This window comes from Vibrio sp. Vb0937 (assembly GCF_033338855.1).
Genome location: NZ_JAWOTK010000007.1, coordinates 125,705 through 175,812, shown reverse-complemented (window position 1 = coordinate 175,812; position 50,108 = coordinate 125,705). Strand labels below are relative to the sequence as shown.

Annotated in this window: 45 protein-coding genes and 1 riboswitch (1 of these 46 cut by a window edge); of the genes, 13 read left to right on the top strand and 32 right to left on the bottom strand. The window is 44.4% G+C overall.

The window, feature by feature from the left end:
• Positions 1-98: 98 nt before the first annotated feature.
• From fabG to yceD, 6 genes are all read right to left on the bottom strand, one after another.
• Entirely contained in the window at positions 99-833 is a 735-nt protein-coding gene (gene fabG, locus R7P67_RS12655) for a 3-oxoacyl-ACP reductase FabG (protein ID WP_031781117.1), read from the bottom strand.
• 45 nt (positions 834-878) lie between these two features.
• The gene (fabD, locus tag R7P67_RS12650; protein ID WP_005387313.1) at positions 879-1,802 is read right to left on the bottom strand and encodes an ACP S-malonyltransferase; all 924 of its coding nucleotides are present in this window, start codon (positions 1,800-1,802) and stop codon (positions 879-881) included.
• A gap of 75 nt (positions 1,803-1,877) precedes the next feature.
• Positions 1,878-2,828 carry a beta-ketoacyl-ACP synthase III gene (locus R7P67_RS12645; RefSeq protein WP_017821385.1) on the bottom strand — a complete coding sequence of 317 codons (951 nt, stop codon included), beginning with the start codon at positions 2,826-2,828 and terminating at the stop codon, positions 1,878-1,880.
• 5 nt (positions 2,829-2,833) lie between these two features.
• Complete coding sequence (gene plsX / locus R7P67_RS12640) at positions 2,834-3,859, bottom strand: phosphate acyltransferase PlsX (RefSeq protein WP_017633846.1); 1,026 nt, start codon at positions 3,857-3,859, stop codon at positions 2,834-2,836.
• Positions 3,860-3,869: 10 nt separating this feature from the next.
• A complete protein-coding gene (gene rpmF / locus R7P67_RS12635) occupies positions 3,870-4,040 on the bottom strand; it encodes a 50S ribosomal protein L32 (RefSeq protein ID WP_005396978.1) in 171 nt (56 codons plus the stop codon).
• A 59-nt stretch (positions 4,041-4,099) separates the two neighbouring features.
• Complete coding sequence (gene yceD, locus R7P67_RS12630) at positions 4,100-4,624, bottom strand: 23S rRNA accumulation protein YceD (protein ID WP_005387307.1); 525 nt, start codon at positions 4,622-4,624, stop codon at positions 4,100-4,102.
• A gap of 149 nt (positions 4,625-4,773) precedes the next feature.
• Here yceD and R7P67_RS12625 point away from each other — a divergent pair, with 149 nt between their 5' ends.
• Positions 4,774-5,355 carry a Maf family protein gene (locus R7P67_RS12625; protein ID WP_054729223.1) on the top strand — a complete coding sequence of 194 codons (582 nt, stop codon included), beginning with the start codon at positions 4,774-4,776 and terminating at the stop codon, positions 5,353-5,355.
• Positions 5,356-5,413: 58 nt separating this feature from the next.
• Here R7P67_RS12625 and rluC read toward each other — a convergent pair whose 3' ends face one another.
• Positions 5,414-6,358, bottom strand: a complete 945-nt coding sequence (gene rluC, locus R7P67_RS12620; RefSeq protein WP_021033985.1) for a 23S rRNA pseudouridine(955/2504/2580) synthase RluC — start codon at positions 6,356-6,358, stop codon at positions 5,414-5,416.
• Positions 6,359-6,997: 639 nt separating this feature from the next.
• On the opposite strand from rluC, the gene rne reads away from it, so the two are divergent.
• On the top strand, positions 6,998-10,072 hold the full coding sequence (gene rne / locus R7P67_RS12615; protein WP_213903941.1) for a ribonuclease E: 3,075 nt from the start codon (positions 6,998-7,000) through the stop codon (positions 10,070-10,072).
• A 332-nt stretch (positions 10,073-10,404) separates the two neighbouring features.
• Positions 10,405-11,964 carry a SulP family inorganic anion transporter gene (locus R7P67_RS12610; protein ID WP_005380840.1) on the top strand — a complete coding sequence of 520 codons (1,560 nt, stop codon included), beginning with the start codon at positions 10,405-10,407 and terminating at the stop codon, positions 11,962-11,964.
• A 60-nt stretch (positions 11,965-12,024) separates the two neighbouring features.
• Here the strand turns inward: R7P67_RS12610 and R7P67_RS12605 are convergent, their stop codons facing one another.
• The gene (locus tag R7P67_RS12605) at positions 12,025-12,474 is read right to left on the bottom strand and encodes a low molecular weight protein-tyrosine-phosphatase (protein WP_104979551.1); all 450 of its coding nucleotides are present in this window, start codon (positions 12,472-12,474) and stop codon (positions 12,025-12,027) included.
• A gap of 117 nt (positions 12,475-12,591) precedes the next feature.
• On the opposite strand from R7P67_RS12605, the gene cobO reads away from it, so the two are divergent.
• Complete coding sequence (gene cobO, locus R7P67_RS12600; protein WP_104979552.1) at positions 12,592-13,197, top strand: cob(I)yrinic acid a,c-diamide adenosyltransferase; 606 nt, start codon at positions 12,592-12,594, stop codon at positions 13,195-13,197.
• A 62-nt stretch (positions 13,198-13,259) separates the two neighbouring features.
• Here cobO and R7P67_RS12595 read toward each other — a convergent pair whose 3' ends face one another.
• The 3 genes from R7P67_RS12595 to apbC all read right to left on the bottom strand — a co-directional run bounded on the left by R7P67_RS12595 (position 13,260) and on the right by apbC (position 17,434).
• Positions 13,260-15,347, bottom strand: a complete 2,088-nt coding sequence (locus R7P67_RS12595; protein ID WP_104979554.1) for an AsmA family protein — start codon at positions 15,345-15,347, stop codon at positions 13,260-13,262.
• A 188-nt stretch (positions 15,348-15,535) separates the two neighbouring features.
• Positions 15,536-16,177 (bottom strand): uridine kinase, encoded by a 642-nt coding sequence (gene udk / locus R7P67_RS12590; protein ID WP_005380833.1) that lies wholly within the window; start codon positions 16,175-16,177, stop codon positions 15,536-15,538.
• Positions 16,178-16,357: 180 nt separating this feature from the next.
• Positions 16,358-17,434 (bottom strand): iron-sulfur cluster carrier protein ApbC, encoded by a 1,077-nt coding sequence (gene apbC / locus R7P67_RS12585; RefSeq protein WP_104979556.1) that lies wholly within the window; start codon positions 17,432-17,434, stop codon positions 16,358-16,360.
• Positions 17,435-17,596: 162 nt separating this feature from the next.
• Between apbC and metG the strand changes: the two genes are divergently transcribed.
• Positions 17,597-19,672, top strand: a complete 2,076-nt coding sequence (gene metG, locus R7P67_RS12580; RefSeq protein WP_062730503.1) for a methionine--tRNA ligase — start codon at positions 17,597-17,599, stop codon at positions 19,670-19,672.
• 210 nt (positions 19,673-19,882) lie between these two features.
• Positions 19,883-20,692: a hypothetical protein gene (locus tag R7P67_RS12575; protein WP_104976018.1), complete on the top strand. Its 810-nt coding sequence runs from the start codon at positions 19,883-19,885 to the stop codon at positions 20,690-20,692.
• Between the two features lie 110 nt (positions 20,693-20,802).
• Here R7P67_RS12575 and fadR read toward each other — a convergent pair whose 3' ends face one another.
• On the bottom strand, positions 20,803-21,642 hold the full coding sequence (gene fadR, locus R7P67_RS12570; protein WP_005380824.1) for a fatty acid metabolism transcriptional regulator FadR: 840 nt from the start codon (positions 21,640-21,642) through the stop codon (positions 20,803-20,805).
• A gap of 639 nt (positions 21,643-22,281) precedes the next feature.
• On the opposite strand from fadR, the gene nhaB reads away from it, so the two are divergent.
• On the top strand, positions 22,282-23,868 hold the full coding sequence (gene nhaB / locus R7P67_RS12565; RefSeq protein ID WP_005380822.1) for a Na(+)/H(+) antiporter NhaB: 1,587 nt from the start codon (positions 22,282-22,284) through the stop codon (positions 23,866-23,868).
• An 83-nt stretch (positions 23,869-23,951) separates the two neighbouring features.
• Positions 23,952-24,488, top strand: a complete 537-nt coding sequence (gene dsbB, locus R7P67_RS12560; protein ID WP_031781113.1) for a disulfide bond formation protein DsbB — start codon at positions 23,952-23,954, stop codon at positions 24,486-24,488.
• A gap of 79 nt (positions 24,489-24,567) precedes the next feature.
• Here dsbB and R7P67_RS12555 read toward each other — a convergent pair whose 3' ends face one another.
• Positions 24,568-25,185, bottom strand: a complete 618-nt coding sequence (locus R7P67_RS12555) for a YecA family protein (protein ID WP_005380818.1) — start codon at positions 25,183-25,185, stop codon at positions 24,568-24,570.
• A 170-nt stretch (positions 25,186-25,355) separates the two neighbouring features.
• Between R7P67_RS12555 and dusC the strand changes: the two genes are divergently transcribed.
• The gene (gene dusC, locus R7P67_RS12550; protein ID WP_167415359.1) at positions 25,356-26,315 is read left to right on the top strand and encodes a tRNA dihydrouridine(16) synthase DusC; all 960 of its coding nucleotides are present in this window, start codon (positions 25,356-25,358) and stop codon (positions 26,313-26,315) included.
• A gap of 51 nt (positions 26,316-26,366) precedes the next feature.
• On the opposite strand, the gene R7P67_RS12545 is transcribed toward dusC, so the two are convergent.
• The 6 genes from R7P67_RS12545 to yfbV form a co-directional block, all read right to left on the bottom strand.
• Positions 26,367-27,827, bottom strand: coding sequence for a sensor domain-containing diguanylate cyclase (locus R7P67_RS12545; protein WP_318085999.1), 1,461 nt, complete (start codon positions 27,825-27,827; stop codon positions 26,367-26,369).
• Positions 27,828-28,001: 174 nt separating this feature from the next.
• The gene (gene malZ / locus R7P67_RS12540; RefSeq protein WP_262653389.1) at positions 28,002-29,828 is read right to left on the bottom strand and encodes a maltodextrin glucosidase; all 1,827 of its coding nucleotides are present in this window, start codon (positions 29,826-29,828) and stop codon (positions 28,002-28,004) included.
• A gap of 141 nt (positions 29,829-29,969) precedes the next feature.
• Positions 29,970-30,764 carry an ABC transporter ATP-binding protein gene (locus R7P67_RS12535; protein ID WP_005387275.1) on the bottom strand — a complete coding sequence of 265 codons (795 nt, stop codon included), beginning with the start codon at positions 30,762-30,764 and terminating at the stop codon, positions 29,970-29,972.
• Positions 30,761-31,696, bottom strand: a complete 936-nt coding sequence (locus R7P67_RS12530) for an ABC transporter permease (protein WP_213874807.1) — start codon at positions 31,694-31,696, stop codon at positions 30,761-30,763. The genes R7P67_RS12535 and R7P67_RS12530 overlap by 4 nt, the downstream gene beginning before the upstream one ends.
• Positions 31,697-31,871: 175 nt before the next feature.
• Positions 31,872-32,837, bottom strand: a complete 966-nt coding sequence (locus R7P67_RS12525; RefSeq protein WP_017633858.1) for an ABC transporter substrate-binding protein — start codon at positions 32,835-32,837, stop codon at positions 31,872-31,874.
• 330 nt (positions 32,838-33,167) lie between these two features.
• Positions 33,168-33,620: a terminus macrodomain insulation protein YfbV gene (gene yfbV, locus R7P67_RS12520; protein WP_005380809.1), complete on the bottom strand. Its 453-nt coding sequence runs from the start codon at positions 33,618-33,620 to the stop codon at positions 33,168-33,170.
• A gap of 347 nt (positions 33,621-33,967) precedes the next feature.
• On the opposite strand from yfbV, the gene R7P67_RS12515 reads away from it, so the two are divergent.
• The 3 genes from R7P67_RS12515 to R7P67_RS12505 all read left to right on the top strand — a co-directional run bounded on the left by R7P67_RS12515 (position 33,968) and on the right by R7P67_RS12505 (position 38,211).
• On the top strand, positions 33,968-35,164 hold the full coding sequence (locus R7P67_RS12515; protein WP_005380807.1) for an acetate kinase: 1,197 nt from the start codon (positions 33,968-33,970) through the stop codon (positions 35,162-35,164).
• A 136-nt stretch (positions 35,165-35,300) separates the two neighbouring features.
• A complete protein-coding gene (gene pta / locus R7P67_RS12510) occupies positions 35,301-37,445 on the top strand; it encodes a phosphate acetyltransferase (RefSeq protein ID WP_005380805.1) in 2,145 nt (714 codons plus the stop codon).
• A gap of 343 nt (positions 37,446-37,788) precedes the next feature.
• A complete protein-coding gene (locus R7P67_RS12505; RefSeq protein ID WP_005387269.1) occupies positions 37,789-38,211 on the top strand; it encodes a hypothetical protein in 423 nt (140 codons plus the stop codon).
• Positions 38,212-38,325: 114 nt separating this feature from the next.
• Here the strand turns inward: R7P67_RS12505 and R7P67_RS12500 are convergent, their stop codons facing one another.
• The 11 genes from R7P67_RS12500 to moaA all read right to left on the bottom strand — a co-directional run bounded on the left by R7P67_RS12500 (position 38,326) and on the right by moaA (position 48,428).
• On the bottom strand, positions 38,326-39,273 hold the full coding sequence (locus R7P67_RS12500; protein ID WP_262638645.1) for a glutathione S-transferase family protein: 948 nt from the start codon (positions 39,271-39,273) through the stop codon (positions 38,326-38,328).
• 167 nt (positions 39,274-39,440) lie between these two features.
• A complete protein-coding gene (gene oppF, locus R7P67_RS12495) occupies positions 39,441-40,454 on the bottom strand; it encodes a murein tripeptide/oligopeptide ABC transporter ATP binding protein OppF (RefSeq protein WP_005387265.1) in 1,014 nt (337 codons plus the stop codon).
• The gene (locus R7P67_RS12490) at positions 40,433-41,404 is read right to left on the bottom strand and encodes an ABC transporter ATP-binding protein (protein ID WP_005380792.1); all 972 of its coding nucleotides are present in this window, start codon (positions 41,402-41,404) and stop codon (positions 40,433-40,435) included. The genes oppF and R7P67_RS12490 overlap by 22 nt, the downstream gene beginning before the upstream one ends.
• A 27-nt stretch (positions 41,405-41,431) precedes the next feature.
• Positions 41,432-42,334, bottom strand: a complete 903-nt coding sequence (gene oppC, locus R7P67_RS12485) for an oligopeptide ABC transporter permease OppC (RefSeq protein ID WP_017633861.1) — start codon at positions 42,332-42,334, stop codon at positions 41,432-41,434.
• Positions 42,335-42,349: 15 nt separating this feature from the next.
• Positions 42,350-43,270, bottom strand: coding sequence for an oligopeptide ABC transporter permease OppB (gene oppB, locus R7P67_RS12480; protein ID WP_005380786.1), 921 nt, complete (start codon positions 43,268-43,270; stop codon positions 42,350-42,352).
• A gap of 128 nt (positions 43,271-43,398) precedes the next feature.
• The gene (locus R7P67_RS12475) at positions 43,399-45,075 is read right to left on the bottom strand and encodes an ABC transporter substrate-binding protein (protein WP_017633862.1); all 1,677 of its coding nucleotides are present in this window, start codon (positions 45,073-45,075) and stop codon (positions 43,399-43,401) included.
• Positions 45,076-45,607: 532 nt separating this feature from the next.
• Complete coding sequence (gene moaE / locus R7P67_RS12470) at positions 45,608-46,063, bottom strand: molybdopterin synthase catalytic subunit MoaE (protein ID WP_167415363.1); 456 nt, start codon at positions 46,061-46,063, stop codon at positions 45,608-45,610.
• Between the two features lies 1 nt (position 46,064).
• Positions 46,065-46,322, bottom strand: a complete 258-nt coding sequence (gene moaD, locus R7P67_RS12465; RefSeq protein ID WP_017636051.1) for a molybdopterin synthase sulfur carrier subunit — start codon at positions 46,320-46,322, stop codon at positions 46,065-46,067.
• Positions 46,319-46,798 (bottom strand): cyclic pyranopterin monophosphate synthase MoaC, encoded by a 480-nt coding sequence (gene moaC / locus R7P67_RS12460; RefSeq protein ID WP_005380779.1) that lies wholly within the window; start codon positions 46,796-46,798, stop codon positions 46,319-46,321. The genes moaD and moaC overlap by 4 nt, the downstream gene beginning before the upstream one ends.
• Positions 46,799-46,824: 26 nt before the next feature.
• Positions 46,825-47,337, bottom strand: a complete 513-nt coding sequence (gene moaB / locus R7P67_RS12455; protein ID WP_005388935.1) for a molybdenum cofactor biosynthesis protein B — start codon at positions 47,335-47,337, stop codon at positions 46,825-46,827.
• A gap of 101 nt (positions 47,338-47,438) precedes the next feature.
• Positions 47,439-48,428 (bottom strand): GTP 3',8-cyclase MoaA, encoded by a 990-nt coding sequence (gene moaA / locus R7P67_RS12450; protein ID WP_017636052.1) that lies wholly within the window; start codon positions 48,426-48,428, stop codon positions 47,439-47,441.
• A riboswitch (molybdenum cofactor riboswitch) is annotated at positions 48,417-48,551 on the bottom strand. (Overlaps the previous gene by 12 nt.)
• Positions 48,552-48,726: 175 nt before the next feature.
• On the opposite strand from moaA, the gene R7P67_RS12445 reads away from it, so the two are divergent.
• Complete coding sequence (locus R7P67_RS12445) at positions 48,727-49,623, top strand: YvcK family protein (protein ID WP_005388931.1); 897 nt, start codon at positions 48,727-48,729, stop codon at positions 49,621-49,623.
• A 138-nt stretch (positions 49,624-49,761) separates the two neighbouring features.
• Here the strand turns inward: R7P67_RS12445 and luxU are convergent, their stop codons facing one another.
• Positions 49,762-50,106 (bottom strand): quorum-sensing phosphorelay protein LuxU, encoded by a 345-nt coding sequence (gene luxU, locus R7P67_RS12440; RefSeq protein ID WP_054576229.1) that lies wholly within the window; start codon positions 50,104-50,106, stop codon positions 49,762-49,764.
• Positions 50,103-50,108, bottom strand: partial view of a quorum-sensing sigma-54 dependent transcriptional regulator LuxO gene (gene luxO, locus R7P67_RS12435; protein WP_005380768.1) — the end only. Its footprint extends 1,401 nt past the window's final position; 6 of the gene's 1,407 nt are visible here — the last part of the coding sequence; its start codon lies off the right edge, out of view; the stop codon is at positions 50,103-50,105. Before luxO ends, luxU begins: the two co-directional genes overlap by 4 nt.

The following is a 50,108-nucleotide window of genomic DNA, read 5'->3' as shown; positions in this document are numbered from 1 at the left end:
AAATCTTGCGCATAAGCATGACAAGTTCATGACAGTTAACTGCAACTATAGGCTATTTTTCACAATGTAAAATAGCTTATTTTGCATAAACTGTCGCATTAAACCATGTACATGCCACCATTTACATGCAAAGTTTCACCAGTAATGTACGCTGCTTCAGGAGAAGCAAGGAAAACTACTGCTGATGCAATTTCACGTGGGTCACCTAAACGACCTGCTGGCACGTTCGACAAAGTTGCCGCACGTTGGTCATCATTTAGCGCCTTAGTCATGTCAGTTTCGATGAAACCAGGAGCAACAGTGTTCACTGTTACACCACGAGACGCAACTTCACGAGCCATTGATTTAGTAAAACCAATCACGCCCGCTTTCGCTGCTGCGTAGTTAGTTTGACCAGCATTACCCATGGTACCAACAACAGAGCCTACGTTGATGATACGACCCGCACGTTTTTTCATCATACCGCGTAAAACCGCTTTAGACATGCGGTAGATAGGCGTTAGGTTGGTATCGATGATGTCGTTCCACTCATCATCTTTCATGCGCATCAATAGGTTGTCACGAGTAATACCAGCGTTATTCACCAGAATATCGATCACACCAAATTCTTCGTTGATCGTTTTTAATGTCGCTTCGATAGACTCGACATCAGTCACGTTAAGCGCTAAGCCTTTACCGTTATCACCAAGATACTCGCTGATAGCAGCCGCACCACTTTCAGAAGTAGCAGTACCGATAACCGTAGCACCTCGCTCGACAAGAAGTTCCGCGATCGCGCGGCCAATACCACGGCTTGCGCCGGTAACTAGCGCGATCTTACCTTCTAGATTCATCATGTTGTGTTTCCTTTTCTTATCGCAAATTTATCGCTTGATGGATTACTTCGCAGCGTCTAGCGATGCGATATCATTCACTGCTGCTGCAGTTAGCGTTTTCACGATACGTTTTGTTAGACCTGTTAAAACTTTACCAGGGCCAAGCTCAAGAAGATTTTCTACGCCTTGTTCGTGCATCAGTTCAACTGTTTCAGTCCAACGAACTGGGCTATGTAGCTGACGAACAAGCGCATCTTTGATTTTTGCAGGATCTGTCTCAGCAACCACATCAACGTTGTTGATAACTGGCAGCTGTGGTGAGTTAAATTCGATAGACTCAAGAGCTACAGCAAGTTTTTCCGCTGCTGGCTTCATAAGTGCACAGTGTGAAGGTACTGAAACAGGAAGAGGAAGCGCACGCTTCGCACCAGCTTCTTTACATAGCGCACCAGCTCGCTCTACTGCGTCTTTGCTACCAGCGATAACGACTTGGCCAGGCGAGTTAAAGTTTACTGGAGAGACCACTTCGCCTTGCGCTGCGTCTTCACACGCTTTTGCAATCGCATCATCAGCCAAACCGATAATCGCGTACATTGCGCCAGTACCAGCTGGTACTGCTTCTTGCATAAGTTGACCACGTAATTCAACCAGCTTGATGGCTTCTTTAAAGTCAATAACACCCGCACATACAAGTGCTGAGTACTCACCTAGGCTGTGACCAGCTAGGTTGGCTGGTTGCTCTAAGCCAAGTTCCTGCCATACACGCCAGATTGCAACAGATGAAGCTAGCAAAGCTGGTTGAGTACGGAAAGTCTCGTTTAAATCTTCTGCAGGTCCATTTTGAACAAGCGCCCATAGATCGTAACCTAGTGCGTCAGATGCTTCTGCAAATGTTTGTTTTACTACGTCATATTGTTCGCCTAGTTCTGCAAGCATACCTACAGCTTGAGAACCTTGACCTGGAAATACGATAGCAAACTTGCTCATGTTGTTTTCCTTTAAGCAAAGTAAAAAGAAATAAGATGCACCAAGTGCACCTTAAATTTTGAATTCTTGTGAAACTTAGAACTTCACAAGGGCCGAGCCCCAAGTGAATCCGCCGCCAAACGCTTCAAGAAGCAGAGTTTGACCGCGTTTAATACGACCATCACGTACCGCTTCATCTAGTGCTGTTGGCACAGTAGCAGCTGATGTGTTGCCGTGTTTATCAAGTGTAATCACGACTTGGTCTAGTGACATCGAAAGTTTCTTCGCTGTCGCTGAAATAATGCGGTAGTTCGCTTGGTGCGGCACTAGCCAGTCTAGTTCAGACTTATGCATGTTGTTGGCTTCAAGCGTATCTTTTACTAGTTTCGATAGCTGAGTGACAGCGACTTTGAATACTTCGTTCCCAGCCATATGAAGCCATTTATCCGCATCTTGCCCCCGCACAGGTACAGGTAGGCTTAGAAGCTCTCCGAATTGACCATCCGAGTATATGTGAGTAGAGATAATGCCAGGCTCTTGGCTAGCGCCTACGACAACGGCTCCGGCACCATCACCAAATAGGATGATGGTTGAACGGTCTGTCGGATCACACGTTTTAGACAAAGCATCTGAACCAATCACAAGTACGTTTTTGCACATACCAGATTTGATATGTTGGTCTGCAACAGATAATGCGTACACAAAACCAGAACAAGCAGCGGCTAAGTCAAAAGCTGGACAACCTTTAATGCCAAGCTTTGCCTGCACCTGACACGCAGATGAAGGGAAAGTATGGCTACTGCTCGTTGTGGCTACGATAATCAGGTCGATATCGTTTTTATCAATACCCGCCATATCGATAGCGTTTTCAGCTGCGTAGAATGCCATGTCTGCTACAGTTTCGTTTTCTGCAGCAATTCGACGCTCTTTAATACCCGTGCGAGCAACGATCCACTCATCACTTGTATCTACCATTTTCTCTAGATCTGCGTTTGTACGCACCTGAGATGGCAGGTAGCTGCCAGTACCTAAAATTTTGCTATACATGAAGACTAATAATGCCTCTCGAGTAAAACCGCTTCCAAACGATCGCTAATACGGCTTGGTACTTGTCGTTTGACCTCGTGTACTGCCTCGCCAAGTGCATTGACAATCGCAGATACATCCGCACTTCCATGGCTTTTTATGACAATGCCGCGCAATCCTAGCAAACTTGCGCCGTTATACTGGTCGGGGTTCAGTGTTTTTAGTTCATTAAACAGCCTAGAAAACAACTTTCTAGCTATCCAACCCTTTATCGTTGATGCCATTATGCTGGTTTTAATTTTTTCGATAAAAAGTTGAGCTGTTCCCTCACTGGCTTTTAAGCATACGTTGCCGACAAATCCATCACAAACAATGACGTCCGCAACATCATGCAAAATTTGATTACCTTCAATATAACCGACAAAGTTAATCGCATCGGTCTGAGAAAGCATTTCTGCGCAACGTTTGACTAAATCGTTACCTTTAATCTCTTCTGCGCCAATATTGAGTACAGCAACGCGAGGAGGACGACCCAAGTGTTCTTCAGCTAATGCACTGCCCATTACAGCAAATTGGAACAAGCTATCAGCATCGCACGATACATTCGCCCCCAGATCTAGCATCCAAGTGCGCTTTCCGGTAATCGTCGGTAAAGCGGAAACTAAAGCAGGACGTTCAATGCCAGGAAGTAACTTAAGAATGAAACGCGATAGTGCCATTAATGCACCGGTGTTGCCACCACTAACACAAGCATCCGCTTTCTGCTCAGAAACCAAATCGATAGCCATACGCATAGAACTATTTTGGCTATTACGTAACGCCAATGAAGGTTTTTCTGAGTTCGAGATAACTTTCTCGCTGTGAAGAATAGTCAAGCGGGAACTGGTCGAGGTACCGAGTTGAGATAATTGAGACGTGATCAGAGATTGATCACCAATAAGAATCACTTTTAGCTCTGGGAAATGAGACAGTGCCTGCACGGCGGCAGGCACTGTTACGCGTGGACCGAAATCCCCGCCCATTGCATCAAGTGCAACGGTAATACTTTGCAAAGGTTCAACCTTACTTGTTGATAACCTTTTGACCACGGTAGTAACCTTCAGCAGTTACGTTGTGGCGTAGGTGAGTTTCACCAGAAGTCGCGTCTACAGATAGAGCAGCTGTAGTTAGCGCATCGTGTGAACGACGCATACCGCGCTTAGAACGAGTTTTACGGTTTTTCTGTACGGCCATTGACCCTACTCCTATACTATTGGGTTAAAAACCTGAAGAAGAATCGGCTACCACACCTATTACTTTTTCAGACTTTTCAAAACGTCGAATGGATTCGGTTTTTCTTCCTCAATTTCTTCAGGAATCTCACCAAAAACCATGTTATTTGAATCAACGCTACAATCCGCTTCATCGTGCATCGCAATTTGAGGTAATGCTAAGATGAACTCGTCTTCAACAAGTTGTATGAGGTCTAATTCACCATATTCATTTAGATCTACCAAATCATAAATTTCTGGTGCTTCCTGTTCTGTTTTCTCACCGTAGTAAGGAGTAGAAAGGAATTCAACTTCGCACTCATGTGCGAATACCTCATTACAACGCTGACACTCTAAATCGACTTCGATGTTAGCTTTACCAGAGATAACAACGAGTCGCTGTTCATCCATCCCAAATGACAATGAGACTTCTGCGTCGCGTTTTACGCCTTCAGTTGTTTCCACTAAGCGCTTGAAAAGACTAGCTTGGATGATGCCATCGTAATCCAATCGTTTCTGTGCAGCTTTAGCTGGGTCAACCGTTCGCGGTATTTTTACCTTTTGCATAGGGCGCGAATATTATCTTCCAAATCAAAATTAGTCAAAGAAAAAGGCAAAAAAGTTGTACTTTTTTACGCTTAACATACAGAGCATTAGCCAGAATCATTTTTGATCGATTATCCTATTGGAAATGCTCCCACGAATTGTAATTCAAAATGAAAAATTACCAACTGGTTTTAGCCTCAACTTCCCCTTTTCGTAAACAACTGCTTGAAAAGCTCTCACTACCATTCGTTTGTTTACCACCTGATTGCGATGAAACACCTTTTGACCAAGAAACGCCAACCGAACTTGTGCAGAGACTGGCCCAAGAGAAAGCAATATCTTGCCAGACGGATAAAGCAAGTTTAGTTATCGGCAGTGACCAAGTTTGTGTCATTAATGGTGAAATCGTTGGCAAGCCTTTAAATAGAGATAACGCGATAAATCAACTTTTGGCTCAAAGTGGAAAAGTCATCACTTTCTATACTGGTCTTGCGGTACATAACACCGTCACAAACCATACAGAAGTCGGCTTTGATTCTTTCGAGGTGCACTTTAGAGATTTAACACTTGAACAAATCGAACGCTACGTCGACAGGGAAGAACCTTTTTACTGCGCAGGCAGCTTTAAAAGCGAAGGCATGGGAATTTGCTTGTTTACGAAATTAGTCGGTAAAGACCCGAACACACTTGTCGGACTACCATTGATTGATTTGATTGATATGTTGCATGTTCAAGGACTCGATGTCCTTTAACCCAAATACGATAAAAGGGAGCCACAGGCTCCCTTTTGCATCCGCGAGGAAAACATGGTTACGCGTTTCTTAAACCCGCCAACACTTTTTCTAGTTTCGGTTCCATCGGTGCGTTGATTTCCATCCACTCATCATTTGATGGGTGTTGGAACTTGATGTTTGCCGCGTGTAGGAACAAACGATCTAAACCAACTTGACCTGTGTAAGCATCAAAGCGACGATCACCGTAGCGATCATCCCAAGCGATTGGGTGACCAGTGTATTGCGTATGAACTCGTATTTGGTGAGTTCGACCAGTAATCGGACTCGCCTGAATCAATGTAGCTTGTTCGAACTTTTCCAAAATCTTAAAACGCGTTTCTGACGGCTTACCATTAGGGTTAACACGAACAATACTGTTCACTTCGTTTTTGAGCAGTGGCGCGTTCACAACCTTACAACTGCTTTTCCATTGCCCCATGACAAGAGCTAAGTAAAACTTCTTTACTGTCTTTTCACGAAACTGGGCTTGCAAGTGACGAAGTGCAGAACGCTTCTTAGCAACCAGCAAAATCCCTGAAGTATCACGGTCAATACGATGCACAAGTTCAAGAAAGCGAGCTTGAGGACGCAGAGCCCTAAGCGCTTCAATCGCACCAAACTTTAACCCACTGCCACCATGCACAGCGGTGCCAGATGGTTTGTTTAGAATCAACATATGGTCATCTTCGAAGATAATCATATTTTCCAACTCAGCGACTTTGTTAAGTTTCGTACTTGGTGCGACATCGTCATCTTTTTTCTCGACGGTCACCGGTGGAATACGAACGAGATCGCCTGCTTTTAACTTGTACTCTGCTTTTATACGCTTTTTATTTACGCGCACTTCGCCCTTACGCACAATTCGGTAAATCATGCTTTTAGGAATGTCTTTTAATTGGTTGCGCAAAAAATTATCAATGCGCTGACCCGCCATATCTTCGTCGATGTCGACGAACTGGACTTTTGTTCTTATTTCGTTCATGGGCGGTATTGTAAACTCAATTTCGTGCGACTTCACATTATTCTTGTCGTAAAAGAAACACTCGGTGGCACATACTGGTCTAAATTTCGCCAAGCTTTTGTTTAAATTATTAAAACTCTCAATCAAGTTCTCAATTTGTTTTCTGTCTTGAACAGTTTGCACATCTCAATTGCTTATGAAACAGCCAGTTATAAAATAGAAATTTTGAGTTTAGCGGCAAATTTTCTATCGTTTGCGTGAAAGCAGATTGCTGATAGCCACGCGCACTGCTATAGTTCACAGCTGCTAAGGAAGGTTTGGTTACATTTTATTCATTACCAATCATTTATCCTCAAGCAATGTGAGTAGATCGTTGAAGGTCGAGTGCAGCATTGGCGTGAGACACATCGAATTCAACACTCTTGCCACCCTACTCCTCGCATATTCACGTTGAGTACCTACCGCCCAAATAGCGGGTCACAAGTCTACGTTTCCAACAGAAACCACAAGAGGCTTGTGATGACTGAAGTGCCCGAGAGCATCCCCTTCCAGCCGGGAGGCTGCAAAATACAAGCCATGGGATCAGGCACCGTGAAAGAGCGAAAAAACAGTGGCAAGTCGACAAGAAAGATATAAAAGAAAAGACAACGAGAATTTTCAATGAAAAGAATGTTAATTAACGCAACTCAAAAAGAAGAGTTGCGTGTCGCTCTGGTTGATGGCCAGCGACTTTTCGATCTTGATATCGAGAGTCCAGGTCATGAATCTAAAAAAGCGAATATCTACAAAGGACGTATCACACGTATCGAACCAAGCTTAGAAGCCGCATTTGTTGATTACGGCGCCGAGCGTCACGGTTTCCTCCCTCTCAAAGAAATTGCCCGCGAATATTTCCCTGAAGGTTACACCTACCAAGGTCGTCCAAGCATCAAAGAAGTGCTAACGGAAGGCCAAGAAGTTATCGTTCAAGTGGAAAAAGAAGAACGTGGAAGCAAGGGCGCAGCTCTTACTACTTTCATTTCTCTTGCTGGTAGTTACCTTGTTCTGATGCCTAACAACCCTCGTGCTGGCGGTATTTCTCGTCGAATCGAAGGTGACGAGCGTACTCAACTAAAAGCCGCATTAAGTACTTTGGAACTGCCTCAGGGCATGGGCCTAATCGTACGTACTGCTGGCGTTGGCAAGAGTGCTGAAGAGCTTGAGTGGGATTTGAATGTACTACTTAACCACTGGGGTGCAATCAAAGGTGCAGCGGACTCTAACCCTGCTCCATTCTTAATCCACCAAGAAAGTAACGTTATCGTTCGTGCAATCCGTGACTATTTGCGTCGTGATATTGGCGAAATCTTAATTGATAGCAACACCATCTACGAACGTGCAAAAGAGCACATTCAATTGGTGCGCCCTGATTTCCTTAACCGCGTTAAGAAATATGAAGGCGAAGTTCCACTATTCAGCCACTACCAAATCGAAAGCCAAATTGAATCGGCTTTCCAACGTGAAGTGCGTCTGCCATCTGGTGGTTCTATTGTTATTGACCCGACTGAAGCACTAACGTCTATCGATATCAACTCTGCTCGTGCAACCAAGGGCGGCGATATTGAAGAAACAGCTCTAAACACGAACCTAGAAGCAGCCGACGAAATTGCTCGCCAATTACGTCTACGTGACTTGGGTGGCTTAGTGGTTATCGACTTTATCGATATGACCCCGGTTCGTCACCAACGAGAAGTAGAAAACCGTCTACGTGAAGCCGTTCGTCTTGATCGCGCTCGTGTACAAATCGGTCGTATTTCTCGCTTTGGTTTGTTGGAGATGTCACGCCAGCGCTTGAGCCCTTCTCTTGCAGAAGCAAGCCACCACATCTGTCCTCGCTGTAGCGGAACTGGTGTCGTTCGCGACAACGAATCTCTAGCACTTTCTGTACTTCGTTTAATTGAAGAGGAAGCGCTAAAAGACAACACAGCACAAGTACTTGCAGTCGTACCTGTGCCAATCGCCTCTTACTTATTGAACGAAAAACGTCGTTCAGTAAACCATATCGAACGCATTCAAGAAGTGAAAATTACGGTTGTTCCTAACTCTGATATGGAAACACCGCACTTTGAAGTTATCCGTGTTCGTGAAGGCGAAGAGTTCGATCTGATTTCTTACTTACTTCCTAAGAAACTGGAAGCGATGAAAGAAGCAGAAGGTAAAGAGCCAGCGGAAGTTGACGTAAAACCAAAACGAATTGAAGAGCCAGTTCTTAAAGGCTTTGCTGCTCCGTCTCAAACCGCACCTGCACCAGCAGCTAAACCAGCTCCTGAGGCGAAGAAGAAAGAACAGAAAGTTGAACAAGAAGAGAAACCTGGATTGTTCAGCCGTCTGTTTAAAGCACTTGGTAGCTTCCTATTCGGTGGTTCTGAAGAAACAAAAGAAGAACAGAAACCTCAGGAAGAGAAAAAACCAAATCGCGATAATCGACGTAACAAACGTGATCGCAACGATCGTCGTCGCAATAACAACCAGCGCGATAATCGTGATAACCGCGACAATCGCGATAACCGACGTCGTCGTAAGCCTCGTGATGAGCAGGCTAATGAGCAAAACGAAGCTCAACAACAAACAAATAAACCGCAAAACCGTAACCAAAAGCGTAAACCTAAAGCTCAACAGGCAGATAAAGCCCAAGAGCAGAAAGCAAACGCAAAAGTAGCGGAAAAAGGTCTGCAGCTAGCAGCGGAAGCTCGTACTGAAACAAAACCAGAAGAGAGCAAACCGAAGCAGCAAAATGCGAAAGCAGAAAAAGTGAAAGAGCGCCGCCAACGTCGCAAATTGAACAAGTCTGTACGCGTTAAAGACCAAGAAGCGATTGAGAAGAATGCCGAAGAAACAGCGGTTAAGACTCAAGAAACGGTTGAAGCTAAAGTTGAAAAGCCAACAGAAGCAGCGGTAGAGGCACAGCAAGACAACAAGCAAGCAGAGTCTAAGCAACGTCGTAATCGTCGTTCGCCACGTCACCTGCGTGCAAGCGGCCAGCGTCGTCGCCGTGGCCGTGATCGCCGCCCTAACCCGTTCCGCCTACGTAAGGGAGGTGTCGCTTCTCCTGAAATGGCTATGGGTAAAGTAATGCCACGTTACATTCCGAAACCAGCACCTAAGAAGGAAGAGCGAGTTAAGGAAGAAGCTGTAGCAGCAGTACCTACAATCCAAGGTGGCTTTGCGTGTCCAGAAATGGCAATGGGTAAAGTGATTATTCGTCGCGAGCAACCTGTCGTAACAGATGCGCCAGTTGTTGAACACAAGGTTCAAGAAACCGTTGAAGCGAAAGTGGAAGCTCCAGTAGTAGAAGCACCTGTTGTTGAAACAGTAATCGCAGAAAAAGCTGAATCGGCAGTAGTAGAAACAGCATCGGTAGAGCCTATCGTTGAAACTCCTGTAACTGAACATGCTGAACCGGTTGATGCCATTGTAGAAACGGCACCTGCTGAAGAGCCTGTGGTTGAAGCAGCAAAAGAGATTGCAGCCGAAGCGCCAGTAGCTAAATCAGAGCCTAAAGTCGAAGCCATTAAAGTTGCGGCTAAGCTAAACGCTAGCGCACCGATGACGAAAGCACCTGGCCCTCAAGAGCTACGCGAAATCACGGTTGCAGCAGCACCGTTCAAAACCGAACGTTACCAAGCTAAAGGTGCGGGTAGCCAAGTGGCTAAAAACCGCGCATCAGCAGAGATGACAAAGCCTAACTTTAACTAGGCTAAATCATTACGTTCAACTGCTTAACGGCATAAATAAATTAAAGGCTACCATCTGGTAGCCTTTTTTATCTTCATATTTGCCCAATAAATTGTTCATATAAATACCAATTCGTGATCACATTTGTACGCCATTATTCGTATCATTCTTGAACTTAATCACACTTTTCGGTAGCATGCGCCGACTCAAGTTTTCGACACCATTCTGATGCTGCTCTTTTAATACTACGGTTTACACTGCAATGTTTGATTAGAAATCAACCACTCAGTGGCTTGTGCAAATACGAATATGTGTCGGGTTTAACTCATTGCAAAGAGAACTTAAAAACAAACATGTTCGAATTTCCCCAATTTTCTAAGCACTCCGTAAAAAATGATGTGCTATCAGGCTTAACCGTTGCGCTAGCATTGGTTCCTGAAGCTGTCGCATTTGCGTTCGTCGCAGGCGTAGATCCGATGGTCGGTCTTTACGCTGCATTCATCGTTGGTCTTATTACTTCCATTTTCGGTGGTCGTCCTGGCATGATCTCTGGTGCAACAGGTGCCATGGCAGTCGTAATGGTTTCGCTTGTCGCGACTCACGGTGTCCAGTACCTATTCGCAGCCATCATGCTCGCTGGTATTCTTCAAATTGCCGCTGGTATGTTTAAATTGGGTAAGTTCATCCGTATCGTACCTCACCCTGTGATGATCGGTTTTGTGAACGGTCTGGCTATTGTTATCTTCCTAGCTCAGTTGGGTCAGTTTAAAGCGCCAGACATCAACGGCATGCTCACTTGGCTACCACAAGACCAGATGCTGCTAATGCTTGGTTTGGTTGCGCTGACTATGGCAATCATTCACTTTCTACCAAAAATCACAACAGCTGTACCCTCTTCACTTGTTGCGATCGTAACGGTGACGGCTTTAGTGGTTGGCTTGGATCTGGAAACTCGAACTGTTGTTGACTTCCTGCGTACAATGTCTGGTGATGAAGCTGCAACACTCGCAGGTTCACTACCAACCTTCTCTATTCCTGCGGTACCATTTACACTAGAGACACTACAAATCATTCTTCCATACGCGATCATTCTCGCGGCCATTGGTCTAATTGAATCTCTACTAACACTGACAGTTTTAGATGAGATGACGAATACTCGTGGTCAATCTAACCGCGAATGTATCGGTCAAGGTATGGCAAACATGACGTGTTCTGTGTTTGGCGCGATGGGTGGTTGTGCGATGATTGGTCAGTCGATGATCAACGTAAACTCAGGTGGTCGTGGTCGTCTATCTGGTATCGTTGCGGCTATCGCTCTATTGATGTTTATCTTATTCGCTTCTTCGCTAATTGAAATGATCCCACTCGCTGCTCTGGTTGGTGTGATGTTCATGGTTGTCATTGGTACATTCGAATGGGCAACATTTAAGCTAGCACGCCGCGTACCGAAGCAAGACTTCTTCGTTATTGTTCTTGTGACCGTTGTTACTGTTCTTACTGACCTTGCTGTTGCCGTAGCGGTTGGTGTTATCGTTTCTGCATTAATGTTTGCATGGCAACACGCTAAGCACATCTATGCCGACACGTGCTTAAACGAGGAAGGTTCAAAAGAGTACAAGATTCACGGCCCTATTTTCTTTGGCTCTGCGGCTAACTTCCTGGAGTTGTTTAACGCGCCTGAAGATCCAAAAGATGTGATTGTCGATTTTGCAGACTCTCGCGTGACAGATCACTCTGCAATTGAAGCCATTGAAACACTGGCTGAGCGTTACAATGCTCAAGGTAAAACGCTGCACCTTCGTCACCTAAGCCCAGATTGTCGTAAACTTTTGGACAAAGCTGGCAGCTTGGTTGAAATTAACGTGAAGGAAGACCCAAGCTACAAAGTCGCAACCGACATACTAGCGGGTTAACACGAATAAAAAGGGATGAGCTGAGCTCATCCCTTTTTCTATTGTCTTCAAGCACGGCGATTATAGCTTCTTCAAAATTGCGTCTGATGCCTCTTCGATTAAATCAAGCACCAGTTCAAAGCCATCTTCCCCACCATAATATGGGTCCGGGACTTCGTCGTAACTTGACTCAGAATGACTTAAAAATAACGATACTTTGTGTCGATACTTCAACGGACAAATATCCAATAAATCGGCCAAATTTGCTTTATCTGCGGCTAATATAAGGTCAAACTTTTCAAAGTCATCAATGGTGACTTGGCGCGCTTGCATTCCTTTAAAAGAATAACCTCGCTGCTTTCCTGCTGCCATCGCTCTTGAATCCGGTCGGTTTCCTGCGTGGTAGCCAATTGTACCTGCCGAATCAACCTCTACTTCAACGCCTAGCTTTTGAGCTTTCGCTCTTAACACTGCCTCTCCAGTTGGTGACCGACAAATGTTTCCCATACAAACAACAAGTATTTTCTTCATTTTATTCCCTGAATTATCGGTGGTTTTTCTTCACGATATGTTGGTCTATCATAGCGAGATAAATCAATGAACCCAAATTAGCTTGGGCACAGCACGAAAAGGAATTGAGGAAGTATTATGTCTATCGAAGAAAATAAAGAAGCACGCCATAAAGCTCGCCAACAAAAAGTCAAAGAACAGGTAGACGCAAAAATCGCTGCTGCTCAAGAGGAAAAAGGTCTGCTACTGATCATTACCGGAAATGGTAAAGGTAAATCGACATCAGGATTCGGTACGATCGCACGCGCAGTGGGTCATGGTTTGAATTGTGCTGTCGCGCAGTTTATTAAAGGTACTTGGGACAACGGTGAGCGCAACCTACTTGAGAAACTCGGCGTTGAATTCCAAGTAATGGCGACCGGCTTTACATGGGAAACTCAAAACAAAGCCGCTGATACCGAAGCAGCGCAAGGCGTATGGCAAGAATGTAAGCGCATGCTCAAAGATGAATCTATCGATGTGGTTCTTTTTGACGAGCTGACGTACATGGTGAGCTACGGCTACATTGATTTAGACGAGGTCGTTGAAGCGCTGAACAACCGCCCTAAAATGCAGTCGGTTATTATTACTGGGCGTGGCGCACATCGAACCCTGATTGAAATGGCCGATACCGTTTCTGAAGTGAAAAATGTAAAGCACGCATTTGAATCTGGCGTAAAAGCCCTCAAAGGCGTCGATTGGTAACACTCGCAGAGTAATTTAAAAAGGGTTGGCAAAATGCCAACCCTTTTGATTTTCACGCACGGTTAGTTGAAAAGATTCTTCAATAAACCATCGACCGCATCTTTGGTTTTCTCGTCTTTGATTTTGTCCGTTAGCTTCTCCACGCCACGATCGATTTCTTTTTGAGCTTTCTGCTTCAGAACATCATCGAATACGAGCTTGAATTTAGGATCTGCCCACTTACCAGACACATTGATTGGAATCGTGATGTCTTTCAGCTCATCTATATCTTTACCGCCCTGGCCTTCTAGGCTGCCTACAACTGACGTGCTGATAGTAAAGTCGACTGTTTCATTGATGTAGTTTGCGGTACCTTTACCACGAACACGTAACAATGGAGACTGAGCTTGCATATTATCCGTTGATACAACACCTTTGTTGAGTTTCAATGTCGCCGTCATCGCACTGAAGTCTGTTTTCTTAGCTACATTGGTGCCTTCAACTTTTTGCCCTTTAAATTTCGCATAGTTTTCACGAATCAACTGAGCAACGTTGATGCCATTCACCGCACCGTCAGCAAAATTGATAACAACCGTACCAGATAGATTCTTCTTGATACCGGTAGGCGTGAGACTCTTACCTGTAACATTCACATCAATGTTACCTGTCCCTTCAAGTTTGTCGTTTTCAGCAACGTCTATAAGTAGCGGTTGAACTTTCACGCCTTTGATTGACTTTTTAACACTGTAAGTCGCTGGTGATTGGCGTGCATCTAACTTCGCTGTCGCTGAGATTGAGCCTTGGTACAACTTCGAACTAAATGATGTAAGCTCAAACACGCCACGATTCACAGTGAAGCTCGTTTTTACCGCTTCCATCTTCGCATTTGCCGCTTTGAATTTGTCGATGGTAATGTCACCCTTTACATCTAACGTTTTCAACGCAGACAAATCAGGCTCAACCTCAGGTCCGGCAGGAGCACTCTCGCCACCAGAAGCAGGCTTATTACCTTCGGCAGCTTGCTTATCTAACCCTAACAACTCATCAAGATCGATATTGGGGCTATGGAGAGCAAAGCGTACTTTAGGAATATCACCGAGTGTCACATCTGCCTTACCATCTAGGGCGATAGCATTCGCTGTTAACTTCTCTAGAACAAAACTCAGGTGGTTTTTCGTTAGGTCGAAAGACAGATCAGACACCATGTCGACTTTCATCGGGGACTGAGGTAAGGCATCACCCTCAAAAGTCGATTTAAGAGTTAACTTATCCAACTGTACTTTGCTGATAGCCTTGTCCACGCTAAGTTGACCAGCACCCTGCATATCTAACTTCATACCACCAGCGTCACCCTTAATGGCATAAGTCAGGTTATTTACTGTATCGAATTCAAACGTGTCTAAACCGATCGTTGCCGATTCAATCTTATTGGCAGGGTCAGAGTATGTCGCATCAAAGTTGATGTTCTTTAGCGCGTAGTTTGCCAAACCTTTTTCTAGCTTAAAGTCTGCCTGACCTTTCGCGGTGAACTTTTGGTCGTTCATTTCGCCCTTCACGCCAAAATCAGCCGTTGTCCAGTTGTCAAAAGCGAATTCGGAAAGGTTTAATGAAATATCATAAAGTTTGGTGTAACTACCGGCTTGCTTATCCTGCATTTCTAATGAACCGTTAGAAACCGTAACGCCAGCAAGATTAATACTCCACTCAGAACCAGAAGTTTGCGTTTCACCATTTTGCGTAGGCGCAGCATTGCTCTCTTGTTCTGCTTGTTGTGTTTGGGCTTTCGTCAATGCATCAATATTCTTGCTGCCATCTTTCTTGGTTTCAATGTAGAACTCAGCACCATCAAGCGTGACGTTTCCAATTTCAAGCTGTTGACTAAAAAGTGGCATAACAGAGATGTCTACACCAACGGTATCAACTTTGAATAAATTGGGTTTACTAAAGCCTTGTGGGTTTCGCAATTCTGTATGTCCCAACTCAAAGCCAATCGATGGGAAAAATTGCCAACTGATATCCCCTTCAATCACCAACTCTAATCCCGTTTGCTTTTGCGCTTGCTCAACAATAAGGGGTTTAAACTGATTCGGGTTGACGAAGATGGTTAACGCTAAAATTGCGACCAAAATGACCACAATCGGTATTGCTAGAATTAAGAGCAGTTTCTTCATTTGTTTTTCCTTGCTCGAGTGTTTTTACAATTATAAGCGCAGACTCCATTTACCGCTGACAGTTCCACAAAAGCGTGAAAAGTGTCTGGTTTTAACCTGCAACTGACTAATTTAAAAACAAAAAAAGAAGTGGCACTTAAGGTGCCACTTCTTCTCTTAAAAATAAAGCGATATAGCCGTCTATAGGCTTAAGCTTTCAAAAGTCTTGCAATGTGAGCTTTTAATACATCAATTGCGATACGGTTTTTACCACCGCGAGGAACAATAATGTCCGCATATTGCTTAGAAGGTTCGATAAACTGCATGAACATCGGACGTACTGTTTGTTGGTATTGCTTAAGAACAGACTCCATAGTTCGGCCTCGTTCTTCCACATCACGCTTAACACGGCGAAGTAAGCAAATATCTAACGGTGTGTCCATAAATACTGTCGCATGCATCAAATCACGAAGACGAGGGTCTGTAAGAAGAAGGATACCTTCTAGAATGATCACCTTTTTAGGTGTCATTGTGGTGGTGTTAATTGTTCTTGTGTGCTCAGTGTAGCTGTACTCAGGCACTTCTACTGCTTCACCACGTACCAATTTTTCTAGGTGCTCACACAGTAGGTCGTGGTCCAACGCACTCGGGTGATCGTAGTTCGTCTTTACTCGCTCTTCCATGCTTAGGTGGCTTTGGTCGTTGTAGTAGCAATCTTCCGTGATGACACCGATTTGATGATCGCCTACTTTCGCGCGAAGCTCATTATAAATAGTGCTCGCGATCAGACTTTTTCCAGAAGCAGAAGCGCCAGCAATACCTACGATGACGCATTGATTATTATCAGACATTAGTTTGCACCCGATGATGATTTCTAGTCACATAAAAAGATAAACTGCCTGATTATAGGGAGTTCACCCCATAGTTACTAGTTGGAATTAGGGTTTAGTCATAAGTTTCTGCCTGCTCAGAGGATTAACCTCCGAGCAAACGTTAAAATGTGCAATTATCAACCAGCAGGCATAGTAAACTTAGTTCACCATTGTAAAGCTAATCGCATCTGGTTTTGCTTTGCCTTGCCAAAACATCGTGCTACATACGCGATCGGCAAGTTGCTTATAATACCCTGCATGCTCACTTTCTGGGCGTCTTGCTACCGTTGGCACGCCAGCGTCAATATCTTCTCTCATAGAGATATGAAGCGGAATTTGTCCTAACAATGCTAAGCCAAATTCTTGTGACATTTTTTCAGCTCCGCCCATACCAAAAATATGCTCTTTCGCGCCACATTGACTACAAATGTGATAACTCATGTTTTCCACAACACCAATAACCGGGACATGGACTTTGTTAAACATTGCCGCTCCCTTCCTTGCATCGGCAAGGGCTAAATCTTGCGGTGTTGTGACTAGCACGCTACCTGTTACCGGAATTTGTTGTGACAGAGTCAATTGAATATCCCCTGTACCTGGCGGCATATCAATCACCAAATAATCCAAATCTGGCCAATCTGTTTCAGTTAATAACTGCGACAACGCTTTTGAAGCCATTGGACCGCGCCATATCGCCGCTTCTGATTTATCCACCAAATAACCGATAGAATGAGTATAGATGCCGTGAGCAAAAATGGGTTCCATCCACTTGCCATCACGAACTTCTGGTTTAGCATCTTCTTGCCCCAACATCATAGGTACAGACGGACCATAGATATCTGCATCCAACAATCCCACTTTCGCCCCAGATTGAGCAATTGCCAACGCTAAGTTAACTGCGGTAGTAGATTTACCAACGCCACCTTTCGCAGAACTGACGGCAATGATGTTCTTAACACCCTTAACCGAGTTAGCCACTTGAGTTTCTAAAGCTTTAACTCCAAGGCGAATATTAAATGGGAATTCAGCCACTTTACCCGAGGCTTGCTGCTGTTTGATCCAGTCATGCAGTACGGTTTGAAGCTCATTACTTGCGAATGACAACGTTATATCAATAGAACCCTGTGTCGTAATCGAAATTGCGCCATGAATATCTGCCCAGTTTTCCACCAACTGTGGATGTTGGAATTGGTTAAACCAGTGACAAAAATCTTGTTTTGAAGTGAACTGATGCATAAGCCCTCCTTTTAGATGTCATGCTACCACCGTCCAGGCTCAACCAGAACCCCAAAAAAACTAAGGCATTCCGCAGTTTGACACCTTGGAGTTAGTCAGTTCATGGGGTAGTATTATCCATCAAAATTTATTTATACCTATCAAGAAAAGCGAATATTAAGTATGGCAAACGATCCAAAAAACTTTCCGTCAAGGAAAATGCTGGTAACTTGTGCCCTTCCGTACGCTAACGGTTCGATCCACCTTGGTCATATGCTTGAGCATATCCAAGCGGACATTTGGGTTCGTTACCAACGCCTACGCGGCAACACTGTAAACTTCATCTGTGCTGACGATGCTCACGGCACGCCAATCATGCTTAAAGCGCAACAGATGGGTATTACTCCTGAAGAAATGATTGCCGCAGTTAGCGAAGAGCACCAAAAAGACTTCGCTGGATTTGATATCAGCTTTGATAACTACCACAGCACACACTCAGATGAGAACCGTGAGCTAGCGTCACACATTTATCTTGAGTTGAAGAAAAATGGCTTTATCTCTAGTCGTACTATCTCTCAGCTGTTCGATCCAGAAAAAGAGATGTTCTTACCGGACCGTTTCGTAAAAGGTACCTGTCCAAAATGTAAGTCTGAAGACCAATACGGTGACAACTGTGACAACTGTGGTGAGACTTACAGCCCAACAGAACTGATCAATCCTAAATCTGCGGTTTCTGGTGCGACGCCAGTAATGAAAGATTCAGAGCACTTCTTCTTCGACCTACCTCAGTTTGAAAGCATGCTAAAAGAGTGGACTCGCTCTGGCTCGCTACAAGCTGAAACAGCGAACAAAATGCAAGAATGGTTCGAATCTGGTTTGCAGCAATGGGATATCTCACGTGACGCACCATACTTTGGCTTCGAGATCCCTGGTGAGAAGAACAAATTCTTCTACGTGTGGCTAGACGCGCCTATCGGCTACATGGGCTCTTTCAAAAATCTATGTGACAAGCGCGACGACCTAGATTTCGACGAGTATTGGAAAAAAGACAGCTCAGCAGAGCTGTACCACTTCATCGGTAAAGACATCGTTTACTTCCACAGCCTATTTTGGCCAGCAATGCTAGAAGGTTCTGGCTTCCGCAAGCCTAACAACGTATTCGTACACGGTTACGTAACCGTAAACGGCGCAAAAATGTCGAAGTCTAAAGGTACGTTCGTAAAAGCAAGCACTTACCTAGAGCACCTAGACCCTGAGTGTCTACGTTACTACTACGCTGCGAAACTAAACAGCCGTATCGACGATCTAGATCTTAACCTTGAAGACTTCACTCAGCGCGTAAACGCTGACGTTGTTAACAAGATCGTTAACCTGGCATCTCGTAACGCAGGTTTCATCGCGAAACGTTTTGAAGGCAAACTGTCTGACAACTTTGCAGAGCCTGAACTTTACAACGAATTTGTTTCTGCTGCTGACCGTATCGCTGAGCTTTACGAAACGCGTGAGTTTGGTCGTGCAATCCGTGAAATCACGGCATTGGCAGACAAAGCTAACCAATACGTTGATGAAAAAGCACCGTGGGTTGTAGCAAAAGAAGAAGGAAAAGATCAGGAACTACAAGACATCTGTTCTGTCGGTATCAACCTGTTCCGCGTACTGATGACTTACCTGAAACCAGTAATGCCATCGCTAGCTGCGCGTACTGAAGCGTTCCTAAACCAAGAGCTAACTTGGGAAAACATCGCTGCTCCACTAACAGGCCACGAGATCACTAAGTTCAAAGCACTGTTCAACCGTATCGATCCGAAGAATGTTGAAGCGATGATCGAAGCGTCTAAAGAAGATGCGGCGGCAGAAATGGCGGCGAAAGAGAAAGCTGAAGCGGAAAAGAACAAGGCTAGCCAAACCGAGCTAGACAAAGAACCAATCGCTGAAGAGATTGAGTTCGATGCTTTTGCTGCAGTAGATATGCGTATCGCTCGTATCATCTCTTGTGAAGAAGTACCAAAAGCCAACAAACTGCTTAAGTTCCAATTGGACATCGGTGGTGAAACTCGTCAGGTATTCTCTGGCATCAAGTCAGCTTACAAACCTGAAGAGCTAGAAGGCAAGCTAACGGTAATGGTAGCAAACCTAAAACCTCGTAAGATGAAGTTTGGTATGTCTGAAGGTATGATCCTAGCGGCAGGCCCTGGTGGTAGCGACCTGTGGATCCTTGAGCCACACGAAGGCGCTCAACCTGGCATGCGCGTAATGTAAGTTGTAGCTTTACGATCAAATTTAAAAAGTCCTCGCCAGTTCAGCGGGGACTTTTTTTGACTGAATTCACACTTTTGGGGAATTTGTGCACCAAACTTGTACAGCACCTTTCCCATCACAAGCCTAACTTACTGTTTTAATAGAATTTAATTAGTGGCATCAAAACTGCAATCTTCCTTGTTAGGTCCAAACACTAACAAGGAGTTGGTTATGTTTGTTTTGATTTCCACACTATTGTCCATCGCTATTTTAGCCGGAATATATCACTTATCTTCTAAACGAGAGCAGCAACATGCGCGAAAATATCAGCTGTTAACATTATTACGAGATGTTGTTCACCTTCTGAGACACCACCGAGCTGCTACTCACTACTCGCTTCAATTCCAACAAAACGATCAACAAAAATTGGACGCTCTTAATGATGCTCTGACTAACAAGCTTCATCTTTTAGTCGAAACCTCACGGTTTGAAAACAAACCCATGTACCGCGTATTACAGATTAAAGTAGGGAAACTACTTGAACAATGGAATGACCATAGTGTTGCAAGAAACCAGATGGAGCATGGTAAGTTAATTCGTCATTGCTTGTTTTTGATGGATGAAGTAACCATCGCATGGCTAGCGGTTGAACAAAGAGATGACTTGCATAATGAGTATCACATGAACTGGCAAAACATTATGGATAGCTTGGAGACCCTGACTCAGTTACGAATCAGCATTCAAGATCTAGGAGAACAAGGCGGAAATGAGCGTTTCAAAAACTATGCATCGGTCATGATGCGTAAGCTAAACCAACTAGCGGTTATCGCTCCACTTAGCATTACCTCTCCTGCTTCCACGCGCTCAATACAGACGCTAAATGAATACGTGACAGGGAGTCATGTCGACTTAACAGAAGCAGAGCTTTATGGCGTCACATCGGACTTGTCATTGACCATCTTCAATACTTACGACCATGTCCTTTCAGATGTCGTAGAGTCATTATATCTTCCGTTACCCAGACTCTCGCTAGCAGGATAAACGTTCCATACCTTGTTATTTGAGCTTGGTTCGTCGCCGACTTATAAATAAAAACAAAAAAACCGCAGGCCTAAGGCACTGCGGTTTTCGCTTATCCAACTTGTCAGCGCTTAGCTGTCGTCTTCCGTGAAGTTCGTTGGTAATTGCTTTTTCATTTCGTTCCAGATCAACGCACTTTCCATACCATAATGACGAATCACTACTGGTAGTTGCTCACGCTGGCCACTTTCACAAGTTTCGAGCAATTGATGGTAAAACTTCAGAGCTAGCTCACGAGAAGCTGGATTTGAGAAGTAGTAGCTACCGACACGATCGTAGAGCTTCTTCAAACCATTAAAGATCAAACCGTAAATTTGATTTCCTGAATGGAATGCTAGGCGCTGGAAAAGCATATAATCGTAAAAGTTGAACGTTTTAGCAATCAAGATTTCTTGACGCTTCGCTTCATCTTTCTCGTTATCTTCTTTCACATTCTGCAGAACTTTTTCAGCATACGGCGAAGAAGCGATGAATTCGTCCCAGGAAGCCGCATTCATTAAAGCTTCACAAGATTCGATTACGTTCTTAATTGTACGCTCAGAGCTCTCTTTGTTCGCTTTAAATGCATAGCGCATAAAGATAGGACTGATGTTAGTACGTGCCGCAAGCAGATCTTCTACAATGTTTGTCGCATTATCAACGTCTAGCGTCATTAAAGTATCCAAAATATGCAGACCAGAGGTCTCCATAAATTGGTTAACTTTCGTAGGTTTGCCGTGCTGGATAGTCAACCATCCGTCACGGGCTAGTCGTTGAAGAACCTCTCTTAAAGTCGTTCGAGTAACACCAATCAGTTCGGACAGCTCGCGCTCAGCAGGTAAAATTGAGCCTGGAGGAAAACGGCCGTTCCAAATGCTCTCGATAATATATTTTTCTGCGAATCCCGCAGGGCTTTTCGCCTTTATGACCATTCTACTTTTTATCCAATATTGATTTCTGAGGGTCGATACTACTCATCATACCACTACTTAGCGGTTTGAGAAAATTTACGATCAATAGTGGAAACGACTCCATAACATAGAGTTAATACTCTATATGTTGTGTCAATTTAAGAGGCTCTAACATGCGAGCGAAAGCAGTAAAATATGAATTTTCATTTAATTAAACAGCTCACAAATCTCGGAGAAATAAAGACAACCGTGTCACATTTTTATATTCAAAATATGAAAAATTACTTTGTATATCACAGTTAATATTCTTTCTTAATTTGCCTTTTCTCGTCACTGACCGTCATTTAAAATCCAAGAGGATTTTTTTAAGACTTTCATGGTATAGTAACGCCGTTTTGATCGCGTTATTACATTTAAAAAGTCATTTTAGTCGGTAGCATCACGTTTTGTTATTGACTAATAAATGCCTGAGTGTAGAGTTTGCGGTCGAAAGTGAGCGGTGCTTGAGTTCAGGGGAAGTAACTTGGCAAGACTACAATAAACAAAGGATTGTTGTTTTACTAAGTTATTGTTTTTAAAGACTAGTTAATAAGTCTAACAAACAGATACTTAAGCACTATTGTAGTGTCTATTCATAATTTTGTTATAAAGAGAATTATCATGCCGATATCGCTCGGAAACGCTTTTATCAAGAACTTCCTTGGTAAAGCGCCTGATTGGTACAAAGTTGCCATTATAGCCTTCTTAATAATTAACCCGATTGTATTCTTCCTAATAAACCCATTTGTAGCTGGATGGTTGTTGGTCGCTGAATTTATTTTCACGCTAGCAATGGCATTAAAATGCTACCCATTACAACCTGGCGGTTTACTTGCTATTGAAGCCATTGCTATCGGCATGACTAGCCCTGCGCAAGTTAAGCACGAATTAGTAGCAAATATCGAAGTACTGCTACTTCTGGTATTTATGGTTGCGGGCATCTACTTCATGAAGCAGCTATTGCTGTTCATTTTTACCAAAATTTTACTTGGCATTCGCTCTAAAACCCTACTATCACTCGCGTTCTGCTTTGCTGCGGCATTTTTGTCTGCGTTTTTGGATGCCTTGACGGTTATCGCCGTTGTTATCAGCGTGGCGATCGGCTTTTACTCTATCTATCACAAAGTGGCGTCTGGTAACCCTATCGGTGACCATGACCATACACAAGATGACACGATCACTGAACTAACGCGTGATGACCTAGAAAACTATCGTGCCTTTTTGCGCTCTTTGTTGATGCATGCTGGTGTAGGTACTGCCTTAGGTGGCGTAACCACGATGGTTGGTGAACCTCAAAACTTAATTATTGCAGACCAAGCGGGTTGGTTATTTGGTGAATTCCTAATCCGTATGTCTCCAGTGACACTCCCTGTATTTTTCTGTGGTCTCATCACTTGTGCTTTAGTTGAAAAGCTTAAAGTGTTTGGCTACGGCGCGAAGCTTCCTAACAACGTTCGTCAGATCCTCGTCGATTTTGACCGTGAAGAGCGTAAAACGCGAACAAATCAAGATGTCGCAAAACTCTGGGTTCAAGGTCTTATTGCGGTTTGGTTGATCGTTGCACTCGCTTTGCACTTAGCGGCTGTCGGCTTAATTGGCCTTTCTGTGATCATTTTAGCGACCGCATTTACTGGTGTCATTGAAGAGCACTCCATGGGGAAAGCGTTTGAAGAGGCCCTGCCCTTCACTGCACTGCTTGCAGTATTTTTCTCGATCGTTGCTGTAATCATTGACCAAGAGCTGTTTAAACCAGTCATCGATGCGGTGCTTGCCGTTGAAGATAAAGGTACTCAGCTAGCTCTGTTCTATGTGGCGAATGGCTTATTATCTATGGTGTCGGATAACGTGTTCGTTGGTACGGTTTACATCAATGAAGTAAAAACTGCACTCATTGAGGGTCTCATTACTCGTGATCAGTTCGACTTACTGGCGGTGGCAATCAATACTGGTACTAACCTGCCTTCTGTTGCAACGCCAAACGGTCAAGCGGCATTCCTATTCTTACTCACATCGGCTCTCGCTCCATTAATTCGTCTGTCTTACGGTCGAATGGTTATCATGGCGCTGCCTTACACCGTCGTTCTTGCGATTGTCGGTCTGATGGGAATCATGTTCTTCCTAGAGCCTGCAACAGCTTCTTTCTACGAAGCTGGTTGGATTTTACCTCATAGTGGTGATCTGACTCCCGTAGTATCCGGTGGTCACTAAAATTTGAGTTGATTAGGAAACTTATCCACGATAAAAAGCTCTGAGTATTCAGAGCTTTTTCTATTTCAGACAGGAACAAAAACGTGACTATTTTAAATTCACTTAACCAGTTTTCAAAGGGACGTTTATCGTGGCTACTGCTTCTGCTATTCGTCGTTTTCTTTGAAGCATGTGCCCTCTATTTTCAGCACGTCATGATGCTTGCACCATGTGTCATGTGTATTTATGAAAGAGTCGCGATGATGGGAGTGGGCGTCGCTGCAATGGTTGGTATATTGGCACCCAAGAACCCAATTTTCCGCTGGCTAGGTTTGATAGGCTGGGGATTAAGTGCTTACAAGGGTTTGTTACTTGCGATGCAGCACGTTGACTACCAGTTTAATCCATCACCATTCGCGACTTGCGATTTATTCGTCACATTCCCCAGCTGGGCTCCGCTCAATCAGTGGGTTCCTTGGATGTTTGAAGCATATGGTGATTGCTCTAAGGTTGTGTGGCAGCTCCTTGATTTATCAATGCCACAATGGTTAGTAGTAATTTTTGCAGGCAATTTAATCGCTTTGGCATTAATTGTAATTGCACAATTCTTCCCAGCAAAACCCGTTAATCCAATTCGTTAATCCTACTGACGCGTAAAAATTAACAAAAAGCCGACCATCTGGTCGGCTTTTTGTTAAGTGGATAGCGCGGCGATTCGCTTTAGCCGCGTGATTGACCACAGCACTGCTTGAATTTTTTTCCGCTCTCACAAGGACAGGGATCATTGCGCCCGATACCTTTGAATGGGTTTAGGCTTTGAGCTTTATTGCCTACCATTAACTCATCCGCGCCCAGCGCGACTTCACCGACCATTAAATCAAGCTGATCGACTAAATCTGTCAGGGCCGGTGGCGTTTCAATACCTGCGTCGCGCATCTGTTGCTGCGTTGCTGGCTCATCGATAGCCAGCATCAAAGTGGTCAGTAATGCTTGCAGCATACGCTGTAATCCATCATTGAGCTCAACGTCTTGCCATTGTTCTTCAATCATTGGCCAAACAGACATAAAGCCTTCGGCAAAATCAGCAAGTTGTTCAGGTTCTTTGCCTGTTAGCTCTAGCACGGAATATTCGTTTCGTTGAATTCGGTTATGCTGCTTGTGAATTTGCTCTTCCACAGCTGGTTGAATCGCTTTGAATCCCTCACCTAATAGCGGCTCTAACCACTTTTCAGGAGCGAGTGGTTTTGTCGTCAGATTCGCAGCTAACACTGCGCCTTCGATAAATAGGCAAGATTCATCGACGTGAACTTCACCTTTTTCAATCAATGTGTATTGCATGACATCTGGTTTCCCATAAATTTGGCGGCATTATACCTCAGAGCTCAAAAGCACGTAACCTAACGTTGTGTGTTTGACGGCATTGGGGTCTTCGAGTCTTTTAATGACAAACTTAACTTACATCGCTACAATCGCCCTCTTTTTTACCACCAAACTGTATTAGGCAAGCTATGCGAGTTGTACTAGGCCCAATGGAAGGCGTTTTAGATCATTTGATGCGCCAAATCCTGACCGAGATAAACGACTATGACCTGTGTGTTACGGAGTTTGTTCGCGTAATCGACCAGCTATTACCCGATCATGTGTTTCACCGTTTATGCCCAGAGCTGTTGCAAGGTTCTCAGACTGCATCTGGTGTGCCAGTACATGTGCAATTGTTGGGACAAGAACCGAACTGGATGGCTGAGAACGCAATTAAAGCGGCAAATCTTGGCGCAAGAGGCATTGATATAAACTTTGGTTGCCCAGCCAAAATGGTCAACAAAAGTAAAGGTGGAGCAGCGCTACTCCAACATCCAGAGCTCATTCACCGTGTGGTTAAAGCTTGTCGAGAAGCCGTTCCAGAAGCCATTCCCGTAACTGCAAAAATTCGTCTTGGCTGGGAAAACCCTGAAGATTGCTTTGAAATTGTCGATGCCATTCAGTCTGCTGGCGCAAATGAATTGACCGTACACGCACGTACTAAACAAGGTGGTTATAAAGCTTCTGAGATAAAATGGGATTACATCAACCAAATTCGCGAACGTTTCTATATCCCACTGATAGCGAATGGTGAAATTTGGAATTATGAAGACGGTCAACGTTGCATTGAAACGACTGGCGTTAACTCTTTGATGGTGTGCCGAGGCGCTTTCAATATCCCTAACTTAGGCAATATGGTAAAACATAACCACCAGCCAATGTCATGGCCCGAGGTGGTTGAGTTGCTCATCTATTACTCCAAGTTTGAGATGAAAGGCGATAAAGGCTTGTATTACCCAAACCGCGTAAAACAATGGTTCTCTTATTTGCGTCAGGCTTATCCTGAAGCAAAAGACCTATTTAGAGAAATCAGAACGTTCAATAAAGCCGCACCAATTGTTGAGCATATTCAACGCTACCGCGATGACTTAAACTCTCAGGTTGCATAACTCCCGAACACAAAAAAGGACGAATATCTCGTCCTTTTTTGTACCTAAATCCTAGTAACAGATCTTATTTTTGCCGGTACTTTTGGCTTGATATAACTTTTCATCCGCCGCTTTAAACAATTCATCAAAGTTCTCTACTCGGCTCTCTTTACTAAACACCACACCGCCAGAGATCGTAAAGCCTTCTTTCGTTACGCGTATCGAGCGCTCATCTATGGCTTTTTTTACTCTGTCTAAAATGAGTTTAATGCCTTCTGAATCTTCGTCATAAATCGCTAAAACGAATTCTTCGCCACCAAACCTTGAGGCAACATCGGTATGGCGAATATTTTCACGTATACATTTTGCAACAAGCTGAATTGCAGAATCACCGACATCATGACCATAGGTGTCGTTGATCTTCTTGAAGTTATCAATATCGAACACTGCTAAAGCAACCTGTTTTTTTGTCATCTTATTACGCCACACGGTTTGCATACCTCGACGATTCAATAAGCTGGTCATTGGGTCTCTTGCTGCCAGTTCTTTAAAGTAACGTCGCTCGCTATGCATATTCACATAGAACAAGACGACGGTACTCAGCACGTAAATAAATAGTGCGACAATAAGGCTGTATTTTTCAAAAACCGCTAGGTTCTTAGCTTCATCCCAAAGGTTGTACTCGTAGTACATGCTGTGATTCGCACTCAATCGCTCTAACTCGACTGGTTTGGTTCGTGTACTGTTTGAAGGAATGGATTGTAAATTGGAAACCAAATGAAACTGACCTACAAGACCTAGCGACGAAGCCATAAGCGTATTGATGTCAAAATCAATAGACAAAACACCTTGGTGTTCTCCTTTCTCATAGACGGGTACCGTCATACTAATGACTTGACCTTCCATCGAGTCCAACACAGGCCCTGGTCCAGCCAAGGTAATGTTCACTTTATCTTGCGCGGTTTTTTGCCAAAAAGGTCGGGCTTTTAGCGTTGACAAAAGCTCTCTTGTGAAATTTTTTGCGTAGGTATCGGGTGAGGAGATAACGTAACCGCGCTTGTCAATGTAATGGATTCCAACAATGTGCGATTCAATATCGTGCAGAAATGACAATGACGGCGCAAAACCCGCCTTTTGTTCAGCTAACTGGTTAATCGTTGAACCTTGCTGACATAAGCTTTCGTCCCCTACGATCATATAATCAAGGTCAACCGCAGGTAACCCTTCACTATAAACACTTTCGAGTAATAACACATCTATAGGCCAAAGATAACAAAGCCCTTCTTTGACTAAAGAATTATGTTCTTCAAACAGTGGGTTAGCGTAATTGGTATAGTTGGTGAAGCTGTAATCTAAAGCCGTGAGTACTTTAATACCGCGAGACATTGCACGCTCGATACGCGAATACTCAGAATCGATATAGCGGTTAACCGCATCATAGTAATTTTTCGTTGTCACGAGTAAAACCACTACAAATAACGCCAGAGGAAAAAAGATGACAAATGAGAGGCTAAATCGCCTTTGGTTTACCATTGAGTACCATACATATGAAAGGTCAATAGTCTCTTATGACTGCTATTAAATTGATACTCGTTATCTGGTGACGCATGCAATGCAGCACCAGATAACAAGAGACCAAACAAATGTGTGCGCGCTGTTTGAGACCGTTTATATATTAAAGGAGTTTAATCAATATAGAGTGTGGTGTCACTTTAGTCGCCATAATTTGCAGCTCTGTGCAGACATATTGACAGAGATATGACCTTTATAATCAACCTGTTCTGTGTCATCTAACAACGATACAACTTGGCTAACCTCCAAGCCCAGTTGCCACATAGGTAAATCGATTGAACATTCATTACCACTGAGATTAATCATAACAACGACTGCTTCACGACCTAGTACACGTGCGTACGCCAACTGGTTGTTAGTGCAATGCAGCCATTGAATACAGCCCGACTGTAAAGGCTTACATTGTTTACGTATCTTGATCCATTGTTGGTAAAGCGATAGCCATTGTGAACTTTCGATTTCATTCCAAGGAAAACAGCGACGATTATCCGGGTCTAGACCTCCTTCTAGACCGACTTCACTCCCGTAGTAAATACAAGGCGTGCCAACGTAAGTCATAAGCATTGCTAGCGCGATGTTCATTTTACGCTTATCACCATCAACCAATGTGATAAACCGAGCAGTATCGTGACTATCGAGTTGATTTAGCTGCGATAGCTGATTAGAAAATGGGATTTTTGCTCTGGCTTCGTCCAACCATGCTTTAAACTCCAAACCATCAATGTTGATTGGATCGTACATAATGTCTTGTCGTGCGATAAAAGCTCGGACTGGATGAGCAAAACCGTAGTAGTTCATCGCCCCATCCTCTTGATCACCTTGCAACCACTGCGTTGCTTCAAAAAAGTGCTCACCTAACACATAAGCATTCGGTTTTACTGACTTAGTCGCATTACGAAACGCTGCCACATAATGAGCATTGTTTTTCGCGCCGTCCCCTTCGCCAAGCATATGAATTACATCAAACCGCCAGCCATCAACCAAGTACGGTGGCTTCAGCCAGTACTTGATGACAGACTCTTCACTTTGGTAGATGTAGTCGCGCACCTGTTCATTTTCGAAGTTCAGAACCGGTAAGTTACCAATGCCTTTCCAACCAATGTAGTGATTGGTTTCGCCTTCGAAAAAGTAGTAATCACGGAACTTTGACTGCGGATTGCCATATGCTCCTTCTCCTTTTTGTTGGATATCAAACCAAGGATGATGCACTGACGTGTGGTTAAACACCGCGTCTAAGACAATCTTCATATTCTTACCACGGATTTTCTCACACAGTTCAGCAAACTGATCGTTGGTGCCGAACATAGGGTCAACAGTGAAGTAATCAGTGGTGTCGTATTTATGATTACTTGGTGAAGAAAAGATCGGATTGAAATAAAGCGCAGTAACGCCGAGCTGTTCAAGATAGTCCAACTTTTGTTCTACACCTTTGAGGTCGCCGCCAAAGAATTCACGTGCCCCGGTATTTTGGTGAGAGCCTACCGCGTCTCCCCACGCCTTGACGACCGATGCAGAATCATACTGAACATAAGCGTGGCGAATATCAGACTCACTTTTACTAGCAGAAAAACGGTCAGGAAAGATTTGATAGAAAACTTGCTCTTGGACCCAGCTTGGTGGTTGATGGTTTACATTCAACTTAAAGTGGAACTCTTTGGGTGGAATACGCTTTTGCACACCCCGTGCATCGAGCCAGTATTGTTGTCCGTCTTTGAGGATCTTAAACACATAATGTGTGACATCTCGATCTCGATTTGGTCGAAACGATGCCTCCCATAGTAACAATTCCCCAGCTGTTCCAATTTGAGCCATGTCGACCAGATATTCTTCATTGTCCGGCTCAATACGCACATAGACGGAATCAAAATCCAATGTCTCGGTTTTCAGTCTGACTGTAATTTGCTCGTCATTAAAAGCTAAACCATCAATAGTTTGACTATGAAAAATAAATGGCAGGTTCATTATGGGCACTCCTCGTCATCGGATATGCCACTATGTTATTGAAGAATTAGAGACAAGAAATCCTCCTTGCGAGTTGACATATCAGCCAATTTTCTCAAGGAGGATCACACTTAGTAGGCGTAGTGACTTGTCGGATACCGCTTAGTTCAACAAGAGACTGTCATCTGCCAGCTCTTCACCACGCACTTTGGAGAACATATCCAACAAGTCTGGTACTTGCATGTTAGCGCGCTGCTCTCCAGCCACATCAAGCACAATTTCACCTTGGTGAAGCATTACGGTCCTATCGCCACATGCTAATGCGTCTTTCATCGAATGCGTCACCATCATCACTGTTAAATCGAACTCATCGACAATACGTTTAGTTAAGTCGATAACAAACGCCGCCATACGAGGATCAAGCGCAGCCGTGTGTTCATCAAGCAATAACAGCTTACTCTCCGATAACGTCGCCATCACAAGGCTAACGGCTTGTCGTTGTCCACCAGACAGCAACCCAATGCTATCACCCAAGCGGTCTTCTAAACCAAGACCGAGGATGCTAATTCGCTCTTGGAACAGCTTGCGACGTTTAGTAGAGAGCGCCAATCCCCAGCTGCGTTTTTTACCACGCATGTGCGCTAGAGCCATGTTCTCTTCTATCGTCAGTTCACCACAAGTCCCGGCCAATGGATCTTGAAACACTCGGGCACATTGCGTCGCACGTTGGGCTACCGTCTGCTTGGTGACGTCTTTGCCATCAATGATCACCTGACCACCTATCATCGGCGTCTCACCTGTCACCGCACCAAGCAACGTGGATTTTCCTGCACCATTAGAACCAATCACGGTAAGAAATTGATGCTCTGGAACCTCTAAAGAGACGCCTTTCAATGCACGATTTTCCAAAATCGTCCCAGGGTTGAACGTGACCTGAATATTATTTAGTTCGATCATAATGCCTCCCCAGAACCATTTTTTGATGCCGCTTGTTTAGCATCAGTAACGCGTTGTTTCGCTCTCATGCTCTGTTTTAGCTTTGGAGCAATAAGCGCCACAGCCACCAATACTGCGGTAACAAGGTTGAGGTCTGAAGCTTGTAAACCAAACATGCCAGAGCTCAAAGCGAAAGCCACTGCAAGGCGATAAAGTACCGAACCGATGATGACCGCAAATACCGCAACCCAAATCTTGCGCCCGGGAATAAGGGTCTGCCCCAAAATCACAGCTGCCAAACCAACGACAATGGTGCCCACGCCAGAGGTCACATCCGCAAAGCTGTTCGTTTGTGCAAACAACGCGCCTGCGAATCCCACAAACCCGTTGGATAAAGCCAAGCCAAAGTAGGTATAAAAGCCAGTGCTCGCCCCTTGCGCAGAAACCATACGCGCATTCACACCCGTCGCTCGTAAACCAAGACCAAAGTCGCTGTTCAGCAGGCGAATGACAAAGAAAGCGGAAAGAAGAACTAAGACCCCAACAACCAGAGGGCGAATAAACATCGCATCGCCCAATGCTTCAAACGGAGTGAGAATAGTATCCTCTCCAAGCAACGCCATATTAGGTTTGCCCATAATACGAATATTAATTGAAAATGCAGCGATCATGGTAAGAATGGAAGCTAACAGGTGTAAAATACCACACCGAATAGCCAGAAAAGCGGTTACCCACCCCGTCATACTACCAGCTATCATCGCCATTATTGTCGCAAGCCAAGGATTAATACCTGCGACAATCGCCGTTGCAGCCACCGCAGCTCCCATTGGAAAGCTGCCATCCACACTCAAATCGGGGAAATCGAGAACACGGAACGTAAGATACACACCCAGAGCGACTAGGCCATAAATCAAGCCAATTTCGAGTGCGCCAAAAAAAGCAAATGCAGACATAACTGCTCCTTTCTGCATGCTCAGGCTGGCTAATACCAACCTGAACGTAAGACTTCTAACGTATACTCCCCCTTCTTCTCTAGCAGAATGCTCTACACGAGAAATCCGGCGAGTATCAATTTTGGGGCAAGCCTCTACCAACCAACGTGACAGGCTTAACCCCAAAAAGCGTTACTTATTGCATGCTTGTCGCACGTTCAACCACAGAACTTGGCAGCTTGATACCGAGCTTAGATGCTGCGCTTTCATTAATTACAAGGTCAGAGCCCGTCGCGACTTTTACATCCAGCTTGCCTGGTTCTTGACCATCAAGAATCGCCGCCACGTAATCCGCGGTTTGTACACCAACCTGGTAGTAGTCAAAACCTAAGCCTGCAATAGCACCCTTTTCGACATACGACGTCGCGCCACCAAATACAGGTTTCTTCGCTTGATTCGCTGCCACAATCATCCCTTCAATCGCACTTGCAACTGTATTGTCTGTTGGGGCGTAAAGAATGTCTGATTTCGCTGCAATCGCTTGAGTCGCAGACTGAACATCAGCACTTTTTAGTGCGGTCGCTTCAACCACTTGTATGCCTTTTGCTTTTGCGCTTTCTTTTAGTAATTCAACTAAAGTCACGGCATTAGCTTCACCGGGATTAAATACAACCCCGATGCTTTTCACCTGAGGAAGAATTTCTTGGATGAGATCGACATGCTGAGCAACGGGGGAAAGATCAGACAGGCCAGTTACGTTTTTACCTGGTTGTTCCATCGACTTAACCAATTTCGCACCAACCGGATCTGTTACCGCAGTAAAGACAACAGGAATAGAGCGAGTAGCCGACACCAAAGCTTGTGCCGAAGGTGTCGCGATGCCAACTAACACATCAGGATTTTCGCCGACGTACTGACGGGCAATTTGCACCGCAATCGCTGGATTACCCTGTGCGGTCTTATAATCAAATTCTAGATTTTTGCCTTCTTCGTAGCCTTTCGCTTTCAAACCATCAAGTAACCCTTGGCGCGTCGCGTCTAACGCCGGGTGTTCGACAATCTGTGAAACTGCGACAGTTGCAGTGGCGGCCAGTACATTGGTAGAAGAGAAAATAGCAGTAGCTGATAGAACGGCAGTGGCTAATAAACGTTTCGTTTTCATCATAACTCCTTGATGTGACTTCGTCCTTGTTTCACGAGCTTTCAATATGTGTATCGACTCGTGAATTCAAATGTTTGAAGGCGGTATTGTTGTGTTCATATAACTGTGCACTTCTTGCGCATCTTGTTTTTATTATTACTACTAAGTCTTAGTAAAGAAAAGAAAGATTTAACACTAAAGCAACATTTGTGATCGGGGGGACTTCTTCATCCGGAAAGAATCTTTGGTAAACAAAGCTTCGCTCGCTTCATCAACGACCGTCAAAGTAGGTAATAGAGGCAGGATCAAAAATGGAGCGGCCAGTGCACACTCCATTTCAAACAATTTAAATTAGAACCAACGCTCTAATGACGATTTATCGAGCTGGCGAAACGCTCGGTTCAGTATTATCGCAAGCTCTTTGTAACGAGGGCGAGCTTTGACAGGCTCTAATGCAAAACCTGTTTCCACAATTTTTTGATGCAACTCCCGATACCAAGAGGCCAAAGAAGGCGGCAATTTCGTGTTGGATCGAGCACCAAGCCACCAAATGCCTTGAAGTGGCAAGCTAATCGCAAACAAGGCAACAACAATGGATTGAGGTAACGCGTGGTAATTGTTGAATGCCATTTGAGTGAGTACGCTGATCGCAGCAACGGCCGGCATGACTTTAATGCCAAAGCGAGTCGCCTTAATGATACGCTGTTCCGGAAATATGGCGCTTAGCTCTTTACGAACTGGCCAGATCTCCATGTAATTCTGGCCATCTTTCAGGCTATGGATCAATCCGACTTTATTACTCATACCGCTCTCTCACTAAAAAATAGTTGAACATTTCAACTGAAGGTACAAAAAATTGATGAAAGTTAATATTCTTTCAAATTTTTTTTGTTATCATTGCTTATTATCGCTATCCTTTGCAGACCCTCAATCTCATTGTTGCTGTTATTTACAATTTAAGCAACTCCGAGATATCTATCTGCACGGATCGCATCATAGTGATGGAAGGGTTCATCACTATTTCTTTATATGGAATTAGAACAATTTTTGACCAGGATTAGTACGCAGCCTTCTGGGTATCGGCTATTCTTGTGATTAATTTTTCATTCTTTAACTGATTTTTTTATCAGACGAATAACAGGTAGTCATACATGTCTAAGCTAGTTTTAGTTTTAAACTGCGGTAGTTCTTCTCTTAAATTTGCCGTTGTTGATGCCGAGAACGGCGACGAGCACTTGTCAGGTCTTGCTGAGTGTCTTCACCTTCCTGAAGCTCGCATCAAGTGGAAACTTGATGGCAAGCACGAAGCTCAACTAGGCAATGGTGCAGCTCACGAAGAAGCACTAGCGTTTATGGTAGAAACTATTCTTGCTTCTAAGCCAGAGCTTAAAGCTAACCTAGGCGCAATCGGTCACCGTATCGTTCACGGCGGCGAGCAGTTCACTCAATCTGCACTAATTACTGATGAAGTTCTAAAAGGTATTCAAGACGCTGCAACATTTGCACCTCTTCATAACCCTGCTCACATCATCGGTATCGAAGCGGCTAAGAAAAACTTCCCAGAGCTGAAAAACGTTGCTGTATTTGACACTGCGTTCCACCAAACTATGCCTGAAGAGTCTTACCTATACGCTCTTCCATACAACCTATACAAAGAACACGGTATCCGTCGTTACGGCATGCACGGTACTTCTCACTTGTTCATCACTCGTGAAGTTGCAGGCCTACTAAACAAACCAGTTGAAGAAGTAAACATCATCAACTGTCACCTAGGTAACGGCGCATCTGTATGTGCGATCAAGAACGGTCAATCTGTAGACACTTCTATGGGTCTTACTCCACTTGAAGGTCTGGTAATGGGTACTCGCTGTGGCGACATCGACCCTGCTATCGTCTTCCACCTACACGACGCTCTAGGTTACTCTGTTGATCAAATCAACACGATGCTAACTAAAGAGTCTGGTCTTCAAGGTCTAACTGAAGTGACTTCTGACTGTCGTTTCGTTGAAGACAACTACGGTCAAAAAGAAGAAGCAACACGCGCAATGGACGTGTTCTGCCACCGTCTAGCTAAATACGTTGCTGGCTACACTGCTTCAATGGAAGGCCGTCTAGACGCAATCACTTTCACTGGCGGTATCGGCGAGAACTCTGGCCCTATCCGTGAAATGGTTCTAAACCGTCTTGGCATCTTCGGTATCGAAGTAGATAGCGAAGCTAACCTTAAAGCTCGCTTCGGCGGCGAAGGCGTTATCACGACTGAAAACAGCCGTATCCCTGCAATGGTTATCTCTACTAACGAAGAGCTAGTCATCGCTGAAGACACTGCTCGCCTGACAGGTCTTTAATTGAATTCCTGGCTAGCCACTCGGCTAGCCAGATTTTCATTCAAACGAATTTCTTAGGGGCTCAACTCCTATTCTTCGAGCTTCATGGAATAAGAGTTGAGCTTTTATCCCCCAAATAGCTAAAGGTACTCTACGAATGTCTCGTACTATTATGCTTATCCCTACTAGCGCAGGCGTTGGCCTAACAAGCGTTAGCATGGGTGTTCTTCGCGCTATGGAGCGTAAAGGCGTTAAAGTTTCTTTCTACAAGCCAATCTGTCAGCCACGTTCAGGTGGTGATCAGCCAGATCTGACTTCAACTATCGTTGGTCGTAACAGCGATATGAAGATCGGTGAACCAATGGCGATGTCTGTTGCTGAAAGCCTAATCGGTAACGACAACATGGACGAGCTGCTAGAAACCGTTGTTGAACGTTACAACCAAATCAACAAAGACGCAGACGTTACGCTAATCGAAGGTCTTGTACCTACTCGTAAGCACCCATTTGCAAACCAAGTAAACGCGGAAATCGCGGCAACACTTGGTGCAGAAATCGTGCTAGTTGCGACTCCAGGTACTGATAACCCTGCGCAACTGAAAGAGCGTATCGAAGTAGCATGTTCTAACTTCGGCGGCACTAAAAACAAAAACATCTCTGGTGTTATCATCAACAAGCTAAACGCTCCTGTTGACGAAGCTGGCCGTACTCGCCCTGACCTATCTGAAATCTTTGACGATGCAGACAGCGCGAAACAAAACGAATTGAAAGTGATGGAAATTTTCAACACTTCTCCAATTCGTGTACTAGGTTGTGTGCCATGGAGCATTGATCTGATTGCGACTCGTGCAATCGACATGGCTAAACACCTGAAAGCAGATATCATCAACGAAGGTGACATCAACACTCGTCGCATCAAGAGCATCACTTTCTGTGCACGTTCTCTGCCAAACATGATTGAGCACTTCAAACCGGGTTCTCTACTTGTTACTTCTGCAGACCGTCCTGATGTTATCGTTGCTGCTTCTCTTGCTGCAATGAACGGTGTGGATATTGGTGCAGTACTGCTAACTGGCGGTTACGATATCCCTAGCGAAATCGAAGGCCTATGTAAACCAGCATTCGACACTGGTCTACCTATCTTCAAAGCACAAGGTAACACTTGGCAAACGTCTCTAAACCTACAGAGCTTCAGCATCGAAGTACCTGCAGACGATAAAGAGCGTATCGAGTTCATCAACGAACACGTTGCTGGCCACATTGACGGTAACTGGATCGAGTCTATGACTGAAGGCACTCAGAAGTCTCGTCGTCTAAGCCCACCAGCGTTCCGTTACCAGCTAACTGAACTTGCTCGTAAAGCAGGTAAGCGTATCGTTCTTCCAGAAGGTGACGAACCACGCACAGTTAAAGCAGCGGCAATCTGTGCTGAACGCGGCATTGCAGACTGTGTACTTCTAGGTAACCCAGATGAAATCCGTCGCGTAGCGGCTCAACAAGGCGTTGAGCTAGGTACTGGTGTAACCATCATTGATGCAGATGCTGTTCGTGAAAACTACGTTGCTCGCCTAGTTGAGTTGCGCGGTGCTAAAGGCATGACTGAAGTTGTGGCTCGTGAGAAGCTACAAGATTCAGTATTCCTAGGCACAATGATGCTTGAGAACGACGAAGTTGACGGCCTAGTTTCTGGTGCTGTTCACACTACGGCGAACACTATCGTTCCTCCGTTCCAAATCATCAAGACGGCACCAAATGCGTCTATCGTATCTTCAGTATTCTTCATGCTTCTGCCTGATCAAGTACTGGTTTACGGTGACTGTGCAATCAACCCAGATCCAACTGCTGAACAGCTTGCTGAAATCGCTATCCAATCTGCCGACTCTGCAGCAGCATTCGGTATCGAACCACGCGTTGCAATGATCTCTTACTCTACTGGTGAATCTGGTAAGGGTGCAGACGTTGATAAAGTACGTGAAGCAACAAAACTGGCTCAAGAGAAACGTCCTGATCTTATCATTGACGGTCCTCTACAGTACGACGCTGCTATTATGGAAAACGTTGCTGCTTCTAAAGCACCAAACTCTCCAGTTGCAGGTAAAGCGACAGTATTTGTATTCCCAGACCTAAACACGGGTAACACAACTTACAAAGCGGTACAACGTTCAGCTGACCTAGTATCTATCGGTCCAATGCTGCAAGGTATGCGTAAGCCTGTAAACGACTTGTCTCGTGGAGCGCTAGTAGACGACATCGTGTACACCATCGCTCTAACAGCTATCCAAGCAGACCAAGAAGCTAAATAATCGCTTCTGACATCTAGTTAGATATAGATACAAAGCCCTCGATTCGTCGAGGGCTTTTTCTATTGCTGGCCAGAACACTTATTTGTTTTTTATACCAATCACTGCACAACCTATAATTACTGGTGCGCAAAGCTTTTCTCCCTATCGCCCCACCACACCTAATCGACAATGCTCGCGCTTGTTCTTACACCGATTGACCCATTCCCCAAAATACATTGGCTCCAAGGCAGCACGGCCCCTGTTCAATTTATCGGCATTATTTACGTTTTAGCTAAACTTTTTTGCTAGGAAATACGTAAAAGCTACTGCAATGCACAAACTCATTGACTGCTAAGGAATATATATGAAGGATTTCATCAATACATCACTGATAAAGTTTGGTTTAGCTGCGTTTCTGATTAGTTTTTCTTCATTCAGCTTTTCCGCCTCGAGTATTAAAGGCGTCGATCAAGATATGTCCGGAGGAACGGTGACCGCTGAAATGGCTCATGCTGATGACAATGGGTGGATGGTTGTCCACCGAACAGACGAATCAATGAAGCCTGGTCCTGTTATCGGCTACGCTCCGTTAAAAATGGGAAAGAATGAAAACGTAAATGCAATTTTGATGGAACCAGTAGAATCAGGCGATATGCTGATGTTAATGGTCCACGGAGAGAAAGGTGGCATGAAGACTGGTGTGTTTGAGTATACGCTCGGCGCTAAAGAGGACGGTCCTGTAAAAGTGGACGGAAAGCTAGTGATGGACATCGTACGCGCTAAGTAAGGTGGCGATGAATGAAAAAGTAAACTTCCTACTCCCGGTATTTAGATGACACAAAAGTACTTAACGGCATTGCTAACCGTTAAGTACTTTTTCATTTGCGATGGAAGCAGCAAACTAGCCAATCCTTTCTCTTCCATGAGGAGTATTTAGGTCTAAATCAGGCCCTTTTGGTACAACTTGCGTCGGATTAATCCCAGTGTGGCTGAAGTAGTAGTGGCGTTTAATGTGATAGAAATCCGTCGTATCTTCGACGCCTTTTACTTGATACAACTCTTTTAAGTAGCCTTGTATATTTTCGTAGTCTGCGATGCGCTGCTTGTTACACTTGAAATGCCCCACATACACCGCATCAAAACGAATAAGAGTCGTAAACAAACGCCAATCCGCCTCAGTAATTGTGTTCCCTGCTAAGTAACGATGCGTAGCTAGGTGAGCATCGATTTTATCTAACGCATTAAACAAAGAATCAAACGCTTCTTCATACGCCTCTTGTGTAGTCGCGAAGCCACAACGATACACTCCGTTGTTGACATTTGGATAAACAAAATCGTTCCACTCATCAATAACGTGTTTTAGATGATCTGGATAGTAGTCGTCGTGATTCCCTGTTAACGCATTGAATTCCGAATTGAACATGCGAATGATCTCTGACGACTCGTTTGACACAATAGTATTGGTCTTTTTATCCCAAAGTACAGGCACGGTTACGCGGCCCGTGTAATCGGGTTTGGCCTGCGTGTAAATTTGATACATGCGCGTGTGACCAAACAATGGCTCAGGAAGCCCCATTTGCCAACCTTGGCTGAGCATATCAGGGCAAACGACCGTGACATCAATATGTGGTTCTAAACCTTTCAGCTTGCGGAAAATGAGGGTTCGATGTGCCCACGGACAAGCAAGAGAGACATACAAATGGTATCGACCGGACTCTGGTGTAAACTCCGCATCAGGGTCGTTTTTAACCCAGTTACGGAATCCGGCATCTTCGCGCACAAATTTGCCACCATTTGATTTTGTGTCATACCAGACATCTTGCCAAACACCTTCAACCAACTTACCCATGATTGCTCTCCTCTCGTTCTGTTTGTGTCTATATTAGCGTTTCCTATCAAACAGAGAATCATCGAACTTAGGACATCATGTTCAAGAAATTCGAATGTATAAATCAGACACATAAAAAAAGCGCGACCCGATGAAGGTGTCGCGCTTAAGCCCGTCACAGGCTGAATTTATACACTAACGTGTAAACAAGATACCGCGTGAACGTCATTACCTAAAATGGTTGGCTTTGTCTTCGCACACTCTTCGGTTGCTTGTGGGCAACGAGTGCGGAATACACAACCCGACGGTGGGTTGATAGGTGAAGGAAGATCACCCTCTAGCATTTGGATTTTCTTATTGCGCTCAATATCCGGGTCCGGGATCGGAACCGCAGACATCAGCGCACGCGTATATGGGTGCTTAGGATCAGCAAACAGAGCCTCGGCCTCGCCAAGTTCCACGGCATTACCTAAATACATAACTAAAACGCGATCTGAAATGTGTTTAACGACAGACAAGTCATGCGCAATGAATACCAGAGAAAGCCCTAACTCTTTTTGAATCTCTTTAAGTAGGTTAACCACCTGAGCTTGAATAGATACATCAAGCGCCGATACTGGCTCGTCACAAATGATCATCTTAGGCTTAAGGATAAGCGCACGCGCTATCCCGATACGCTGACACTGACCACCCGAGAACTCGTGTGGGTAACGGTTAATCACGTTAGGTAATAGGCCAACTTTCGCCATCATCTCTTTAACGCGATCTTTCACTTCCTGCTTAGACAGTTCTGGATAGAATGTCTCAAGAGGTTCAGCAATGATATCACCAACAGTCATACGCGGATTCAGCGATGCCAATGGGTCTTGGAAAATCATCTGAATTTCTTTACGCGTCTCACGGCGCTGAACGCTTTTCATTTTAGTAAGGTCTTGACCCAACCAAACTACTTGGCCGTCAGTAGCTTCAACCAGACCAATGATGGCACGAGCAAACGTCGATTTACCACAACCTGATTCACCTACTACACCAAGCGTTTCCCCTTCGTATAGTCGAACGTTCACGCCATCTACCGCTTTCAGGCTCGAAGGCTTTGACCACGGCCATGCCGACTTTGAGGCAATGCTGAAGTGAACTTTCAGCTCAGAAATGTCCAGAATTAGTTTTTTGTCTACTGCGTTCATTTGTTCCAAGCCTCCCATTCAGAAAAACATGCACGCTGACGACCATCACCAAATGGTGTCAGAATTGGCGCCTCGCGCTTACAACGATCCATCACACGGTGACAGCGCTCTTGATAAGGGCAGCCCGGCGGTAGACGAAGCAAGTTTGGTGGATTACCAGGAATGGTCGGCAGAATTTCACCCTCAGTATCGAGGCGAGGAATCGCCTTCAGCAGACCCTCCGCATAAGGATGGCTTGGATTATAGAAAATTTCGTTTACGTTGCCGTACTCCATGGTACGGCCTGCATACATCACCAGCACCTTGTCACACGAACCTGCAACCACACCAAGGTCGTGCGTGATCATGATGATCGCTGTGTTGAACTCAGATTTCAGCTCATTCAACAAGTCCATGATCTGTGCTTGTACCGTCACATCAAGTGCTGTTGTTGGCTCATCGGCAATAAGCAGTTTAGGACGACATAACAACGCCATCGCGATCATTACACGCTGACGCATACCGCCTGAAAACTCATGCGGGTACATCGTGATACGCTTACGCGCTTCAGGGATTTTTACCGCTTCCAGCATGCGTACTGATTCTTCAAATGCTTCCGCTTTGCCCATGCCTTTGTGCAGCATAAGCACTTCCATCAACTGATCACTCACTTTCATGTAAGGGTTCAGTGATGTCATTGGGTCTTGGAAGATCATTGCGATCTGTTCCGCACGCACTTTGTTCAGTTCTTTTTCTGGTAAGTTTAGGATTTCTTTACCTTCAAACTTTGCGCTACCAGAAATAATACCGTTCTTAGCCAAAAGGCCCATGATTGCGAATACGGTTTGAGATTTACCTGATCCCGACTCTCCAACGATACCTAAGGTTTCGCCTTGGTTGAGAGAGAAGTTCAAATCGTTTACTGCGGTTACGATACCATCTTGCGTGGTGAATTCGACGCGCAGATCTTTGACATCTAATAAGCTCATCATTGCTTCCTTAATCTTATGTTTTAATTATCTGTCTTTTGGATCCAGCGCATCGCGCAGGCCGTCACCAACGTAGTTGAAGCAGAATAGCGTCACAACCATGAACACTGCTGGGAATGCCAGCTGCCAGATTGCTACTTCCATTGTCTGTGCACCTTCTTGTAGAAGAGCGCCCCAACTTGTCATTGGTTCCTGAACACCAAGACCAAGGAATGATAGGAATGATTCCGTTAGAATCATACTTGGGATAAGCAGCGTAGAGTATACCGCTACAATACCCAGTACGTTCGGTACGATATGACGAGTAATGATTTTCCAGTTGCTTACACCACACACATGTGCCGCTTCGATAAACTCCTTGCTACGTAGACTAAGAGTCTGACCACGTACGATACGCGCCATATCTAGCCATGCGATAGCACCAATCGCAACGAAGATCAGCATGATGTTACGACCGAAGAATGTTACCAGTACAATCACCAGGAACATAAACGGTACCGCGTATAAAATTTCTAGAATACGCATCATTACGCGGTCAACTTTACCGCCGATGAAACCAGATGCTGCGCCGTAGAGCGTACCAATCAGTACCGCTACAAATGCACCCATAACACCTACCATCAACGAAATACGACCTCCAATTAGCGTACGCACGTATAAATCACGGCCTAAGCTGTCAGTACCAAACCAATGGTCAGCATTCGGTGCAACGTGCATCGCGTACCAGTCAGTATCATCAAATGTGTACGGTGCGATCATTGGCAGGATAATAACCGCCAACGTCATTAGAACAAGAAGGAATAAGCTCACCATCGCCGCTTTGTTGCGCATGAAACGGATACGAGCATCTTGCCAAAGACTGCGACCTTCAATCTCCAAGTTTTCGGAGAATTTCTCAATCGCTTCTAGGTTTTCTTTTTTCGTTAACATAACCAAACGTCCCTGTTAGTAGCGAATTTTCGGGTCAATCATTGCAAGTAAAATATCTACAATCGCGTTGAATAGAATAAATAGGAAACCAATCAGAATGGTTACCCCCATTACTAGCGAGTAGTCACGGTTAAACGCAGCGTTAACGAATAGTTTACCAATACCAGGCAGACCAAAAATGGTTTCGATAACAACGGAACCGGTGATGATACCTACGAAAGCTGGACCCATGTAAGAAACAACAGGGAGAAGTGCCGGCTTCAGAGCATGTTTGATAATGATGTAACGGTAACTTAGACCTTTAGCACGTGCCGTACGAATAAAGTTACTGTTTAAGGTTTCGATCATCGAACCACGCGTAATACGAGCAAAAGTAGCAACATACAGTAGCGACATACCAATAACAGGAAGCACTAAATACTGCCAGCTACCATCTTGCCAACCGCCCGCAGGGAAGATATTCCAGTGAAGCGAGAATATGTAGATAAGCGCAGGCGCTAATACAAAGGATGGCATTACCACACCAAGCATCGCAGTCGACATAATGGTGTAATCAATCCAAGTATTTTGCTTGAGCGCAGCAATGGTACCGACGGTAACCCCCATTATCAAAGTAAAGATAAAGGCGATGAAGCCCACTTTAGCCGAAACAGGTAAGGCAACCGCGATCAGCTCGTTTACTGAGTAATCAAGGTATTTAAATGACGGCCCGAAATCACCTTGGATAACATTGGTCAAATACGTGGTGTATTGTTCAAATACAGGTTTATCCAAGCCATATTTAGCTTCGATATTTGCCATTACTTCGGGTGGCAATGGACGCTCTGTCGAGAAAGGGTTTCCCGGTGCAAAGCGCATAAGAAAGAAAGATACGGTGATCAAAACCAACATTGTTGGGATCGCCTCAAATATCCTTTTTGCGATGAATTTAAGCATAAACTCACTCTTTCAGTCTGTGACAGTTAAATTAAAGAAGTCGTCCAATTCTTTTGGACTAAAGATAGGCGCTACATGCAATTTCTCACATGTAGAGCCTCATTTTTATAGTTCTATCGAGTTACGAATTACTCTGTGATGTAGAGATCTTTAGAGTAAATCTTGTCTTCCGCGTTATTTACTGGGAAGCCACCAACTTTCGGTGATAGTAGACGTGATTTCACGTACTGGTAGATAGGTGCGATTGGCATATCTTTTGCCATCAACTTCTCTGCTTCTAGGTAAAGTGCTTGGCGCTCTTCGTCAGAAGTTGAAGCAAATGCTTTGTTCATGATCGCATCGTACTCTTTGCTGTCGTAGTGAATACCACCAGTAGTGTTATTACTCATCATCAGCGTTAGGAAAGATGAAGCTTCGTTGTAGTCGCCACACCAACCTGCACGAGCAACCTCAAAGTTGCCAGAATCTTTGGTAGATAGGTAAGTTTTCCACTCTTGGTTTTCTAGCGTAACGTCTAGACCAAGTGTCTTCTTCCACATTGAACCCAGTGCAACCGCAAGTTTCTTGTGGTTCTCTGATGTATTGTATAGAAGGTTAAATTCAAGAGGGTTGTCTGCGCCGTAACCCGCTTCTTCCAATAGACGCGCAGCTTCTGCGTTACGCTCTTCTTGCGTCATTTTGCCGTATGCAGGAATTTCTGGGTTGAAACCTGCCGTAATTTCAGGTGTTAGGAAGTAAGCTGGCTTTTGACCTTGACCTAAAATCGCATCAGTCACAATGTTACGGTCAATCGCATAAGAAATTGCTTTACGCACGCGAACATCATCAAACGGCTTTTTCTTCGTATTGAAGATGTAGTAGTAAGTACATAAGTTACCGGTTACAGACACTTCTTGTGGGTGCTCTTTCTTCAGACGCTTGAAGTGCTCTGTAGGCAGCTCGTTCGTGAAGTCGATTTCACCCGCTAGGAAGCGGTTCATTTCCGCTACTTGGTTCTCGATTGGTAGGAAAGTAACTTGGTCAAGCGTCGTGTTTTCGTTGTCCCAGTACTGTTCGTTACGTTTTAGAACCAAACGCTCGTTTACAACCCAGTTGTCAACAACATAAGCACCGTTACCTACAAAGTTCTCTGGCTTCGTCCATTGATCGCCGAACTTTTCAACAGTTGCTTGATGAACAGGTTTCACTGTCGTGTGGCCCATCATCATTACAAAATATGGTACTGCAGTATCTAACTCAACCACTAACGTGTGGTCGTCAACCGCTTTAACACCTAACTCGCTCTTATCTTTTTTACCCGCAACAATGTCTTTTGCGTTCTTCATCTTGGTGTATTCCATGTACCAAGCATATGGAGAGGCGGTTGCTGGATCGACTGCACGTTGGAAGCTGTAAACGAAATCACCTGCAGTGACAGGATCACCGTTTGACCATTTTGCGTCTTCACGTAAGTGGAAAGTGTATGTTTTGTTGTCTTCAGTTTCCCAAGATTCTGCAACACCAGGGATAGTGTTACCGTCCGCATCTTGGTTTACAAGGCCTTCAAGAAGATCGCGAATCACGTGGGATTCTGGAACACCTTGAGATTTATGAGGGTCTATTGTCGCAACTTCTGTACCGTTACCACGCACCAATTCTTGAACAGCAGCAAGTTTTGGCTCTTTAGAATCAGATTTAGCTTCAGGGGCTGGAGCCGGAGCAGGCTCAGCAGCTTGTTTCTCCGCAGGCTTTTCACCACAACCAGCTAGAGCGAGAGAAAGACCAGCACCAATAAATAAAGCGCGCGTGATTTTATTCTTATACATGCGTAAAACTCCAAATTTTTTCGTTAGCATCCATGACTTCTTTGTAAGGGCCTGGAACGGTCAGAGTTTTAGATTTTTTTAGTGCACTTTCTGAGCACAAAAGTCTAAAACCTTACAAAGACTGCGGCACACATTAGCAATCATTGAAGTAATTTGCCATAAAAATGTAGCAAAAAAACCAATAATGCTGACTAAACCACACATATCTAGCAGTAAACTCTAACCCCAAAGCATTCACCAGCCAAATAAAGACCAGAAGCGACATTTAACAGGCGAAACTTTCGATTAATCTGAGTTTAAACCATTTACTAGCATCTTATGCTAGATATTTACACATCATTTAACATTTATGACAAATCAAGTCTAACAAATAATTGTTTATATATTGGGCAAAAAACTTTTATTGTGAAGAATATCACCAGACAAAAGATAGGAAATATTGAAACAAAGTGAGCAATACAATGAAGATAAATACAAAAAAAGCTAAGTGCCATTGACACTTAGCTTTTTTCACTAGAATGAGGAGTGGGTTCTATTTTTCCCAACGCTGTGCAGCTTGGTGATCAGTATCGCGCGACTCAATCCAACGATCTTCATTCGTCGTGCGTTCTTTCTTCCAAAATGGTGCTTTGGTTTTCAAGTAGTCCATAATGAACTCGCAAGCATCAAATGCTGCGCCGCGGTGCGCACTGGAAACGCCCACAAATACAATTTGATCACCGCTATCCATGTCTCCGACACGATGAATCACGCGTACACCTAATAGTGGCCAGCGAGACTCAGCTTGATCGCAAATGTCGCTCAAGCTCTTCTCTGTCATCCCCGGATAGTGCTCTAGATGTAAACCAATGACATTATCCCCAAGGTTCATATCTCGAACTTTACCAACGAATGTAACGACAGCGCCGGCAGCCGTCCCTTCAGATAGACGTTGATATTCTTGCTCAACCGAAAAATCTTCAATTTGTACAGAAACACGAGAATCCATCTTAACCCCCAGTTACCGGCGGGAAAAACGCAACTTCGTCACCTGCTTTTACTTGTGTATCCAGAGGGACGATGGATTGGTTCACTGCAGCAAGTAGCTTTCCTGGCTCGAGCGCTAAATCCCACTTGCCATCTTTCTCAGTGCCTTCTTCCACTAGATGTGCACGAATTGATTCAACCGTTTCAAACGGCCCGTCTAACTCGACACTGTCGATGCCAATCAGCTCGCGAGTTTGAGCAAAGAAAAGTACTTTAATCATGATTCCACCTTAAAGTGACCAGATTTACCACCCGTTTTCTCTAATAGACGAACTTGACCAATAACCATGTCTTTTTGTACTGCTTTACACATATCGTAAATCGTTAGAGCAGCAACGGAAGCTGCCGTGAGCGCTTCCATTTCCACGCCAGTTTTACCCGCAAGTTTACATACTGATTCGATGCGAACTTTGTTTTCTGCTTCGATAGCTTCCAGTTGAACTTCAACTTTAGAGAGTAGTAGCGGATGACAAAGTGGAATCAAATCCCAGGTTTTCTTCGCAGCTTGAATACCAGCAATACGAGCCGTCGCAAATACATCACCTTTATGGTGCTGGCCAGAGACAATCAGTTGAAGTGTTTCTGGGGCCATGTGAACAAATGCTTCAGCACGAGCTTCACGAACCGTCTCCGTTTTTGCTGACACGTCAACCATGTTTGCTTCGCCAGAAGCATTGATATGTGTAAATTGGGTCATTGTTTTTCCTTCGCTTTTAGGAAAGGTTATACAGATAGGTGTGGCATGAAGTTACAAGGGCGATGACTTGCATCCAACTGCTGTTTAATAATTTTTGTCCAGCCTGTGCGGCACGCACCAGTTGAACCTGGCATTGCGAAGATCACGGTGTGGTTAGCAAAACCTGCAATCGCACGAGACTGAATCGTAGACGTACCGATCTCTTCGTACGACACCATACGGAACAACTCACCAAAACCTTCAACTTCTTTATCAAATAGAGGCTTAAGTGCTTCTGGCGTGCTATCACGTGAGGTGAAACCTGTACCGCCAGTAATCATGATCGCTTGTACGCTTTCATCAGCAATCCATTGAGAAACAATCGCGCGGATCTTGTACATATCATCAATAACAATTTGCTTGTCTACTACGTTGTGACCCGCTTCTTGAGCATGTTCAGCAAGGTAACGACCAGAGGTATCGTTTTCTTCAGTACGAGTGTCAGATACCGTTAGAACGGCAATATTTGCAGGTTGGAATTTGCTTTCAGCGTGACCCATTTGTTCACCTATTCTCTTAATTAGCTTTGATACGCTTGGTATCGATTCGGAAAAAGTTAGAGCCAGCTTATCAGTGAACTCGCTCTAAAAATTGAATGAAGTTAGCCGCCGATAGACGCGAGGTGTGGCGTCATACCAGTATTGCCATCATGCAAGAAATGGCTTACCGACTTGGTTTGCAACTGCGCCTGGATACGTTCAATAAGCTCACTCTCTTGCTCATCACGTTCCAAAAGATCACGCAATTCTACACCGTGGTCTCCAAACAGACATAGGTGCAGCTTACCCATCGCAGAAACGCGCAGTCGGTTGCAGCTTTCACAAAAGTCTTTTTCATAAGGCATGATAAGACCTATTTCACCCTTGTAATCAGGATGAACAAATACTTGCGCAGGACCATCATTATGCGAGCGCACTTTCAGCAACCAACCATTTGCAATTAGCTGGTTACGAATTGCCACTCCGGATACATGGTGCTTATTAAATAGCTCATCCATCTCACCCGTTTGCATCAACTCAATGAAACGCAGTTGGATTGGACGATCTTTTATCCAGTTAAGAAACGCTGGCAGCTCGTGATGGTTCAGATCTTTCATCAACACCACATTAACTTTTACTTGCTCATAACCGACCTCGAACGCACGTTCGATACCATTCATGACTTCAGTAAACTTATTTTCACCTGTGATTTGATGAAACATACGCGGGTCAAGGCTATCCACACTGACATTAATGTGGGTTAAACCCGCTTCACGCCAGTCTGCGACTTGTTTTGCCATGCGGTAGCCATTGGTTGTCGTTGCAACTTTTTGAATGCCAGGCGTCGCCGCTACTGAATGGATAATGTCGGTAAAATCTTTGCGTAAGCTAGGCTCACCACCAGTGATGCGCACTTTTGACGTGCCACAATCAGCGAATGCTTTTACGACCCGTTTGATTTCAGGGAGAGATAAAAAAGACGAGTTTTTATTGCCCGAAGGCTTATAGCCATCAGGAAGGCAATAGGTACATTTGAAATTACATACGTCGGTCACAGACAGACGCAAGTAATAAAACTTACGATGAAATTTGTCTTCGAATTGTTGCGCCACGGAACACCTTTCCAAACACGGGAGGCATGGCCATTTCCAATCATGCCCTTGTGACAGTATGCCACTGGCTCAAAACGCTTATCCAAGGACTTAGCAATAGTGAGCTCGGAGTTATGGCAACCAGAGATATGAAATCTCTGATAGCTTTGCGGTGTAAAATACTTAATATTTGTAATGGAATCCAGACTTGAGTGATAAAAAACTCTCTAGAGACACAATTTACCGCTAAGTGAGTACCTTTAAGACACTCCTTAAGATAAATTGTAGCCGTTTTTTATTAGATTATTAGAAGAACATAATGAATATCTACACAGATAAAAAAGTGGTCGCTGTTGGCGGTGGTCATGGCTTAGGTCGAATGCTGGCCGCATTACGAGATTTTGGCAGCAATGCAACTGGGATTGTTGCCACGACTGACAATGGTGGTTCAACAGGAAGAATTCGTCACTGCCAAGGAGGAATCGCTTGGGGAGACACACGTAACTGTATTAATCAGCTCATTACAGAGCCTTCGATCAGTTCTATGATGTTTGAATATCGCTTCAAAGGCACTGGCGAACTTGATGGTCATAATCTTGGTAATTTGATGCTTACTGCACTCGATAACTTATCGGTCAGACCTTTAGATGCCATTAATCTGATTCGCAATATGTTAAAAGTCGACGTTAACATCCTTCCTATGTCCGAACACCCTTCGGATCTTTCCGCGTTATCCGTAGATGGGAAGTGGGTTACGGGAGAAACAAATGTCGACGAAATGAAAGCAGACTTGCGACGTTTGGATCTTTCACCAGAAGTGCCTGCTACCAAAGAAGCCATCACAGCTTTGGCGGAAGCGGACGCGATTATTCTTGGCCCTGGCAGTTTTTTAACTAGTATCATGCCTCCTTTATTGCTGCCTGAACTCGGCAAAGCGATTGCAGCAAACACAAAAGCAAAAGTCATTTTTGTTGCTAACCTGAGTCCAGAATACGGCCCAGCGGGACGAATGACGATGGCTCAAAAATTAGAATGGTGTGAACGTGCCTGTCAAGGAAGAAAAATAGACGTGGTTCTAGCAGAGAAAACCGAGCAAGACGTCTTAAGTCAATGGAATGTAGTGACGGAGTCACTCGCCTCCTCTAACCGAGACTGGCGTCACGATAGAAACAAGCTCAAACTAGCGATTGAAAATCAGCTACAACTTTCTATTTAAGAGCACGTTACCTGGCTAGCGCCCTCTTTTAAGGTGTTTATTGATAATGAAAACCCTTCTGTCATCGAAGGGTTTTAGTTCAGGCATCCAGTAAAAACAGATGTTTACTAAGAAAAAATGGTTAATAGGAATAAATAGTTACTGTCGCCAAGAGCGATAAGCATCTCGAGTTTCGTGCAAAAGATCGAACATAACCTCTAACTCCTCAGACTCCGCAGTCAACTCACCGGCTTTCGCTTTTTTGTCTATGGACATAGCCAGTTCACAAAGGCGATCTGCCCCAAAGCTCGCAGCACTACTTTTCAACGCGTGGCTGATTTCTTTTGAGTAAGCTAATCGCTCTGCCCCCTGCAGTTGGGATAAGTTCTCGATATAGGTATCCATTTCTCCTAGGAAGATATCGAACAGTACAGGTACGTTGTCACTGCCAATTTCCATCGACAGTTCATCTATTTTTTGCTGATTTAATACATTTACACTCATAC

Bases quoted from the DNA above. Each gene is read 5' to 3' on its own strand.
- fabG (WP_031781117.1), bottom strand. From the start codon at position 833: ATGAATCTAGAAGGTAAGATCGCGCTAGTTACCGGCGCAAGCCGTGGT.
- fabD (WP_005387313.1), bottom strand. From the start codon at position 1,802: ATGAGCAAGTTTGCTATCGTATTTCCAGGTCAAGGTTCTCAAGCTGTA.
- R7P67_RS12645 (WP_017821385.1), bottom strand. From the start codon at position 2,828: ATGTATAGCAAAATTTTAGGTACTGGCAGCTACCTGCCATCTCAGGTG.
- rpmF (WP_005396978.1), bottom strand. From the start codon at position 4,040: ATGGCCGTACAGAAAAACCGTAAAACTCGTTCTAAGCGCGGTATGCGT.
- yceD (WP_005387307.1), bottom strand. From the start codon at position 4,624: ATGCAAAAGGTAAAAATACCGCGAACGGTTGACCCAGCTAAAGCTGCA.
- R7P67_RS12625 (WP_054729223.1), top strand. From the start codon at position 4,774: ATGAAAAATTACCAACTGGTTTTAGCCTCAACTTCCCCTTTTCGTAAA.
- rluC (WP_021033985.1), bottom strand. From the start codon at position 6,358: ATGAACGAAATAAGAACAAAAGTCCAGTTCGTCGACATCGACGAAGAT.
- rne (WP_213903941.1), top strand. From the start codon at position 6,998: ATGAAAAGAATGTTAATTAACGCAACTCAAAAAGAAGAGTTGCGTGTC.
- R7P67_RS12610 (WP_005380840.1), top strand. From the start codon at position 10,405: ATGTTCGAATTTCCCCAATTTTCTAAGCACTCCGTAAAAAATGATGTG.
- R7P67_RS12605 (WP_104979551.1), bottom strand. From the start codon at position 12,474: ATGAAGAAAATACTTGTTGTTTGTATGGGAAACATTTGTCGGTCACCA.
- cobO (WP_104979552.1), top strand. From the start codon at position 12,592: ATGTCTATCGAAGAAAATAAAGAAGCACGCCATAAAGCTCGCCAACAA.
- R7P67_RS12595 (WP_104979554.1), bottom strand. From the start codon at position 15,347: ATGAAGAAACTGCTCTTAATTCTAGCAATACCGATTGTGGTCATTTTG.
- udk (WP_005380833.1), bottom strand. From the start codon at position 16,177: ATGTCTGATAATAATCAATGCGTCATCGTAGGTATTGCTGGCGCTTCT.
- apbC (WP_104979556.1), bottom strand. From the start codon at position 17,434: ATGCATCAGTTCACTTCAAAACAAGATTTTTGTCACTGGTTTAACCAA.
- metG (WP_062730503.1), top strand. From the start codon at position 17,597: ATGGCAAACGATCCAAAAAACTTTCCGTCAAGGAAAATGCTGGTAACT.
- R7P67_RS12575 (WP_104976018.1), top strand. From the start codon at position 19,883: ATGTTTGTTTTGATTTCCACACTATTGTCCATCGCTATTTTAGCCGGA.
- fadR (WP_005380824.1), bottom strand. From the start codon at position 21,642: ATGGTCATAAAGGCGAAAAGCCCTGCGGGATTCGCAGAAAAATATATT.
- nhaB (WP_005380822.1), top strand. From the start codon at position 22,282: ATGCCGATATCGCTCGGAAACGCTTTTATCAAGAACTTCCTTGGTAAA.
- R7P67_RS12555 (WP_005380818.1), bottom strand. From the start codon at position 25,185: ATGCAATACACATTGATTGAAAAAGGTGAAGTTCACGTCGATGAATCT.
- dusC (WP_167415359.1), top strand. From the start codon at position 25,356: ATGCGAGTTGTACTAGGCCCAATGGAAGGCGTTTTAGATCATTTGATG.
- R7P67_RS12545 (WP_318085999.1), bottom strand. From the start codon at position 27,827: ATGGTAAACCAAAGGCGATTTAGCCTCTCATTTGTCATCTTTTTTCCT.
- malZ (WP_262653389.1), bottom strand. From the start codon at position 29,828: ATGAACCTGCCATTTATTTTTCATAGTCAAACTATTGATGGTTTAGCT.
- R7P67_RS12535 (WP_005387275.1), bottom strand. From the start codon at position 30,764: ATGATCGAACTAAATAATATTCAGGTCACGTTCAACCCTGGGACGATT.
- R7P67_RS12530 (WP_213874807.1), bottom strand. From the start codon at position 31,696: ATGTCTGCATTTGCTTTTTTTGGCGCACTCGAAATTGGCTTGATTTAT.
- R7P67_RS12525 (WP_017633858.1), bottom strand. From the start codon at position 32,837: ATGAAAACGAAACGTTTATTAGCCACTGCCGTTCTATCAGCTACTGCT.
- yfbV (WP_005380809.1), bottom strand. From the start codon at position 33,620: ATGAGTAATAAAGTCGGATTGATCCATAGCCTGAAAGATGGCCAGAAT.
- R7P67_RS12515 (WP_005380807.1), top strand. From the start codon at position 33,968: ATGTCTAAGCTAGTTTTAGTTTTAAACTGCGGTAGTTCTTCTCTTAAA.
- pta (WP_005380805.1), top strand. From the start codon at position 35,301: ATGTCTCGTACTATTATGCTTATCCCTACTAGCGCAGGCGTTGGCCTA.
- R7P67_RS12505 (WP_005387269.1), top strand. From the start codon at position 37,789: ATGAAGGATTTCATCAATACATCACTGATAAAGTTTGGTTTAGCTGCG.
- R7P67_RS12500 (WP_262638645.1), bottom strand. From the start codon at position 39,273: ATGGGTAAGTTGGTTGAAGGTGTTTGGCAAGATGTCTGGTATGACACA.
- oppF (WP_005387265.1), bottom strand. From the start codon at position 40,454: ATGGGAGGCTTGGAACAAATGAACGCAGTAGACAAAAAACTAATTCTG.
- R7P67_RS12490 (WP_005380792.1), bottom strand. From the start codon at position 41,404: ATGAGCTTATTAGATGTCAAAGATCTGCGCGTCGAATTCACCACGCAA.
- oppC (WP_017633861.1), bottom strand. From the start codon at position 42,334: ATGTTAACGAAAAAAGAAAACCTAGAAGCGATTGAGAAATTCTCCGAA.
- oppB (WP_005380786.1), bottom strand. From the start codon at position 43,270: ATGCTTAAATTCATCGCAAAAAGGATATTTGAGGCGATCCCAACAATG.
- R7P67_RS12475 (WP_017633862.1), bottom strand. From the start codon at position 45,075: ATGTATAAGAATAAAATCACGCGCGCTTTATTTATTGGTGCTGGTCTT.
- moaE (WP_167415363.1), bottom strand. From the start codon at position 46,063: ATGGATTCTCGTGTTTCTGTACAAATTGAAGATTTTTCGGTTGAGCAA.
- moaD (WP_017636051.1), bottom strand. From the start codon at position 46,322: ATGATTAAAGTACTTTTCTTTGCTCAAACTCGCGAGCTGATTGGCATC.
- moaC (WP_005380779.1), bottom strand. From the start codon at position 46,798: ATGACCCAATTTACACATATCAATGCTTCTGGCGAAGCAAACATGGTT.
- moaB (WP_005388935.1), bottom strand. From the start codon at position 47,337: ATGGGTCACGCTGAAAGCAAATTCCAACCTGCAAATATTGCCGTTCTA.
- R7P67_RS12445 (WP_005388931.1), top strand. From the start codon at position 48,727: ATGAATATCTACACAGATAAAAAAGTGGTCGCTGTTGGCGGTGGTCAT.
- luxU (WP_054576229.1), bottom strand. From the start codon at position 50,106: ATGAGTGTAAATGTATTAAATCAGCAAAAAATAGATGAACTGTCGATG.